Source organism: Aerococcus sp. 150760013-2 (genome assembly GCF_053627715.1).
The window spans coordinates 57,672-114,388 of sequence record NZ_JBSEYI010000006.1; the positions used below are offsets into that span (position 1 = coordinate 57,672).

69 protein-coding genes (1 of these 69 only partly in view) are annotated in these 56,717 nt (G+C 39.1%); 6 read left to right on the plus strand and 63 right to left on the minus strand.

The genetic code is table 11. The features are described from left to right. Window positions 1–442: 442 nt before the first annotated feature. The 51 genes from ACUW85_RS04290 to ACUW85_RS04540 all read right to left on the minus strand — a co-directional run bounded on the left by ACUW85_RS04290 (window position 443) and on the right by ACUW85_RS04540 (window position 35,627). Entirely contained in the window at window positions 443–841 is a 399-nt protein-coding gene (locus ACUW85_RS04290) for a rhodanese-like domain-containing protein (protein WP_048729187.1), read from the minus strand. Between the two features lie 31 nt (window positions 842–872). Then, window positions 873–1,841: an ROK family glucokinase gene (locus tag ACUW85_RS04295; protein WP_149255797.1), complete on the minus strand. Its 969-nt coding sequence runs from the start codon at window positions 1,839–1,841 to the stop codon at window positions 873–875. 105 nt (window positions 1,842–1,946) lie between these two features. Next, complete coding sequence (locus ACUW85_RS04300) at window positions 1,947–2,519, minus strand: 5-formyltetrahydrofolate cyclo-ligase (RefSeq protein ID WP_048729185.1); 573 nt, start codon at window positions 2,517–2,519, stop codon at window positions 1,947–1,949. A 10-nt stretch (window positions 2,520–2,529) separates the two neighbouring features. Next, window positions 2,530–3,201 carry a rhomboid family intramembrane serine protease gene (locus ACUW85_RS04305; protein WP_048729184.1) on the minus strand — a complete coding sequence of 224 codons (672 nt, stop codon included), beginning with the start codon at window positions 3,199–3,201 and terminating at the stop codon, window positions 2,530–2,532. A gap of 704 nt (window positions 3,202–3,905) precedes the next feature. Beyond that, entirely contained in the window at window positions 3,906–4,202 is a 297-nt protein-coding gene (locus ACUW85_RS04310; protein WP_182023344.1) for a hypothetical protein, read from the minus strand. A gap of 27 nt (window positions 4,203–4,229) precedes the next feature. Beyond that, window positions 4,230–5,462 carry an N-acetylmuramoyl-L-alanine amidase gene (locus ACUW85_RS04315; RefSeq protein ID WP_182023343.1) on the minus strand — a complete coding sequence of 411 codons (1,233 nt, stop codon included), beginning with the start codon at window positions 5,460–5,462 and terminating at the stop codon, window positions 4,230–4,232. After that, the gene (locus ACUW85_RS04320; protein WP_182023342.1) at window positions 5,462–5,704 is read right to left on the minus strand and encodes a hypothetical protein; all 243 of its coding nucleotides are present in this window, start codon (window positions 5,702–5,704) and stop codon (window positions 5,462–5,464) included. The genes ACUW85_RS04315 and ACUW85_RS04320 overlap by 1 nt, the downstream gene beginning before the upstream one ends. Beyond that, complete coding sequence (locus ACUW85_RS04325; RefSeq protein WP_182023341.1) at window positions 5,694–6,029, minus strand: hypothetical protein; 336 nt, start codon at window positions 6,027–6,029, stop codon at window positions 5,694–5,696. Before ACUW85_RS04325 ends, ACUW85_RS04320 begins: the two co-directional genes overlap by 11 nt. Then, complete coding sequence (locus tag ACUW85_RS04330) at window positions 6,022–6,402, minus strand: hypothetical protein (protein ID WP_182023340.1); 381 nt, start codon at window positions 6,400–6,402, stop codon at window positions 6,022–6,024. Before ACUW85_RS04330 ends, ACUW85_RS04325 begins: the two co-directional genes overlap by 8 nt. Window positions 6,403–6,478: 76 nt before the next feature. Further along, window positions 6,479–9,283: a hypothetical protein gene (locus ACUW85_RS04335; RefSeq protein ID WP_182023339.1), complete on the minus strand. Its 2,805-nt coding sequence runs from the start codon at window positions 9,281–9,283 to the stop codon at window positions 6,479–6,481. 23 nt (window positions 9,284–9,306) lie between these two features. Then, window positions 9,307–11,175 (minus strand): phage tail spike protein, encoded by a 1,869-nt coding sequence (locus ACUW85_RS04340; protein ID WP_182023338.1) that lies wholly within the window; start codon window positions 11,173–11,175, stop codon window positions 9,307–9,309. Beyond that, complete coding sequence (locus ACUW85_RS04345) at window positions 11,176–12,144, minus strand: hypothetical protein (RefSeq protein ID WP_182023337.1); 969 nt, start codon at window positions 12,142–12,144, stop codon at window positions 11,176–11,178. Next, window positions 12,144–14,414 (minus strand): phage tail protein, encoded by a 2,271-nt coding sequence (locus ACUW85_RS04350; protein WP_182023336.1) that lies wholly within the window; start codon window positions 14,412–14,414, stop codon window positions 12,144–12,146. The genes ACUW85_RS04345 and ACUW85_RS04350 overlap by 1 nt, the downstream gene beginning before the upstream one ends. A 1-nt stretch (window position 14,415) precedes the next feature. Beyond that, complete coding sequence (locus ACUW85_RS04355; RefSeq protein ID WP_220456908.1) at window positions 14,416–14,604, minus strand: DUF5361 domain-containing protein; 189 nt, start codon at window positions 14,602–14,604, stop codon at window positions 14,416–14,418. A 200-nt stretch (window positions 14,605–14,804) separates the two neighbouring features. Further along, entirely contained in the window at window positions 14,805–15,065 is a 261-nt protein-coding gene (locus ACUW85_RS04360; RefSeq protein ID WP_182023335.1) for a hypothetical protein, read from the minus strand. Next, window positions 15,065–15,634, minus strand: a complete 570-nt coding sequence (locus tag ACUW85_RS04365; RefSeq protein ID WP_182023334.1) for a phage tail tube protein — start codon at window positions 15,632–15,634, stop codon at window positions 15,065–15,067. Before ACUW85_RS04365 ends, ACUW85_RS04360 begins: the two co-directional genes overlap by 1 nt. Before the next feature lie 17 nt (window positions 15,635–15,651). Then, window positions 15,652–15,990 carry a hypothetical protein gene (locus ACUW85_RS04370; RefSeq protein WP_182023333.1) on the minus strand — a complete coding sequence of 113 codons (339 nt, stop codon included), beginning with the start codon at window positions 15,988–15,990 and terminating at the stop codon, window positions 15,652–15,654. Continuing rightward, on the minus strand, window positions 15,991–16,227 hold the full coding sequence (locus ACUW85_RS04375; protein ID WP_182023332.1) for a hypothetical protein: 237 nt from the start codon (window positions 16,225–16,227) through the stop codon (window positions 15,991–15,993). Further along, window positions 16,220–16,564, minus strand: a complete 345-nt coding sequence (locus ACUW85_RS04380; protein WP_182023331.1) for a hypothetical protein — start codon at window positions 16,562–16,564, stop codon at window positions 16,220–16,222. Before ACUW85_RS04380 ends, ACUW85_RS04375 begins: the two co-directional genes overlap by 8 nt. After that, a complete protein-coding gene (locus ACUW85_RS04385; protein WP_182023330.1) occupies window positions 16,506–16,946 on the minus strand; it encodes a phage Gp19/Gp15/Gp42 family protein in 441 nt (146 codons plus the stop codon). The genes ACUW85_RS04380 and ACUW85_RS04385 overlap by 59 nt, the downstream gene beginning before the upstream one ends. An 8-nt stretch (window positions 16,947–16,954) precedes the next feature. After that, complete coding sequence (locus ACUW85_RS04390) at window positions 16,955–17,242, minus strand: Rho termination factor N-terminal domain-containing protein (protein ID WP_182023329.1); 288 nt, start codon at window positions 17,240–17,242, stop codon at window positions 16,955–16,957. Continuing rightward, complete coding sequence (locus tag ACUW85_RS04395) at window positions 17,242–18,132, minus strand: phage major capsid family protein (protein ID WP_182023328.1); 891 nt, start codon at window positions 18,130–18,132, stop codon at window positions 17,242–17,244. Before ACUW85_RS04395 ends, ACUW85_RS04390 begins: the two co-directional genes overlap by 1 nt. Window positions 18,133–18,137: 5 nt before the next feature. After that, window positions 18,138–18,605 carry a hypothetical protein gene (locus tag ACUW85_RS04400; RefSeq protein ID WP_182023327.1) on the minus strand — a complete coding sequence of 156 codons (468 nt, stop codon included), beginning with the start codon at window positions 18,603–18,605 and terminating at the stop codon, window positions 18,138–18,140. Window positions 18,606–18,736: 131 nt separating this feature from the next. After that, window positions 18,737–18,931 carry a hypothetical protein gene (locus tag ACUW85_RS04405; RefSeq protein WP_182023326.1) on the minus strand — a complete coding sequence of 65 codons (195 nt, stop codon included), beginning with the start codon at window positions 18,929–18,931 and terminating at the stop codon, window positions 18,737–18,739. A 1-nt stretch (window position 18,932) separates the two neighbouring features. Then, window positions 18,933–20,342: a P-loop NTPase family protein gene (locus ACUW85_RS04410; protein ID WP_182023325.1), complete on the minus strand. Its 1,410-nt coding sequence runs from the start codon at window positions 20,340–20,342 to the stop codon at window positions 18,933–18,935. 62 nt (window positions 20,343–20,404) lie between these two features. Further along, window positions 20,405–21,100 (minus strand): hypothetical protein, encoded by a 696-nt coding sequence (locus ACUW85_RS04415; RefSeq protein ID WP_182023324.1) that lies wholly within the window; start codon window positions 21,098–21,100, stop codon window positions 20,405–20,407. After that, a complete protein-coding gene (locus ACUW85_RS04420; protein ID WP_182023323.1) occupies window positions 20,994–22,322 on the minus strand; it encodes a phage portal protein in 1,329 nt (442 codons plus the stop codon). The genes ACUW85_RS04415 and ACUW85_RS04420 overlap by 107 nt, the downstream gene beginning before the upstream one ends. A gap of 102 nt (window positions 22,323–22,424) precedes the next feature. Then, window positions 22,425–22,760: an HNH endonuclease gene (locus tag ACUW85_RS04425; protein WP_182023322.1), complete on the minus strand. Its 336-nt coding sequence runs from the start codon at window positions 22,758–22,760 to the stop codon at window positions 22,425–22,427. Window positions 22,761–22,852: 92 nt separating this feature from the next. Then, window positions 22,853–23,794 (minus strand): DNA-methyltransferase, encoded by a 942-nt coding sequence (locus tag ACUW85_RS04430; RefSeq protein ID WP_182023321.1) that lies wholly within the window; start codon window positions 23,792–23,794, stop codon window positions 22,853–22,855. 58 nt (window positions 23,795–23,852) lie between these two features. Beyond that, window positions 23,853–24,017 (minus strand): hypothetical protein, encoded by a 165-nt coding sequence (locus ACUW85_RS04435; protein ID WP_182023320.1) that lies wholly within the window; start codon window positions 24,015–24,017, stop codon window positions 23,853–23,855. Between the two features lie 426 nt (window positions 24,018–24,443). Then, window positions 24,444–24,857, minus strand: coding sequence for a DUF722 domain-containing protein (locus tag ACUW85_RS04440; RefSeq protein WP_182023319.1), 414 nt, complete (start codon window positions 24,855–24,857; stop codon window positions 24,444–24,446). 148 nt (window positions 24,858–25,005) lie between these two features. Then, window positions 25,006–25,254: a glutaredoxin family protein gene (locus ACUW85_RS04445; RefSeq protein WP_182023318.1), complete on the minus strand. Its 249-nt coding sequence runs from the start codon at window positions 25,252–25,254 to the stop codon at window positions 25,006–25,008. A 3-nt stretch (window positions 25,255–25,257) separates the two neighbouring features. Continuing rightward, complete coding sequence (locus ACUW85_RS04450) at window positions 25,258–25,548, minus strand: hypothetical protein (protein ID WP_182023317.1); 291 nt, start codon at window positions 25,546–25,548, stop codon at window positions 25,258–25,260. Beyond that, a complete protein-coding gene (locus ACUW85_RS04455) occupies window positions 25,545–25,787 on the minus strand; it encodes a hypothetical protein (protein WP_182023316.1) in 243 nt (80 codons plus the stop codon). Before ACUW85_RS04455 ends, ACUW85_RS04450 begins: the two co-directional genes overlap by 4 nt. Further along, complete coding sequence (locus tag ACUW85_RS04460) at window positions 25,784–26,047, minus strand: hypothetical protein (protein ID WP_182023315.1); 264 nt, start codon at window positions 26,045–26,047, stop codon at window positions 25,784–25,786. Before ACUW85_RS04460 ends, ACUW85_RS04455 begins: the two co-directional genes overlap by 4 nt. A gap of 1 nt (window position 26,048) precedes the next feature. After that, window positions 26,049–26,678 (minus strand): nicotinamide riboside transporter PnuC, encoded by a 630-nt coding sequence (gene pnuC, locus ACUW85_RS04465; RefSeq protein WP_182023314.1) that lies wholly within the window; start codon window positions 26,676–26,678, stop codon window positions 26,049–26,051. A gap of 96 nt (window positions 26,679–26,774) precedes the next feature. After that, a complete protein-coding gene (locus ACUW85_RS04470) occupies window positions 26,775–27,233 on the minus strand; it encodes a coiled-coil domain-containing protein (protein ID WP_182023313.1) in 459 nt (152 codons plus the stop codon). A gap of 2 nt (window positions 27,234–27,235) precedes the next feature. Further along, a complete protein-coding gene (locus tag ACUW85_RS04475; RefSeq protein WP_182023312.1) occupies window positions 27,236–27,472 on the minus strand; it encodes a hypothetical protein in 237 nt (78 codons plus the stop codon). A 2-nt stretch (window positions 27,473–27,474) separates the two neighbouring features. After that, a complete protein-coding gene (locus ACUW85_RS04480) occupies window positions 27,475–27,684 on the minus strand; it encodes a hypothetical protein (RefSeq protein ID WP_182023311.1) in 210 nt (69 codons plus the stop codon). Then, window positions 27,668–27,868, minus strand: a complete 201-nt coding sequence (locus ACUW85_RS04485) for an integrase (protein WP_182023310.1) — start codon at window positions 27,866–27,868, stop codon at window positions 27,668–27,670. Before ACUW85_RS04485 ends, ACUW85_RS04480 begins: the two co-directional genes overlap by 17 nt. A gap of 296 nt (window positions 27,869–28,164) precedes the next feature. After that, window positions 28,165–30,327: a DNA primase family protein gene (locus ACUW85_RS04490; RefSeq protein ID WP_453977972.1), complete on the minus strand. Its 2,163-nt coding sequence runs from the start codon at window positions 30,325–30,327 to the stop codon at window positions 28,165–28,167. A gap of 23 nt (window positions 30,328–30,350) precedes the next feature. Further along, window positions 30,351–30,914 (minus strand): hypothetical protein, encoded by a 564-nt coding sequence (locus ACUW85_RS04495; RefSeq protein ID WP_182023308.1) that lies wholly within the window; start codon window positions 30,912–30,914, stop codon window positions 30,351–30,353. A 21-nt stretch (window positions 30,915–30,935) separates the two neighbouring features. Then, window positions 30,936–31,841 (minus strand): AAA family ATPase, encoded by a 906-nt coding sequence (locus tag ACUW85_RS04500; RefSeq protein ID WP_182023307.1) that lies wholly within the window; start codon window positions 31,839–31,841, stop codon window positions 30,936–30,938. Between the two features lie 13 nt (window positions 31,842–31,854). Next, on the minus strand, window positions 31,855–32,067 hold the full coding sequence (locus tag ACUW85_RS04505) for a hypothetical protein (protein WP_182023306.1): 213 nt from the start codon (window positions 32,065–32,067) through the stop codon (window positions 31,855–31,857). Beyond that, on the minus strand, window positions 32,068–32,985 hold the full coding sequence (locus ACUW85_RS04510) for a YqaJ viral recombinase family protein (RefSeq protein WP_182023305.1): 918 nt from the start codon (window positions 32,983–32,985) through the stop codon (window positions 32,068–32,070). After that, the gene (locus ACUW85_RS04515; protein WP_259345376.1) at window positions 32,985–34,190 is read right to left on the minus strand and encodes a DEAD/DEAH box helicase; all 1,206 of its coding nucleotides are present in this window, start codon (window positions 34,188–34,190) and stop codon (window positions 32,985–32,987) included. Before ACUW85_RS04515 ends, ACUW85_RS04510 begins: the two co-directional genes overlap by 1 nt. Then, on the minus strand, window positions 34,187–34,477 hold the full coding sequence (locus tag ACUW85_RS04520) for a PDDEXK family nuclease (RefSeq protein WP_182023304.1): 291 nt from the start codon (window positions 34,475–34,477) through the stop codon (window positions 34,187–34,189). The genes ACUW85_RS04515 and ACUW85_RS04520 overlap by 4 nt, the downstream gene beginning before the upstream one ends. A 73-nt stretch (window positions 34,478–34,550) precedes the next feature. Then, entirely contained in the window at window positions 34,551–34,751 is a 201-nt protein-coding gene (locus tag ACUW85_RS04525) for a hypothetical protein (protein ID WP_182023303.1), read from the minus strand. A 170-nt stretch (window positions 34,752–34,921) separates the two neighbouring features. Next, window positions 34,922–35,131 carry a hypothetical protein gene (locus ACUW85_RS04530; protein WP_182023302.1) on the minus strand — a complete coding sequence of 70 codons (210 nt, stop codon included), beginning with the start codon at window positions 35,129–35,131 and terminating at the stop codon, window positions 34,922–34,924. A gap of 14 nt (window positions 35,132–35,145) precedes the next feature. Beyond that, entirely contained in the window at window positions 35,146–35,388 is a 243-nt protein-coding gene (locus tag ACUW85_RS04535; protein WP_182023301.1) for a hypothetical protein, read from the minus strand. An 11-nt stretch (window positions 35,389–35,399) separates the two neighbouring features. Continuing rightward, window positions 35,400–35,627 (minus strand): helix-turn-helix transcriptional regulator, encoded by a 228-nt coding sequence (locus ACUW85_RS04540; protein WP_182023300.1) that lies wholly within the window; start codon window positions 35,625–35,627, stop codon window positions 35,400–35,402. 165 nt (window positions 35,628–35,792) lie between these two features. Here ACUW85_RS04540 and ACUW85_RS04545 point away from each other — a divergent pair, with 165 nt between their 5' ends. The 3 genes from ACUW85_RS04545 to ACUW85_RS04555 all read left to right on the plus strand — a co-directional run bounded on the left by ACUW85_RS04545 (window position 35,793) and on the right by ACUW85_RS04555 (window position 38,273). Continuing rightward, window positions 35,793–36,386, plus strand: a complete 594-nt coding sequence (locus tag ACUW85_RS04545) for a LexA family protein (RefSeq protein WP_220456906.1) — start codon at window positions 35,793–35,795, stop codon at window positions 36,384–36,386. A gap of 72 nt (window positions 36,387–36,458) precedes the next feature. Beyond that, window positions 36,459–37,016: a hypothetical protein gene (locus ACUW85_RS04550; RefSeq protein WP_182023298.1), complete on the plus strand. Its 558-nt coding sequence runs from the start codon at window positions 36,459–36,461 to the stop codon at window positions 37,014–37,016. Window positions 37,017–37,136: 120 nt separating this feature from the next. After that, window positions 37,137–38,273 (plus strand): tyrosine-type recombinase/integrase, encoded by a 1,137-nt coding sequence (locus ACUW85_RS04555; RefSeq protein WP_182023297.1) that lies wholly within the window; start codon window positions 37,137–37,139, stop codon window positions 38,271–38,273. An 84-nt stretch (window positions 38,274–38,357) separates the two neighbouring features. On the opposite strand, the gene rpmG is transcribed toward ACUW85_RS04555, so the two are convergent. Both rpmG and ACUW85_RS04565 read right to left on the minus strand, forming a co-directional pair. Then, window positions 38,358–38,510 carry a 50S ribosomal protein L33 gene (gene rpmG, locus ACUW85_RS04560; protein WP_003141750.1) on the minus strand — a complete coding sequence of 51 codons (153 nt, stop codon included), beginning with the start codon at window positions 38,508–38,510 and terminating at the stop codon, window positions 38,358–38,360. A 177-nt stretch (window positions 38,511–38,687) separates the two neighbouring features. Continuing rightward, on the minus strand, window positions 38,688–40,880 hold the full coding sequence (locus tag ACUW85_RS04565) for a peptidoglycan D,D-transpeptidase FtsI family protein (RefSeq protein ID WP_259345375.1): 2,193 nt from the start codon (window positions 40,878–40,880) through the stop codon (window positions 38,688–38,690). Window positions 40,881–41,122: 242 nt separating this feature from the next. On the opposite strand from ACUW85_RS04565, the gene ACUW85_RS04570 reads away from it, so the two are divergent. Then, window positions 41,123–43,882 carry a YfhO family protein gene (locus ACUW85_RS04570; RefSeq protein ID WP_182023295.1) on the plus strand — a complete coding sequence of 920 codons (2,760 nt, stop codon included), beginning with the start codon at window positions 41,123–41,125 and terminating at the stop codon, window positions 43,880–43,882. Between the two features lie 125 nt (window positions 43,883–44,007). On the opposite strand, the gene ACUW85_RS04575 is transcribed toward ACUW85_RS04570, so the two are convergent. Next, window positions 44,008–44,613, minus strand: coding sequence for a superoxide dismutase (locus ACUW85_RS04575; protein WP_016896885.1), 606 nt, complete (start codon window positions 44,611–44,613; stop codon window positions 44,008–44,010). A gap of 224 nt (window positions 44,614–44,837) precedes the next feature. Between ACUW85_RS04575 and ACUW85_RS04580 the strand changes: the two genes are divergently transcribed. Continuing rightward, the gene (locus tag ACUW85_RS04580; protein ID WP_259345374.1) at window positions 44,838–45,650 is read left to right on the plus strand and encodes a DUF1189 domain-containing protein; all 813 of its coding nucleotides are present in this window, start codon (window positions 44,838–44,840) and stop codon (window positions 45,648–45,650) included. A gap of 265 nt (window positions 45,651–45,915) precedes the next feature. Here the strand turns inward: ACUW85_RS04580 and ACUW85_RS04585 are convergent, their stop codons facing one another. Next, window positions 45,916–47,268, minus strand: coding sequence for a DEAD/DEAH box helicase (locus ACUW85_RS04585; RefSeq protein ID WP_182023294.1), 1,353 nt, complete (start codon window positions 47,266–47,268; stop codon window positions 45,916–45,918). Window positions 47,269–47,464: 196 nt separating this feature from the next. Here ACUW85_RS04585 and zwf point away from each other — a divergent pair, with 196 nt between their 5' ends. Further along, window positions 47,465–48,931, plus strand: a complete 1,467-nt coding sequence (gene zwf, locus ACUW85_RS04590) for a glucose-6-phosphate dehydrogenase (protein WP_259345373.1) — start codon at window positions 47,465–47,467, stop codon at window positions 48,929–48,931. A 151-nt stretch (window positions 48,932–49,082) separates the two neighbouring features. Here zwf and ACUW85_RS04595 read toward each other — a convergent pair whose 3' ends face one another. The 8 genes from ACUW85_RS04595 to tgt all read right to left on the minus strand — a co-directional run. Further along, window positions 49,083–50,156, minus strand: coding sequence for a BMP family lipoprotein (locus ACUW85_RS04595; RefSeq protein WP_182023292.1), 1,074 nt, complete (start codon window positions 50,154–50,156; stop codon window positions 49,083–49,085). Window positions 50,157–50,414: 258 nt separating this feature from the next. Further along, window positions 50,415–51,377 (minus strand): DHH family phosphoesterase, encoded by a 963-nt coding sequence (locus tag ACUW85_RS04600; protein WP_059135019.1) that lies wholly within the window; start codon window positions 51,375–51,377, stop codon window positions 50,415–50,417. A gap of 69 nt (window positions 51,378–51,446) precedes the next feature. After that, on the minus strand, window positions 51,447–52,766 hold the full coding sequence (locus tag ACUW85_RS04605; RefSeq protein ID WP_220456905.1) for a DRTGG domain-containing protein: 1,320 nt from the start codon (window positions 52,764–52,766) through the stop codon (window positions 51,447–51,449). A gap of 39 nt (window positions 52,767–52,805) precedes the next feature. Further along, entirely contained in the window at window positions 52,806–54,080 is a 1,275-nt protein-coding gene (dinB, locus tag ACUW85_RS04610; protein WP_182023290.1) for a DNA polymerase IV, read from the minus strand. Between the two features lie 39 nt (window positions 54,081–54,119). Next, window positions 54,120–54,767 (minus strand): metal-dependent transcriptional regulator, encoded by a 648-nt coding sequence (locus tag ACUW85_RS04615; RefSeq protein ID WP_016896877.1) that lies wholly within the window; start codon window positions 54,765–54,767, stop codon window positions 54,120–54,122. 223 nt (window positions 54,768–54,990) lie between these two features. After that, the gene (locus ACUW85_RS04620) at window positions 54,991–55,272 is read right to left on the minus strand and encodes a post-transcriptional regulator (protein ID WP_016896876.1); all 282 of its coding nucleotides are present in this window, start codon (window positions 55,270–55,272) and stop codon (window positions 54,991–54,993) included. Window positions 55,273–55,325: 53 nt separating this feature from the next. Next, complete coding sequence (yajC, locus tag ACUW85_RS04625) at window positions 55,326–55,709, minus strand: preprotein translocase subunit YajC (RefSeq protein ID WP_083069518.1); 384 nt, start codon at window positions 55,707–55,709, stop codon at window positions 55,326–55,328. Window positions 55,710–55,880: 171 nt separating this feature from the next. Then, window positions 55,881–56,717, minus strand: the 3' portion of a protein-coding gene (gene tgt / locus ACUW85_RS04630; protein ID WP_048726995.1) for a tRNA guanosine(34) transglycosylase Tgt. It continues 306 nt past the right edge of the window; only the last 837 of its 1,143 coding nucleotides appear in the window; the start codon falls outside the window, past its right edge; it ends in the stop codon at window positions 55,881–55,883.

The following is a 56,717-nucleotide window of genomic DNA, read 5'->3' on the forward strand; positions in this document are numbered from 1 at the left end:
CGGTATGCACCGAAGTAAAGCGACACTTTGCCTACTGCGCAACCATTATTGACTGTCTTACCTGTTCACACCAACCACAAGCTCGCTTAAAGACAAACACAATAAACCTCACAGCAATTACTTAAATTATTTGCATAGCCAATAATAGCATGGAAAAAAACAGAAAGCAAGAAAAGGGTGAGAGCTTTGGCGCTCAGGCAGGTACCACTGGAAGAAATATACCGTAGCAAGTTCACTTGCTGCAAATATTCCTGAAGCGGACACCTGTCTGCCCTGGCGAGCTCAACTTCACAGGGTGCAAGTTCCAACGCTAGTCTCTAGTCTCTTCATTGGTCTAATCCACATCAGTATCCCCTTCTAATCTTACCTAGCGTACGCATTTTAAAGATAAACAACATTAAAAAAAAGCCAGGAGCGCTAACTCCTAACTTTTCCAAAACTATTAATCTTGACGTTTTGTTTTACCTTCCCAATCAGAAAGGCCACCTTTTAAAATATAAATTTTATCGTAACCAGCGTCTTTTAATTTTTTCGCTGCACGGCCAGTTAAACTGTGCACATCAGCGTATAAATAAATTGGACGTGATTTACTGAATCCCGGCACACCTTGTTGTAAAGTAGAATACGGTACATTGCGGGCACCAAAAATGTGGGCAGAGTTGAATTCATTTGCTTCTCGGATATCAATAATTTGTGCCGATTGCATGGTTTGTTGGAAATCTTCTTGAGAAATCATGGTTGCGTTGTTACGACGCAATAGGTAGCTGTATAACCAAAAGCCTCCCCAAACCAATAATACGACAATTAAAATAAGCCAAGAGATAGTAACAAAGTTGATCATAAGTGTTGTTTTTCCCTTCTAACGACAAATACTAAACATTTTTCATAACTAGTGACGCAGCACCATACACACCTGCATCATTCCCCAAGGTAGCTAAACGAATACTTGTTGTCCGTCCAACACCAGGATATACAGACTTATGGAAGTTGTCTGTTACTTTATCTAATAGGTATTGACCAGCATTGGCAACCCCACCACCAATTAAAATATATTCTGGATTTGTTACAGCAGCAACTTGCCCTAATGCACGTCCTAAATGTCCCATCGTTTCATCAACCACAGCTTCTGCAAACTGGTCACCCGCTTCTGCCGCTCTAAAGATATCTTCTGACGTTACAGGTTCACCGTTAAAAATACGTCCTTGAATTATTGAACCAGTATCATCCATGGTATAAGCTAACTCACCAGCAGTCCATACGATACCTGAAGCAGATGCCACAGTTTCTAGACAGCCATGTTGACCACAAGTACATTTACGGCCACCCTCTTTAGAGAACATATGCCCAATCTCACCAGCAGCACCCTGTCCAACAACCAGCTTGTCGTTGACAATTACACCACCGCCAACACCGGTACCTAAAGTTACCAAGACAACATTACCTGCGTGGTCACCAGCACCCTTCCATTGCTCACCCAAAGCAGCAACATTGGCATCATTTTCAATCAGAATTGGCCAATCTGCGTTGAAGTGGCTACGAATCAGATCTGCAACGGGCTGTTCTTCAACCCAAGCTAAGTTATACGCACCAGCAACGGTACCTTTTTCACGGTCTACAAAGCCTGGAGACCCCATACCAATGCCTAAAATATCTTCGTTAGTCCAATTGTTTTCTAGCATTTTTTCTTGAACAGCTAGAATTAAATCTGGAATAATGTGTTGGCCATCTTCTTTAATATCTGTAGGCACTGACCATTTATCAATAATTTCGCCTTCAATTGAAACAACTGATAATTTAATTGATGTACCACCAAGGTCGATACCGAATATTTTCTTAGTCATTATCATAACTCCCTCTTATCTATTAGTTATATAAGTCTATTTTATCAGACTTTAGCAAAAAAATTTAGGTTTTTAAGCAAAAAAATGATACCGGTTGCATAATATTTATATTTCCCCAACAATAATTTGGTCCACTGGAATATCAAAATCATCAATTTCAAAGGTCACTTTATCAGAGACCATACCCGGAAGGGCTAAGGCAATCTTGTTTCCTGGGTAATCCGCTAGGAAAATATCGTAAAAACCGCCCCCATGCCCAACCCGATACCCGTCCGGTCTAAAAAACAAACCTGGCACTATCATCAAGTCAATCGCCTCTTTATCGATAAAATCAGCTTCTGCTGTTGGTTCGTAAATACCGAATTTCGTCTTCTCCAAGGCATCCATCCCTTGATACTTAGCAAATGCCATTTGACGTTTAGGATAGGTTTTAGGCACATATACCTCTTTGCCAATAGTTAAGGCGTAATCAATAATGGGTTTCGTATCAATTTCGCCTGGATGGGCAATAGTTGTGGTGATGGTAGCGGCTTGAATAAAGGCTTCATTGGTAAATAATTGGGCATAAATATCTGCCTGCAAAGCAATTCGGTCAACCTCTGGTAAGGCTGCCCAGTATTTAAAAGTCCGGTCGCGAATGTCCTTCTTGTCTAAAATTGTCTTCATCTTTTCTGTCAAATAAACGCTCCTAACCACCAATTAAAGTATTGAAAATGCCGTGGTTGATCAAAATAAACCCAGCAATCACCACAAAGGTAGCAGCTGAACCAATCCGTTGGGTCAACCGTTGATCTGGCCCTTCCCCGCGAATTAGCGCCATGGTCATTAAGAAACCACCTACCAATCCGCCCACATGGCCCCAAATATCAATCCCTGAACCCATAATACCAAAGGCCAAGTTAATCCCCACAAGGGTTAAATATTGCGAACCAATGCTTTGGATATGGCGATTTCTCGGGAAGAGATTTTTAAGCGCTAGGAAAACAGCAAACAAACCAAACAAAGCAGTCGATGCCCCAGCTGAGATATTTTCAGAAAATTGGTAAGAGAATAAGTTCCCCATCAAGCCAGAAGCCAGGTAAATCACCAAATAGCGCCAGTGGCCTGCAATATTTTCAACCATACTACCTAAATAATACAGGGTAATAGAATTAATCAATAAATGAACAATTCCAATATGCAAGAACATGGGGGTAATTAACCGCCAATACTCTCCTGCAGCAATTAAAGGATTAAATTTAGCCCCGAATAATAATAAGGTTGCAGAACTTTCGGAACTGCCCATAAATTCCATCATAATAAATAAAATAATTTGAATACCTAGCAAGGTATACGTCACAAAAGGTTTTCTCGTAAACATGATTAGCTCCTTTTTAATAGCGAATGTACTTTCACATATTATACCCTAGTTTTCAGGATAATCACAAAATGGCTGTTACCTACAAGAAAACTTTAGGATTCTTCTACAAGACACCACAAACAAAGGCAAAAAAGACCCACACCAGCGCAAACGCCAATGCAGGTCTCCCAATAGTAAATACGTATTTATTATTTGTGTGTTACCGAGTCAGTTATCTAATTTGCATTAGATTATTTTACCTCTTTGGTCATCTATCTTGAAATTGCACTAGGCTAAACTAGTTCAAAAATACCTATAAATCAGCGTTTTTACCTCTATTTTGAATATAAATTTTCTAACTAGTATGGACTAGTTGCTACTTTTTGCTACTTTTTTGCTACTTTTTCTATCTCATTTATAAATTCGTCCATCACACCGTAGACCTCTTTTTCCATTTCAAAGATATATCTGTTTCCATCCATTACCATAATTGTGAAGATAGAATCGTCAACTAGCAATATGTACACACGATTATTTTGGTAGCTAGTCAAGTAGATGTAGTCACTGTTATATTCGTATCCTTTTTTATTTAAAAATTCTGAAATACTAAAGTTGGTATCTACCATTGATTTCGATATTAATTTCATAAAAATCACCATATTTATTATAACAGAATAAAAAAACGGGCAGTAGACAATTAAGTCCGCTGCCCTTTTAAATGCTATTTAATTGTTCTTTACATCATTTATTTTCTTAACAATGTTTTTAATTGCGCTTTTATATACGCTAACATCGACTGCTATATCAGAACATTCAAGTGAAACATACTCGTATTTGGTCAACTCTGTTATTTTAACCATATCTTCCAATGATAATCCGTTTTCATAACGTAAATCGAGTATCTTTTCAGAGTATTTATATTGTTCTGAATTTTTGATACGATTTATAAGCCCTATTTCCAAGTCTTCATCTGTAAACTTAACTTTATCAACAGGAATTAAATCATCGGCTTTTAGTGTCATAGTACACCCACCTCTGTTAGTCTTTTGTTATTTGATTGTTGCCCCAGTCCCCGGTCCAGCGTAAATAGCAACTCGACCTTTTACGTCAGTATCAATTAAGTAAATATCTTTCGCTGGATTACCCACGATGTCGTAAGTCAAGCCACCGAATTTCTTAGGTGTTAGTAAATGGATCTCATTACCAACTGTATAAGGTCCTTTGACACGATATACACGCCAAGTGTCAGCACTAGCTGGTAAGTATAGTTTCTTGGTCGTGTTAGACACGCTACCACCCTTGCCTGTGATAGTAGCTCCTGTTCCCGGTCCAGCATAGATGGCTACTTTACCTTTAACGCTTGTTTTAATTAGATAAACGTGTGGGGCTGGATTACCTAGAATGTCATAAGTTAAACCTCCGAATTCGGAAGGTGTTAACTGGTGGATAGCATAGTTGCTAGTATATGGGCCACTTGCGTTATATACTCGCCACGTTTTAGCACTTGCTGGTAAATGTAACTGCTGACCAGTTGAAGCTGTAGCTGTTGGATTAGCTACGTACAATTTTGATTCTGGGAAAATTAAGTTAGGATTTTCTAACTTATTCCATTTAACCAAGTTATCAACAGTCATATCATATTTTTTAGCAATCGTACGTAAAGTTTCACCAATTTGTACGGTGTGCATTTTAGCTGTAACAGAAACGTAGCCATCATTTTGAGTGGTGTTCGCAGCTTGTTGAGCAACTTTATACCCAGCCAATTCAGCTTTAAATTCACGCCATTTTTTCCAGTCATTCCATTGCCAGTTACCGGGGCAGATTTTACCAGACACGTCATAATGACGAATTACACGCTCATCCGGAATGTTATATTTTTTCTGTAATTGCTTAGTTAGCCACTTAGCACGCTTGATAGTTTCTGGGTCGAATTCCCAATGCCAAACGTCTTTACCAGTTGACGTATCTTGACACATTTCAATACCGATTGAGTTATTATTTGTAGCACCATAGCCGTGATAACCATTGTAAGCACCTTTGCCAGTACGGTATCCATCGCCAACGTGCCATCCCGGTGTATCATCTTCTACTACTTGGATAATATTGTTAGGGTCAACAAAGTAATGAGCAGACGCACCACGATATACTGATTTGAAATAGTTAGCATTTCCTTTAGCTTGTCCGGCAGCACCCACAAAATGTTCGATGATCCACTGCGGTTTGTTCAAACCTTTATCGCCTTTATTGATTAAGGTTAAATCTTTTTGAATTGTGTAAGTCATTACACTACCTCCTCTTTAATTTGGCTTGCTCCAATATCATAGATACCACTAGCACTCGCACCGTATACAAGGCCATTAAAAGCCTGTGCGAACAAGTCGCCACCATAATATGCGCCGTAACCTAAACCAGCTAACAACCCAATTAAAACCGCTAAAAAAGGCACGTACTTTGTCGGTACGTACCCTTTTAATAACTGCGTGATAATCATTGTTAGTGGGATGATGAATAAATTAAACTCCATTAAAATTATCTCCTAACTCGATCAACCTGTTCTTGTAATTCGCATTTTCTACTCTTAATTGTCTATTTTCTTCTTTCAATTCAGTGTTTTGGCTTTCCAGTTTTTCGACTTCTTTTGCATGGACGGTTTTCATTTCTTCCATTTGCTTGCTTAACACTTCTACTTGTTTTTGCAAGTCATCCATGCGCTCTTTGGTTTCGTCATAAAGTTGTTTCCAAGCGCTACTGGCATACTGTTCTCTCTCACTTTGGCTCTTATACTTAGTCCCCAAATAAGTCAATAGGGCTGGCACAATGGCGATTAAAAGTGGGTTTAAATTATCCATCTTTAAAGTCCCCTCTCAGCGAAACACCAAAGCCTAGTAGTGCCACGCATAAGGTTAGCACCCCGACTGTATTTGGTGGCTCGGTTAAAATGAAACTAAAGCCAAAGAACGTCCAAATAAAACTGAAAACTGGAAGTGTCAGCCGCTTGATTCTTTTGAGGTCTAAAATCGTTGCAATTGCATATAACACTCCTAAAACCAAGAAAAAAACACCTATAAAGCGGTGGTCGAATACGTCTCGTATTTTTTGATAAACTTTATAAGTTTGTAAGATTTCGGGATGTCCAATCAATTTCCATCCGTACGCAATGGACGTTAACGACAATAGATATGAGTAGTAGTAGTAGATGATATGCTCTTTAATTCCTTTCATTTCTCACGCTCCTTTCAAAATTTTATACAGAAAAAAAGCAACCCTAAAAGGTTGCTCTAGTTCTTTTTGTATAGGTTTAAATATTTTTAAACTGAACTCTTGCTCCACACAATAACCAGCCACTTTGGTCAAAGTCGTAAGTTGCTCTTAACGTAAAAATACCAGCTCGAATAGAATGGTCAAGTCCTCCACCCCAAACAGCGACTTTAGCTCCTGTTTCTCTCGTATAAAACATATCTGAATACATTTTTTGATTTCCAGCGCCATCTCCAAGCTTGCTTGGTATCATAACTGATATGTCTTGAGGGTCTAGGGATAGTTCTTTTACAAAATCTTCATTCTCTTCACGGGCGTCTTGAGTGTTGTTTGGTTGTAAAGGCGCTTTATAAGCTAAAGATAGGTAATTGTCTTTATAGTCGGTTGTAGAATATTCTTTTGCATTCTCGCCCACATAAGTCACTAAATCTTCAAATACTAATCCATCAATAAACGTCCACACTGAACCCCATGGATTTTCAATACCTAAGAACTTAATGCCCTCGTGTCCGTCACGTCCGTCAAAGTAATTACCCATTCCATTTAAGCTGTTTAAGCTGTCAGTTGTACCAGTCATTTGAGGTATTGAGTAGATACGAGATGTACCCGCTACTAAGTTTAAAGGTGCGCCATCAAAAGTTACATCTACATGATCAGCGCTTACCACTTCTACGGATAAAACTTTTCTCGGGTTCAAGTGTTCGCCTAGTCGACCATCTTCTCGGACTTGTACGATTTGGTTTACGGCAAAACCTCTCGTTTTGAAGTTTGAATTATTATTGACGCGAATGACGTTCGAATTGTTTGCAGTTAGTCTTGCCACACACTCAGAATTGCTTTGCCAAGAATACTCTGTAAGTCCTTTGCCTATAACTTTTTGGGAGTTTCTATCAGCGTATACAATCATAAATAGGCGCTGTAACATCGAGATGGTACGGTAGTCAATCAAGCCAAAACCAGAACCTTTTTTACTTGCACGATACTTGTAATCTGTAAAAGGTTTTGATACATCAGTTTGCACGCCTGACCAGCTAACCAAATCACCAGTAACTGTGTCTACGTGACCGTCATACGCACTAATGTATACATTGTCTAGTTCTTTACCATTTTCAACGAAAACTGGGTCTAGCTTAAAACCATCACGAGGTTGTCCGCTCACTTCGATAAATTCGTATCGTTTGGCTGCTATACCTTTCGTTAGTCTGTATCGCTTAAAGTAATGTTTTGGAATCTCGACCATAACATCACCATTTGAGCCATCTCGTTTGAATCCACTTTCGCCCTCGTAAGTAATTTTATTAGCTCCCCAAGATGTTTTAGACACGTTACATAATCGAATTTGGGAGAATGGGAATTGCTTCATGACTTCTTCTGGGTTATCGAAACCATCAAAGCGTTCTACTTTAGAAGTTTCTTCATCTAAGTCGAAACCGATTTTGAATACTGTGTCGTCCGTCTTGACATTTAAAAGTTCAGCACCGTATGGCGAGAATGTCAGTGGTTTATATTGCTCTACTTCGGAGTCTTTAATTAAAGTCAGTTCCTTTGGATCGTATTGTGCCCCAAAGTTCACAATTGCTTGAGTTGCGTTGGATGGAGTTGTCATCGAATACCCCGATGCGTAACTTATAAATGCTCCATTTGAATTGTAAAATGCATGCCCTAACCCCGAAGTCCAGTTCTTTTGATAAGTAACGTTAGGTTCAACCTCAAAGCGTTTGGTAGAACTTGCACCCGATGACGATGGCACTAGAACACCATTTGAATCAATAATTTGACCTCTTACAAAATTATGTAAATCAAGGATGTTGACAGTTCTTTGAAAGATAACATTTTCTATTTGTTGTTCTGGGAAATTAAAAACAACGTATTTCGTATCTGCTGTTGTGCGGAAACGTTTCTTTTCAAGACCTACCAAGTAGTTGAAATCTTTATCATATTGCGCCACTTGATGAGCGTTTCGATAATCTTCAAGTTCATAATACTGCTTTGGCAGCACTTCAATATAACCTGTTGTGGCCAGTCCTCCTAAGGAATCATCTGCAATTATTCCACCTTGGGATAGCTTCAATTGGCTAGCTAGTCGCGCGTCCGCTGGGTTGAATAAATTTTCCGTCTTACTTACTTCTAGTACATTTTCTTCTTCTTTACCAAACAATAAGAATTCATAATATTGTTCGTATGCGGTGCTCACATTTCCCTTTTCGACCTGCGCATACTGTCCACCTTTTGAAACGTTTACCGAAATGTATTCTGTGGTAGAATTCGTTGTAAAAATACGCGATGTTGTCGCATTAAGAGGTTCTTTATCTTTATTAAAGAATACTACGCTCACCACTTTGTCATTAGCAGCATATGTTGTATTCGGAGATACTTTTAACAAGTGAAACACACTGTTGCCCGAACTCTTTAAACCGTCACTGATGTTATAAACTTGACCTTCGAGAAAATAAGAAGGGTTTAAAATATTCTTACCTGTGCCGATAAAATTAGTTTTACCTGATGTCACAGCTTTATCTTCAAGGTTTATAGTGCCAACGGAATTGACTCCTACCACTGCCACAGCGCCACCAGTTAGCGCTTCTTTAACTTCTTGAGTTAAATCAGACATGGTTACGTTGCCTTTGTCGATTTTGTTGTTAATATGATATACAAAATCTTGTGCTTCTTGTGGGTCCATACCTTGATTATAAGCTAATTGCATCAACATCTCTGTCATCTGTGCTAATGTTTCTCGAACGTCCACACCGTACGATTTCGTTCTAATGTAATCTGGTATATTTAATGCTTTAATACCATTCAATAATTCTTCATCTGTTAAATGGCTAAAATCTGTTCCTGCCAAATATATCACTCCTTTTATTTATATTAAACTGGTCTTGGTAAACTTGTTTTGTTGTCTCCTGTAATTCCTAGATACGCTTGCGGGTTAATAGTGTTACCGCCACTATGGAATGACCCATTTGGACTTAACTCGTAGTGTAAGTGGACTGCATAGTCGCCACCACTATTACCCATCATACCTATTTGCTGACCAGCTTTTACTGTCTGACCTACCGATACTGACCTACTAGCCAAGTGCATATAATTAGACCAGTAATCATCTGCCGTATGTTCGATGTAAATTGCATTACCAATACCACCCGACATGAATTCTGATTTACGCACGACACCATCAGTAGTCGCATAAATTGGATGACTTGCACCGCCACCGCCGATATCCCAACCACTATGGAAACCGCCTGACCTGTTACCGTATCCCATGTCTGGTTGAGTAGACTTAGTCCAAAAGTTAATACCGCTACGATTGTAATCGACTGGGAATACACGATTGTTAGCATATCCGCTACTGTCAGTGCCACCACCGCCACCGCCGCCACCACCACCGCCACTTGGTGGTGTTTGGTTAGCTACTAGGTCATTTACAGTTTTGACCAAATCGTTATATCTCTCAATAAAACCAGTTCTCCATTCAACAATCGCATCAATACGTTCTTTGTTAGTGTTGATGTTGTTGGCATTTATCCCAATATTTTTTTTATTGGTATCAATAGACTTATCTTGTCTATCTTGATAGATTTCAATGTCATCGAATTTACGTTCGTTTTGTCTATGTCGATAATCAGCAAGTCTTGCTCTGTCGTTTTGAAACTCACTTAAGTCTGTATACTTGTCGCCGATTGTAACGTTTGATAACTGTGGCTCGTTAATATCTATATTGATTTTAACTACACGCAATATCTCGTTTTTGATTTGCAAAATGTCATCAGTTAGCACATAGCCATTACCTAACTTAAAACCCTCAATGTCTAAACCGTTCAATGACAAGTCCAAAGCGCTTACGGTGTATTGGTCTTTGCTAAACTTCTGGTTGTTTAAATCTTCCTGTGCTAGTCGTTTTAGTTCTGCTGGATCGTCCACATCGTCATATACTAACCACTTCATCAAAATCCCAAAAGTGGCTCGTCCTTTGTCATATAGATAGTCACTGCCGTCATTTACATCTCGAATTGTTAAACGGCTTAAACTTTCGCCTATCTTAGCACCTAGTGGAACATAGATAGTGCCATAGTCGCTAAAATTACTCGATTTTTCGTCTTTAAGTAAATTGTGTCCAGTGTGAATTGGTGTGGCGGATATATGGCCTATATTATCCAACCAGTCGAGGTATAAGTTTTCGCCTTCACGTCTTAGTTGTAACTCACCGCCATTTTCACTAATCAACCGATTGACGATAATTTCAAAGGCAGAATCTTCAGGAAACCACTCAAATGTTAGTTGGCGGTTAATTTGGCTGTAAGTTAAATTACCAGCTTGAATGACCTTTTCTTCGTCTGATTGAATCAAACGGTTGTAAACATCCAAGAAATATAAAAGGTGTTCTTTTAATGTTTTCTTCGCTCGCCCATTACCGATACCCACATCATGAAAGAAACCAAGTAGACCTTCGCACACAAACTCAAAGTAAGGCGCGCCGTTTTGGTCAGTACCTTTTGAGATGTTAAAAATACGACCCTCGAAGTCGTATTCTTGTGTTTTGGTATTGTATACCCTTATGTAGTCCTTGATTGGCATGATTTGTTCTGCCACACCTTGGTCATACATTTTAAAGGTGAAATTATCCACTTTGTTTATTTCTTTTGCAATTGTACCTTCGATTTTAAGTCCATCAGTGTAAGGGTCGTGTAGAACTATACCTTTATCTTGAAAACTTGTATGCCAAGTGCCTCGATACATCTACAACAACTCCTTCCTAAACTTAAAATCTACTTTGTAAGTACCATTTTGCCCGTATAACCTAATTTTATTTTCGCCAGAGTGTAGTTTAAAACTAGATGAGTTGGTGGGTTGATTTACGATGTTAAAATACTCACCGTTATTATCAACAGCAGTTAAAGCTTTACCTGTATGAATCACAACTTCTGGTGCGACTGCATTCGTTCCAGCGTTGACGATTGTTAAATCATAATAACTGTTGTGCGCTTCAACAATATCTTGTTCCAGCACCCAGTTATTTATACCCACAAGTTTGTATTCCCTTAGTGATGCTGATTTCTTTTCAATGTTTCTAACTTGTGATACTTGATAAGTCTGACCCATTAGGATTGGCGAAATATCACTACCACTAGAGAAATCTGTTGCCCAATCGCCAATATGCACCCACTTACCGACCGACACTGGTTTAAAGCTATCCCATGAGATTTTGAACTCGTGGGTGGTATTTTGGGAAACGTCAAAGTCAAAGTTGAATGTATCCCAAATATCATTACCTTCGTAATCGTTTCCGATTTTAAATGGATAAGCAGTGAATGAAATTGTTAATTCGCCATTTGCACCAATTTGCTTAAAGCTAGTGCCATTGACTACTTCTGCTAGAAAGTGGAATGTAGGGAACACATCGTCGATTAGCCACATTTGACCGACACCTTGCATCAACCAATTGGTCAGTCGCATTTCATAAATATTCACTGTGTTCGGATCGTTGAAATTGATATCTGCCACATTCAAAACATATTTGATTTCTCTTTGCTCGTAAGTTTGGAAACCATACAAAGCGCTAAAGTCAATCACATTGTTTGAGTGTGGAACGGTATAAGTGTTCTTCTTTTTATCTGGATATCCAATCTCTCGACTTTTAAGCGTGAAACCCCAGTCATAAAAGGTGTGCTTGCCGTTGAAGCTAAACCCTGAATCATATCTAACCATTAAAGTGCAAGCCCCCTCGCTCTATATCTTTGCCATTGACCACCAAGCTCTTGATGGTGACCTTCTGTTGTCTGTGCCACTACTTTTCCGTCCATTTCCAAAATAGAATTCACATAAATGGCATTCTCGCTCAACCCACTATCTAAAGCAGTGTTTGCGTTAATATCCCAAGTTCCGTTTGGTGTGTTTAAGTTCATACCATTTACACCAGCAACTTCATTTTGAATTTCTCCAGCCACGCCAGAAATGTTAGATTTAACAGTTTTGAAATTGTCCATCAAGCTGTCGTTAAAACCTTGCATGATTGCTTTACCTGCTGGAATCAATAGTTTACGGTCATACGAGATAGGACCTTTATGTTCTTTAATCCAGTCTGCCATACCACTTACGAAGTTTTTAACACCTTCCCACGCACGTTTTAAACCACCTAGAAAACTATTCATGATGGCATTACCAGCATCAGCAAGGCTTAAATTTTTAAGTGAATTGAATACATCTTTAATTGAGTTGATAATGCTAGAAATTGACGCTTTAGCATTTCTAATTGAACTAACAATGGTGTTCCAAGCTGATTTCAAGGTGTTCATCAGTGCATTACCCACACTACCTAAACCGCTGAAACCGCCTTTAAGAATATTTATAGCGCCTGTGATAATATTCTTAGCTGTTGAAATCACATTTTGAATGTTTGTCCAAGCGCTTGTCATCATGCCTTTTAGTCCATTTGCTGAACTACCAAAGTTTGCAAACAGACCGATTGCGACCCCTACCCATTCTGCGATGAATTGCAAAACAGGAGATACAAATTTAAGCGCTTGTACCAAGAAATCAATTACTGGCGTTAACCATTCAATTGCAACTGCTAGCATGTCAAATAGACCAGTCACAGCCATCAATGCACCTTTAAGCACACCACCTAGGAATGCACCTAGAATCTGTAACACTGGCATCAACGCTTCTGCTAGTAATGATAATACTGGTTGCAGTACGTTCCATAGATTTACAAAGCTATCCACGAATGTAGAAATAACTGGCCCAGCCACACTCATAAACGTTTCAAACCCAGCTTGTAATGCTGGTAATACTGCTTCAACGAATGTAGCTAAACCGCTGAAGTCCAATTGTGTGAAAGCATTTGCCACCATGTCAATAAGTGGTGTAACAGTTTCTCCAATACTTCCAATTAGCTCTGGCAGTTGTCCAAATACCGTTTGTGTCGCTTCGGTTAATGGTGCAATGGCTGTTTTAAATTTCTCAACAACGCCACCGACACCACCTTCGATACCAATACCCAACATGTTCATTAAGTCAGTACCGCTTTGCATTAAAGCTGGTCCTAGTGCGTCCATTGCAGTTGAAAATAGTACAGGTAAATTTGATACGATTTCCCATACCATTGGTGCGAGGTTATCGACCAAGAATGTCTTACCTGTATCAATAAGCGCTTTGATTGATGGTATTAAATCTTCTCCTCCCAAAGCCAAGTTACCCAACACGTTTTGTGCTGCCGACTTCATCGCTGCGAACGATCCTGACACCGTTTCGCTAGCTTCTTTTGCGGTAGTTCCCGTGATTCCTAATTCTTCTTGAGTTACGTGAATAGCATCAATAAGCGTGCTAAAAGGAATATCTTTAACATTCTCAGCGGTAGCTTCAAATGAACCACCTAACACGCCCGATTCATTGACCAATCGTGCCATTTCACTAGCAGTACCGCCGTAGCCAAGTTTCAAGTTATCCAACATCGTATAGTTATCTTTTGCGAAACCTTGGTATGCGTCTTGAATCATACCGACGTCAGTACCAAGCTTATTCGCATTATCAGACATGTCCACAATCGCCTTGTCAGCGTATTCCGCAGCCTTAGCAGTATCTCCGCCCAAGCCTTGTAATAGCGTGGCACTAAAGCTAGTAGCTTGTTCCATGTATTGGTTAGCGGATACGCCGGCTGTTTCGTATGCTCTCCTTGCATTCTTAATAACAACATCCGCATTTTCTTTAAACAGTGTTTCAATACCACCAAGCGATTGTTCTAGCTTAGCACCTTCAGCCACACCACCAGCTATTGCGCCTGCGATTGCTGACCCTACTGCTGCACCACCAGCCACTGCGACTGTTTTCAAACTACCCATAAGTGAACTACCTAGTGAATTACCTAGTGATTTACCACTAGATTTCACTTCTCCACCCATAGACTGTTCGATCATGCCTTTAATGCCTTTTGCGGACGGTACTATCTGTACATACGCTTTGCCTAATTCTGTTGCCATATTACCCTCCTTCCCTAATTCTTAACGCAATTTCCTTGCGTTTTCTTTCGAAGTCCTCAACAGTCGTGAACGAATCTTCTTCTGTTACCTTTTGACCAACAGTCACTAGCTTGTACATACTCTGTGGTTTGTTTTGGTTTTTCTGTCCATCTTTTGTTTTCGACCAAACGATGAAATTCAAGTTATCCAAAATACCAACTTTGACAAGTAATTCGTCAATGCTAGAAATACCATTAATCCCACGCTTTACCCTAGATTCAACAGGTAGACCTGCTGTTAAGGTAGCAACGTGGGATAGTGGGTATTGTCTATAATTATGTACGGTGTAAAACTGCGCTAAGTCACAGATTAGCTCGAATTTCCATTCTTTTAAAACGCCTGCGAGGAATATTAGTTTTTTAGCTCTTGGGAAGCTTTGAATATATCAGCAATTTCTTTTGACATTTCTTCCGTTGATACGAAACCATCTTCATCACGAACGTGGTCTTTTAGCTTTTCAGTAGCTTCAGCACCGATTAGCATTTTAGTTACTTTCGTAATCAAAATTGGGTTTTCGTCAACATCGTTCAACAGTTCTAACAACTCATAGTTTTGTAAGGCTCTTTCGTCAATTTCAAACTCAAAGCCAGTTCCAGTTGTGCTTTTAATCATTAAGCAGCGCCCCCATCAGTTGTTGGTGATTGTACGTATTCAATATGAGAGTTCCCATCTTCATTGTTAAACGCTTGAACAGTTGTTTCGTATCCTACCGCTTCAGTGTCGTTATATACAATTTCCCCAGTTTCTGTGATTTTAGCTTGTGGAATTACGATACGTTTTAAAGCATTTTGGAATACCATATCCACGACAAGTGAAACGGGTTGTAACTCTTTCGAGTTAGCTTTAACGGTGATACCCGTTTCCAAAGTTCCTGTTACGTTTTCTTCGCCGTAGTAGAACTTCAAGACATCAACATTTAACGCTTCGATTAGAGTAAATGTAAATGTATCTGTTTTATCGGTTTGAGTTGTTAAAACAATATCGTTACCCCATGCTTTAATCGATTCACTTTCTCGAGTATCAGCATTTGTCAGACCGTCCTCTGAAATGTATCCTAAGTTTTTGAAACCTGCGTCTAAATCGCCCGCTGCATCAGTAGGTAGTGTAGTGCCTAAAGGTGCAACACTAATTGCCCCACCTACTTTGGGCTTACCGTATGTTACGTTTTGTGCTTTTGCCATATAAAAATCTCTCCTTTTTAATAATGATAAATATCAAATACCGCCTGGTATCTGTGTTGCTTTCGTTCTAAATCAGTAAAATTATAATCAGCATTTAAACTAACTTTTGAAATCTCTTTTAATTCAGTCATACCTTTGACTGCTTTCTTCAAGTCATCATTCAACACCATTGCTTCATATTTTGAAGCGCCATAACTCTGGAATGCCACAGTTGAATTTGGTAGTTGTTCATTCTCCCCACCACTAGTGCGATCAATCAAAACGAAACGCCTTGGTGGATTATCTGGATAATCAAAAAAAGACGGCGCATCTAAATGCTCGTCTAAGTATTGTTTGATAATTACCTCGATTAGCATTTAACGCACCGCCTTTAATAGTGAATTGTTTTTCGAATTGTCTTTAACTGCTGCATAAGTCTTGGTGCGGACAGATGCGTTCACACGATTCTTACCAACGTGCGTATCAGCTTCGTACCCATCAGGTAGTCGCTTAACCGCTTCGTTGGCTTTCTCACGAACAATACTTTCCATTTCCGCTGATTTAAGCAAGGCTTGTACGCCTTTTGAATTTAATGTAAATCGCATATCACTCAAAGACTTCCACCCACACTTTCTTATTCCATTGAAGTGGTATCATGCTTTCGATACCCTCAATTGTCGCACCAAATGTTCGCCATCGTTTGCCAAAGAACACAACTTCCGCATCCGACCAATTGTGCGTGTCACCCTTTGGAATACCTAAGGTATAAACTGCATGCTTTCCATTTAAATCAAGATTGCTAATAATCTCGATATCATCCTTTGTAGTCGGTGAAACAAGTACGTTTTCCACTACTGTTTCAACGTCTTGTTCGATTGGCCCACCGAGTGGATCATAACCAGTAATCTCTTTGGTAATCAAAGTAACTGGAATGCCATGTATCTTCCCCATATAGGTGTCGACCTCCAATCTTTTGACGTTTTAAGCCTAAACGCTTTAATTCGTCTTTCTTGATGAATAGACCACCACCCGGGCTTAGAAACGTACCTGACCACGAATAGCCCAATGCTGATTGGCTTTCTTGTGTCATTGGCTCTTTATCTGTGGGTGTCATTAAAGTTCGCGCTAGCACGTCTACTGTGACTGATTTCAACACATTTGCGTATGCCATGTTGTCATTAGACTTTTGGTCCAAATCAACGCCAGCTTTGTCAGCTTCGATACGCAAGGTATCAGATATTACAGGTAGTAATGCAGTAGCTCGTGTGATTTCTTCGTTTGTTAGCGGTCGCCACAATTCGATAATGTCATCAATGCTTGCAAAATTTTGCATATCATCACCTACATTTCAAACGCTTTGGCAATTTCTTCGATAATTTCCGCTTTCTTAGTAGCTGTTAATTCGATGTCGTTATCAACTGCGTAATCTTTCAATTCATCCACAGTCATTTTAGTTAAATCAAAGTCATCTGTTTCAACTTCTTCTACTTTTTGTTCGACTTTAACCTCTGGTTTATATTTAGGTGTTGGTTTTGTCTCTTCAACCTCACCAAATGCTACCCAATTTCCACCAGAAATTGGCGCAGTCAAATCAATGACCACGCCTGTTTTGGTGTTTTTGAATTTCATTATTCACCATCTCCAGCTTCAGTAATTTTAGCGAATGAGTCCGCTGATAAGATACCCCATCCAAGATAAGTTTCGGCACGTAAGTACACTTCGTTGTGTCCAGCTAAGTCACGACCAGTATTGTCTGGATCACCGTAAGGGATTACAGTTAATGGAATTTGTTTTGTGATACCGTATTTGAACATTGTACGGAAGTCACCAACTACACCTTCAAGGTTTGAGTTGATAGATACGTTCTTAGATAATTCAACTGGTAATGCACCAAGTGTTCCCGGGTTGCCACCAAATTTGAACTCTGGGTACATTGCCACACCAACACCGTTTTCGATTTTTGCTAATGAAGAACCGAATAATGTAGATAACGCTGCACCCGTTACATCACCGTCAGCACCTACAACTGCTTGTACCGCATCCTCTAACTTGTCATCAGCAGTCGCTGCGTCAAAAGTAACCGCTTGTGTAACCTTGTCAGCGAAGTTGTTATCGCCAATGATTGTTGATTTAGTACCAGTACGTGGGTTAGTACCTGAAAACGCCATGATGTCTAAACCTTTAGCAAGTTTCTTAGCGTAACCTTCGTTAAAGTTTTGCAAGATAGCTAATTGTTTTTCTTCTGATGCGTACATAAATTCATCAGTCACACGCGCACCGTATTCCACTTTTAAAGGCACAACTGTGATTGGCTCTACCTTAATACCACCATGAGATTTTGCCCCACCTTCGGCCACAATGTCGATTTCATTTTCAAAATCAAATGTAAAGTATTCGTTACCGTTAAAGCCGATTGCATCTTGGTTAGTTAATTTAGCTAAGACTGATTCGCCTTTTACTTTGTTGATTAAATCATTCACCGCTTGTGCATTAAATAAAGTTTCTCGTTTTTGTACCATTTATATTACTCTCCTTTTAAACTTCTTAAAGTTTCTCGTAAGCCATTAGTTTCATCAGTAGGTGCTTCATACGTTTTAGTAGGTTGACTGGGTTTGACTGATTTAAAAGCACTTGCTAAGTTTTCAGCCGATTGTCGAATTGTATCTTCGTCACTTCCAGTAATGTTGTCGAATACTGATGACGGTAGATCGTACTCACGAACGATGTTAGATTTTAAATCTTTTAATTTAAATTGTTCATTATCTGCAGTTAATGAGTTAATTTGCTCGCTCGCTTTCGTATAATCTTCTGTCAGACTGTTTACTTGCTTTTCATACTCTGAAAGTTGTGATTTGGTCTGCTCCAAGTTATTTTTCAATTCGTCATAATCTTGTGGTTTAGCAGTGTTCACTTCTTCCATGTTTTTGTCTAAAATTGCTTTTAAAATAGTGTCATCTTCAATACCTAATTCACGTAAGAAATCTCGTTTCATTGTTAATCCCCTTTCGCCTTTGATACGCAGTCGGCTTCTGCACAGGTTTTGCCATTTACGCATGACTGCAAGTAAACAGTTTTATGACGTATTTAGGTCAAAATAAAAACCACTAGCTAACTGCTAATGGTTTAATCTTCAAAAACTACATCTAATGCGACGCTTTTTCCTGCTTCAATCATCCCTAAAACCTCTAAACCGTTCATATCATTATAAAATATATCAATACGACCCTCTGATGTCTTAGTGATAATCAATGCGTTTTCAGCATCTTTTTCACGTTCTACTACCTCTAAAAGTTCTGAAAAACTTAAATTTTCACCCATGTTAATACCTTACTTTCTGTTTAACTTTCGTTTTGCTTTCAATACAACTCCAATAAGCCAAGATCATACTGTCCATCAGTGCAATGTCATAATCTTCAAATTGGCTTTTATATCCAAAACCACCGTTACTACCAATTGGACGTTTTTCTGAATTGGAAACAATTTGCACCAATGATGGTTGACCCTTATGTCTGATCGCTCGGGAATTTACCGCTCGCTCGAATGATGCGTTCGCCACAATTACTTCTTTAACTTTAGGTAGCAATGGTTTTGGTTTTATTCTTGCTGATTTCATTTCTGCTTCAAGAATGGCTTGCCCACCAGCACCGTCAACGACTACCGCTTCAACGTTCGCACGATTGATGAAATTCAATATCCATCCATTGCCGTTTCTTGTCGATTGGCAATCAATTGCTTCAACGAACACGTCGCCATCATCAGTTTTAACCGCTATACTCATAGCCACATTTACACCATCATTACCGTATTTAATACCAACAAATAAATTGGAAGTAAGTTCTGGCAACTCATCAACTAACATTGATTGCCATTCTTCTTCTGTGATTGCCGATTTAACGTTATATGAAACCCAATAACCAAGTCGTTGGATATTGTGGTCAAGTTCATCAGCTCCCAATTCAGCTTCAATTTTACGCTCGTTCAAGTGATAGCCCATTGACGGGTTAGTCATGTACCACGCGTCCACATCATGAATATCGTGTAATTCAGGAACAGACCATTCCGCCCACCCCGAATACTTGTTTCCACCATCGAGTGTAGTTTGACGATAATCTGTAAACACAGTTCCCGATGATAGTGGTGTTGGTGGTGTTCCACACATTATGGTTTGTGGGTTAGCACTATCCGTAACCGTATATTTTAAAGCTGATTCTTGGTCCTCTGTGTACTCTTGGGCTTCGTCAATTACTAGTAAGTCAAAACCTTCACCCAAACCACCAGTTGAAGTACGAGTTCTGAATTGGATAATTCCGCCAGTTTCAAACAATTCTATACGTTCTTGCCCTTTAGCACGAATGGAGTTAAAATCTTCGCCATCGACTAAACCCATCGCTTCAATATAGCTTTTCACTTTCTCGAAACTTGAGTGTGATGTCGAAATTCGGTGGGCAGTGTGCAAAATACGTAAACCTTGAAACAGTGACCAAATTTCTTTTAGATAAACTACTTCTGTTTTACCGTTACGACGTGGGATAGCATAGCCGAATTTTTGGTGCGTCCAGTATCCTTCATCGTCAATCGCCATCAATGGTTTTAATAATTCAATCTGCCATTCATAAGCTTCATGTTTACTTTTTCGGTATAAGTCAGTTGCTTGTTCGAATAGCGTTTCATCATATTCGCAAAAATAACTTACGGTAGGAACTTGCCTACCAAACTTTTTATCAGCCATTACTACTCCTTTCTAAGAGCACCATGCTAACCCTTTCGGTGGGAGATATTGGATCACCGCCTTTAGCTAGGTTTGTACACGTTTTGGGCTTTACCTTTCTTCGGATAATAAGTAATTACGCACTTGTCATTTTGGTGTCTGCGCCAAACGTCTTGTGGCACATTCGGATAATCGTATTCACCTTGTAAGCTTCGACACCATTTACACGCGTTTGCTTCAGCAATACGCACCACTTTAGCCTTTAGACCAGCTTCGTTGTGAAATTCAACATTCTTCTTAATTGTGTCATCTACTACCGCTTGCGTGAAATTGACCACAGGCTCTTTTAATATCCAAGCCACATCGTCATAAGTTAGTTCATTAGCCAACCTTTGGATAATACCTTCGATACGTTCATATTGAATATCCGCTCGTTGTCCTTTGATACCAATACCAGCAAATTCATTTAATGTCTCTTGTACCTCAACTGCATTATCTGCCACAATTTCATAATTATTTTCCAACATTGGTGCGATTACTTTTTGGCCGATATTGTAATAAAGTCGCCCATTAGGAAGAATGTCGGACGATAAATGTTCCGCAAAGGCTTCAGCTAACAAATCACCAGTAACGATTGAAAACTCGTTGGCGTCAACGTAAGTAGCTAGACCGTCATTCGTTTTCCGTAGTAAGTTCTGTGCTTTCTGGCTGGTTCCAAACTTCTTCCGGAATGTTGCTTGTATTTTCTCCAGTAGTTCCACCGATATATCGACTGCCAACTTGTTCATCTCCTTCAATACCTAACAGGTCTTTTAGATTGTTAACGCTAAAGTAGCCCGGAACCGATTGGTTAATCTTGATGATACCGTCACCAGCGGTTGATAATGCTGATAAGTCTGGCTCGAAGATTGGCTCCCACTTAGCTTTTGTTTCTGTGAATTGGTTACGCTTATAAGTTACGCCATCACGCAAACATGCCGACAAGAAACCGACATTCAAGAAACCACTTCCGAAATTCCGTTGCGCTTTTCGTGCGGTAATTCGTAATGTTTCATGGCTCGCTTTAATCGCTTCAGCGCTTGAAGGGTTATCTGTAACGAAACCTAAGTCGTCCATAGTTAGACCAGTTTCACCAGCGAAACCACTAGCAGCGATTCTTAGTTGTTCCATAAATGGTTGCATAGATGGCGTGTTGAATTGGCCTAATGTTGGCTTTTCTCCGTCTTCGTCTTTTGTGATTTCAAGCATTGTTGAAACAGTTGCTTTCCAAGTGTCCAATTCTTCTGCATCTTCCGAAGTACCAACCGCATATTTTTGTGGGAACGAATAGAATTCCGCAGTTACATCAGAACGCTCTAAGGTACGTTTAGCATAAGACTGCCAGTAAATAGCACCCCTTGTGATACGAGAACGACCAAATGGTCTAACTGCATCGGGTCTGTGAATAATTGGCACTAACAATGGTGCTGGCGCCTTGTGTGTGTATTCAATTGGCTCACCGTCTGTAATAATCGTAGTTTTAAACGCTTCAAAGTATGCTTCAACTTTAGGTGTTCCGTAGATATCACGTTCCAGGACTGCATACCCTTCTTTAAGCAAACCAGTAATCGGATCGATGATTCCAGTTGCGTTGCTAGCTTCAATTACCTGTAGTTTTGGGTATTCTTCGTCATCAATGATATACACGAATGCGCATGATGCGATAAGTGCGGATAAGATAGCTGAATCGAACAGTGTATCTGGGTTGTTCATTTGGAAAATCTTGTTAATGTTGAAATTGTCATTATCAAAATCTCTGAACGATAATCTATCAGCCAGTGCATCCACCGCTTTTGAAGTCCACCCCACTGTTGATTGAAATCTATCTCGAATTTGAGGAGGCATTGTGAAACTTGTGTGTGGCTCTTTGTATTTCATGTCATAATAGCGGTATCTAGCATCTACACGCATCTTGTGGTCAGCTAGTTTCTTTCTTAAATAATCTAAGTTTTCTTTTTCCAATTCATCACTCCTTTCGTGATTGTATGTCGCGCGAAAAAATGTGCAGTACGGCATGAAGGTCGGAGCTAAGGGGGTGGTAGGGTGTCATGCCCCCTAAAGCTCTTACACGCCAAATACAAGCCAATCACGAGATTGTGGTAAGTTTCTATTACCAATTACCTTGCTCTCTTTAACCATTGTTTCTTCATTCTTAAATAATTTATCTGACTTCTGTCTGTTGCACGTTGAGTGTGTCAGTTGCAAGTTATTAATCGCACTTGGATGACCACCTTTAGAAACTGGAATGATATGATCAATCGCTGGCGCCATCGGGTTTGGTGGTTTCAATGTGACATCCACTGGGTACCCACACAATCCACAAATGTTCTGTGTCTTTAATATCCGCTTTCGATTCCGTTCGTATGCTGCTCGATGTGTACCGGTCTTATCTAAACGCATAGGGTGGGTCTCCTTTCTAGTGGGTAGGTGTCAAAATAATGGTGGGGGTAGGCATTAAACTAGCACCCCTGGGCATGATAAAAAGCCACCCGTTAGGATGACTTCGTTTCAATTCGTTCTTTAGCTGTACCAAAGTATTCATCGTCTAACTCGATACCTACGAAGTTTCTACCCGTATTTTTACATGCTACGCCAGTAGACCCACTACCCATAGTTAAATCGACCACCGTATCTCCTTCATTACTATATGTTTTAATTAAGTCCTCGAGCAGTGCGACTGGTTTTTGCGTTGGATGGTATCCGTCGTAATCTTTTTTATATTTTAAGATGTTTGACTTGTATTTGTTACCTTCCCACAAATTGAACACTGAAGGGTAATTACCGTAATGCTTCTCTGTTTCGTATTGCTTATATTTAAGGTCTATTGCCTTCAATTCGTCATACGAATACCCAATATCTATACAATCCCTTATTAAGTCGAATTTACTTTCCGTAGGTATTCGAAACTGCACCCCGTCGGTGAAATAATGCGAGGCTGACGACCCCACTAGATCGATAAAAAAACGCTTGGTTTTCCCTGACCGATCAAGCGCTTCGTTAAACATCTCTTTTAAAGGGTGGTTAGCATTTACTCCGCTATTCTCCAATCCCCCTAATTTACTGAATACGAGAATATCCTCGTAATAACTCATAGGTCTTTTCTTGCATCCAATATACATACTAAACGCTGGCTGGTCTTTCAGCCAAATCATACGGTATGAAAAAGGAATGTTAGGGATTGACTCATTTATTAGTTTTGAAGAAAAAGGCTCATTGCCAAACAAAACCATTTTTCCGTTCTTCCTCAATATCCGGTTCGCTATATCATAAATTTTTTTAGGCTCAATTACTACATCCCAGCTTGTGTCATGCTTCCCCAAGTCTGCGTTCTTTATTGTCCCATACGGTAAATCCGTTAATATCAAATCAACGCTACCGCTTGGAATGTTATCAGCTTCAATTAAACAATCCCCATGCAATAACTTTATATCCAATTACACACCGCCTTTTTTTCATATAATAAAAAGCCACCCGTTAAGGTGACTTGGTTAGTTACTTAGATACGACCCAAATGTTTTTATCGATGTTTTTCTTTACAATATCGTTCAGAATGTCTACTGCAACACCATTAGAATATGTAACCCGATAAGCATTACCTTTATTGATAGCTTCACCACGTAAACCGTTCTTTAGTTTAAATTTGAATTTACTTTCCATATTTTCATCTCCTAATTAAAAAGCCACCCGTCACTCGTAAGTGTGTCTCTAAAAGACTGGGTAGCTGTTGATGTTATCTTTATTACTCAAAACTACATATCGCAATACTACTAAGGATTTATTCTCCGGGAGTACCTAATAGCCTATGCGATATGCAATTTTCAATAAGCAAGGGAAGTCAGTGATGATTAAATGTATAATGTATTTGAGCTGACTGTGCCTTGCTAATGATACTAGATAGCCTTGCAACTATCATGGTGGCTCGTCCACTTAGTACCTGTTATATATCCACAGGAGGAACCTGCGTTTGCTTTAAACATATTTCCGTATGCTAAAGACTTAACCATAAGGAGGTGGCTGTGATATCCCATCGCCTAAATATCACAATACCAATATACATCAGATTATTGCCTTAAAAGTCCGCAATTAGTCCAGTTCTCCTAACTTCCTACCAATTTCTTCAACGACATTTTTTCTAACTTCAAAACATCTAGATCTTGAGTTTCTAGTAGCCATAGCGATACCGTCCCAAGTTAACGTTCTTGGCTTTTCGAAGTAATATAGTTTAATTACATTATAATCATCTTCGTGCAGCTTTTTTAACACTTCTTCGATGATAAACTTTTGTTCTTCTAACCTAGCCAATCGCTTATCTTGGTCTAGCGTTACCACAAAGGTTTCAGCTAGACTAGTATTAGACTGTGATTTGCTACCCCCAACATTTTCATCATGTTCTCTAACAGGGTATAGAAGTGCTAATCGACGTTTTTTTATTTCGCTATCTAATTTAGGGTAATCTTCTAAAAGTTGTTCAACTCTTTTAAAATCTTTACTTGCCACTCAATCACTCCTTATCCCGTTCTCTCGCTTGTTGTTGCTCGTCAATCACATCAACTATTGTGTTCAGCATTATGAAAATAAATGTCCCAACGATCACCAGTAGTGTGAATGCACCTATGTACAATAATAGTTGTGTTATTAGGTCCATCTATTCCACCAACTTAGCTAATTCTTCCACTTTGTCTGGTCGGTTATCACCCCAAGCGAACTCCCCATCAACAAACACCAATGGCATTGTGCGATTACCTGTTACTTGCGCCCATTCAAGAATATCCGCATTTTCTTCATCAAAGATATTCTTTGTTTCAAATGAAATACCTCGTGCTTTCAATTGCATTTCGGTATGTAAGCATTTTGGACAATTGTCTTTATCGTACACGATTACTTTTTTAGTCATAATTTACCCTTCCTCATCTGTGATTGAGATAGCAGAAACCTTCTTACCAACCGCCGTCTCGATAAAATCTTCTGCATTGTCAATCAATATACTGTCAATTCTTTGTCCTTTTGTTAAGGGCATTTCAGAATATGTAATAGGAAAATGAATACTTAACCCCATGTCTTTTGATAAATCATAAATGTATTGCGCTTGCTGAAACGTGCTACAAAGGATATACCCTTTATTTTCACTAGCAAGCTTAATCATGTCATAAGTTTTTCCTTGCCCTCTGCCTTTATAAATAACTTTCATCTTCGCTCTCCGTTTTCTCCACCATTTTGATAAGTTGCCAGTAAATCAGAAATTGTATGCACATCAGTTCCTAGGTTTTCAATCGCTTTGTCATAGCATTCAATCATTTCTTTGATTTCATCTACTGTGTCTTGTAGGAAAGCCAACCGTTCTCCATATACCGATAATTCGCCAAGCAGTCGCTCACGTTCACGCCTTAACTTTTCTTCTGGTTTTTCTAACACTAAGATTTCTGTCATTTCAGTGCCTCCTGTATGTCCAAATATATTTTCAACTCGATTTCTTTCTCTGAATTAGGCTTATTTTTTAAACTCGCACGCAAATTACTAATTCGACTGTTTACTAGGTATTTAGCCTTCTTTAACTTTTGACTGTCTTTGAATAGATTTTGATTTCGTTTCACCAGTTCATTGACTTCGTCATCATGTTTTCTCATCAGCTCAACAATCGTTAAAGTATTCGCTACTTTCTTTTCACTTTTTTCGAATAGTAACCCCATATTATTCACTCCAATTCAGATAACCACTAACTGCCACAATTGCGTATGCAGCGAACGATGCAACTAATATCCAATTTCCTACCGATACCCATACGATAATGTTGATGATGTTAGATAAAACCCATAGTAACCAACCATCAGCATTACCGTTCATTTGTCGAAGTTGTGCGCCGATTGCAATACCGTTTTGTACGCTGTCTAGTACTACCATGTTTCCGTCAAAGTATTTACTGATTAAACCCATCGCCACCGTACCGAATGCGATATATGTAATGATTTTAATTGGCTCGAACTCTGACTTAGTTTCCACTTCCCCAGTTTCGTCTTTGTGATTACGGAAGTAAGGGATGCCTTGTAACGCCTGCGTTACGAAGTAAATGATATTCATCCCCACTTCTGCAAAGAAACGATTTTGGAAACTTAGGACACCACCTAAAACGTTATTAGACATGTTCAATGCGAATGTACTTGATTTCTTGTGTGCCAGTAGGATATTACCGAATAAACCGAGCAGACCCATTGCGGTGGACATTAGGTCAAAGGCTTGTAAGTTGCTGTAAATCATATTCCCTAGCAAGTAAACTGTTGCGACTATCTGTAAACCGATGATGATTTTCTTTTTATTTGTCATTCTTCTTCTCCAATTTCTCAATACGTTTTTCTAATTCAGCAATACGATCTAATAACGCTTGTTTTTCTAGTTTTTCAATGTCTGGATGTTTCATAGTTAGTCCTCCACTCCGAAAATATATTTCTTGATACGATCCTCACCGATTGCGTTAATTGCTTCATTGGCCATTACTGTACTTTCAAAGTAGATAGTTCCTTGCACTTTGCTATACGACATACTCCAAAAATCTATACTCCCATCGCTCGTATCGAAAACCATACAGAAGTTACCTTCCATTGACTCAAATGGTCTGCTGAACTTTTGCAGTTCGGCTTCGACTTTTAGCTTCTCAACAGCAAACTCTGCTTGTTTTTTGGTTTTGAAAATGTTGCCAATCTCTTGGTGGTATCTATCGATATAGTGGTTATTGTCGTAAAATGTACTAAACACACTACCATCAAAATCTACATACCAATATTCATAATCATATTGTGGAAGCTCTTGCTCATCTTTCTCTTGTTCTTCCAATTCAGCGATACGTTCTTTCAACGCTTTTAGTTCCTCTTGTAAGTTCATAGTTAGTCCTCCACTTCAATTGGTTCATCACCAAGCCATACTCGCACAAAGCGTCTTGTGTCGTGTCTAACCTCTGGGAACGTGTCCACTAACCATTTAACACCATGCTTGTTGTAATACTCCCAATGTCCTTCAGTTATGTCGACACAATCTAGGACGTAGATTAGGTCGTTGTAGTATGGTTGAGATTGTTTGACTAGGTTTTGCCAGATAGTGTGTTGTTCAGTTGTCATTTTCATGGTCAACCCTCCAAATTGTAGATTCTTCTTTGATTATGTTTGTAATTACCATGGGCAACATTAATTTCATTGATGAATTGATCTTTTGTAATTTCACCAGCATTGAAGTAATTTAATGCTTTACCAACTTTCTGTTCAAAGTTATCAATATTATGTTCAATTCGTTCTTTCTTTGTCGGCTTATAGCCTTGTGGGTTAAAATTGATTGTCATCTTCATCATCCTCGATTTCATAAAGTAGTATTGCGTTTCTATCTCCTTTATCTCTTATATGCGTTAGTGGATAACTTTTGTATTTCATTTCTTTGTACGTGTAACCCAGCCTGTCAGCTAATTCTTCTATCGTTCCTGTACCTAGTGGTCTGTCGCCACGATAGGCGATGTATTCCTTAGTCATAGTTCCTCCTTAAATTAAGTGGCATACTTTGTGGCTCACTTTTTGGCATACTTTTTGGCATACTTTTTAACCTTTTCGCCTTGCCATAATAACGATTGCCATAGTTGGCATACTTTTTTGCCAAATTCTCTTATATATCTATATATTTTTTATAAATAATATTTATTTTCTTTTTCTAGTAAAATAAAGAAAAAAAGTATGGTAAGTATGGCAAACCCTGCCACATCAACCCCGAATTTCTAAAAAGTATGGCAAAAAGTATGGCAATAACTATGGCAAAAAGTATGGCAATTTTTTTATAGCTCTTCTTTCACATAATAAAAATTTCTTTTTCCTAACCTCATTTGCCTTACTCGGTCATAACCCATTTCCTTTAACCTTTGAGTAAGTTTTGTTTTACTAAATGGTTTAACACCGATTTCGTCACAATAGTCTTTATACTGGACGTAAATTGCACTGTCTGGTAAATCCGAATCGACTCCCACCTCATCCTCAAAAGCTAATATGGAGTCAGATTCTAAAATGTACCCTTTTACGTTTTCGTCAATTGTTTCAGATTTCGAAATCTGTCCCCCATTCGCTTGTATTCTTTGGAGGCCAGCAAGTGCTAAGTTTAGTATGTAACTTTGCGCTTTTTCGGTACTTAATTTTTCATCAATATTAAAATCAGCTTTAGTGACCACGTTGTCGCAAGGGATAATAATCAACCGTCTTGCAATCCCTCCCGACTTATCTTTAAACGAAGGCATGCCGTTAGCCGTAAAAATTAGCGTTGCTTTATTCTTCATCCGATAAGGAGTGGCGTAGATAGGTCTTACTGTTAAAGTGTTACCAGAAGCCAGTATTTTGAAATTTGAGCTGCTCTCTAGATAGTTTGCATCGATATCATCACCAATGTTTACTAAATTCCCTTCCAGTTCTACAACCGAGGTGGGATCGTTAAAGTTTTCAAGACTGATGTTTGTACCTAAATCTCCAACAAAGCTATTCAGCATTTCCAAAAATGTAGACTTCCCGTTCGCTCCCTTCTCACCTATGAAGAAGAAAACTTTGTGTGGAAAACCTTTTGACATTAGAATGTGGCCCATCATATCTTCAACAACTGTTCTCAAGTCTTTTCTGTCGCAAGTCAGAAAGTTCAAGAAGGTGTCCACATCAGTGTTAAATGCCGACTGGTCATATTCAACATCTAGATAATATGGCGTAAAACTTTCAACCTTACCTTCAATTGCTACACCGTTATCAATGTAATAATCATTCTTTAATTGGATAGGGAAAAATTCTTCTTCAATCAATTCTGCACGCTTCATAAATTGGTTTATCAATTCTGTGTCCTGCGAGTGCTTTAGCTCAATATACTTGTCAATTGCACGCAGTAATTTGTTGTTATCGTTGATCCAGTGGTTACCTTCTTTAAAATATAAGTTGTTGTTAAATAATTTGACTTCTAATTGCTCCACTAGAAATTTTGATGTCGCAATGATATCGCCTTTATCTAATTGAGCTTCACTTGTCACTCTCCCCATGAACTTTTGAGCAAAGGTGTAATCAGTGTGAAATTCATGAATCGGTGTTTTTAGCGCTTCTTTTAACTTCTTAACATTTTCCTCCGCCCATGCTTCATTCCCTAAAGCTAACTTCTCACTAAAAAGATGAGCGTCTGGGTAAGATATCTCACCCATCAAAGCAGCTTTCGCTATAACCCAAATTGCAGACAAAGCGTTGTCATACTCTTGCAGATTCTCACGCTCTCGAACAATATATTGTTCAAAGGCTTCTACCGCTTCCTCATGTTTAATTGGAGCAACTTTTTTAGCCACAGTAGGCTTTGATTTTTCTTTGGGTTTAGTAAAAGTAACTTTACTTGTATCTATTTGATTGTCGTAATTCACTTCAAGTGATTCCGTTCCACCAAAGAACAATCTGGAGCTGTCTTTGTTTGCCTTATCAGCGTTTGGGAACTTATCCATCAACCACTGATACATCATTTCAACTTGCTTATTGTTAGTCATTGGTTTATCTAAAAAGAAAACTACTCTAAATCTGTGCCAGTCTTCTGTATGATTAAATGTTGTGTATATGAAACTAGCATTTCGCTGAATGAGCTCGTGTTGATAAATTTCAGCGACACTAGAATATTTACTACCAGTTGTTTTGAATTTTTTAGCTTTACCGTTTTCATCTTTAATTATTTGACCGGTTTCGTCTAAACGTGTTTCGCTATTGTCGAAATCCAAAGCTACAATTTGTTGCGAACGCATATTATCTTTCTTACGTTCCCCGTTCATAGTTGCCAGAACCATTGTCTGCCCATTATCACCAACCATTCCAGCAAGCTCCTGTGGAGTCACAGAAGCTTCGTAAGCTGAAATTGTCTTGTTGATGTTGGGTATTTGGGCAGGTTCAGGCTTACGCTTAAATTGCCTATTATGTACTAATAAGTCGTATGTTTGAGCCATTGACTACCCTGCTTTCTAATCACTTAAAATGGTAAATTTTCATCATCGACTTCTACGGTGTTTGCTCCACCATCGAATGGATCATCTGCATATTTTGCGAAAACATAGTTTGTGTAAGTTTTTGTTTTAGCTTTATTTGTTGATTTTGTAACCTCTAAGATAAATTGGCTACCTTTTGCACCTTGGTCATTAAATGCTTGGTCTAAAGTTGTCATATCTTCCCAATCGTCTTCCTCAAGTGTTACGCCAGTTGCAAACGCTAATTGAGAGATGTATTTGATATTGGTTGTTAATAAGTTAGGGTATTTTTCATAAAGTTTGTATGGATTACCTTTTTCATCTTTTGCTACAAAATCAGGATCTAAGTTAATATTGATAAACTCGTGACGATCAATTTCATCTCCAGCGACTACTTGGCAATCAAGTGCTAAGCACTCGTACCCACTATCGTACTTATGGAATTTAATGCTATTTAACATGACATCGTATTCACCTTCAGGAAGACCTTGTGCTTCTTGTTGAGAAGCGTTATCTGTTGACGGGTTGAAGTTTTCTAAAGTTTGGTTTGCTAAATCTTTTAATGACATAATTTTCTATCTCCTTTTTAATTAAACTTGTGGACGTGGACGGTTGCGGACAACACCATCTGTATTGTTAGTAGGTGCTTGCTTCTTCTCTACGGGCGCTGGTGTTTCTTTTGTAGGTTGCGGTGTATCTTCCACTGGCGTAGTGGAAGTTTCTTCCTCACTAACCCCAACTAGTTTTTCTTCAGTTTCTTCTTCAAGTTTTTTGACAATTTCATCTTGTTTTTTCTTGTTAGTGCGTTGAGATCTTTCGAAAGCACCAGTTAAAGTGTCTAAAATTTCTAGGATACGTTCGTCATCAATATTGTCACGCTGATAGTTTTTACGTTTCTCTTTAACGATACGCAGGTAGTTCTTACCAACTTTTTTCGCTTGAATCATGTAGTCACAGTTACCGTTAACAATATTGACGTGTTTCTCTTTTAGTGATGGAATTTCATAAGAAACATTGTTTTCTTCTCGAGTAGCAATTCGGCTAACATAGATAACGTTAATCGGTAAGGCTTTTAACTCAATAACTAAAGCGTTGAAGATATTGCTAAATGCTGCGTAACCTTTTCCGTAACCAATATCTCCAATCGTTTCAACACCTTCACGGTCACAAATGTACTGTTCAATCATGACAACAATGTCATCGATAACGTCCAACACAACTGTTTCAAAACCGTGTTTTGTTGTCTGCAATTCTGTGATGATTTGGTCAAATTGGTCTACTACTGATTCTGAAATCTTTCCGTTTTTACCTCGTACATTTCGCAATTGGATGCTTGGATAAGGATTTGCAGAAGCGTTACCGTCTGTATCTAGGAATAGTGGGTTAGGGAACTCACTTGCTAGATAAGACTTTCCGTTCATGGTTGCACCGTAAATGAAGAAGTTCTTTGGTGTATCAACTGTTTTTGTGGGTTTGTTTGGTGGTAAAATACTCATTTGTTTATGCCTCCTAATATCCTTGTTCTAAAATCGACTTACTAGTCGTAAATTCTTCAACAATTGTCACTTCAAAATACTGACCGTAGTCTTTATGTTCTTTTACATCAATTGTTTGTTTTTTCACTTCACCGTCTGTTTCATTTTTAACCTTTTGAATTAAATCGCTGGCTTCACTTTCTTGCGTTGTGAAGTATTTAGATTCTTGTTTTAACAACACTTTCATTTATTTAGCCTCCTGTATTTTGACGTAGCCTTTTTTATCAACTTCTTTGATATATTGTTCGTACAATTCTGGATGTTCTTGCTCAAACCGTTTCTTATCAAAAGTTTTTGCTTTTGTAGGCAAAACACGAGTCAACACAATAAATGGTGTTTCGATTTTCTTCACATCATTTTCAGTCATTGAGTCGTAAAATTTTTCTTTCAATTCTTTTTCCCGTTTCTCAAATTCTTTAACTTGTGCTTTCATTTGCAGCAATTTTGGTGCAATGTTCTTCAACTCGATTAGCTGTGCATCTAGTTCAGTTCCTTGCGAGAAGTATTCTTCTCCAGTCATGCTTGGATTTTCTTTCAGATATTCACAACGAATCCAAAACGTTTCAATTGCAGAAAGGATTTTTTGAATATAGTCTTCATCACGTTCGATTTCTTTGATAACTAATCTATCTGCATCGAATTCGGTATCAAAGTCTACTGGTCTTTCGTATAAGGCTAACCATCCAACCTCACATCCAATTTGTGCCATATATAATTGCATTTGCACTTCATACACACGCTGGTCATAATTCTTTCCGTGTGTTTTGATTTCTAAAAGAATATTGTGTTCCTTATCAATACCATCCACGTTAGATCTAATAGCTCTTTCTTCATCAATGTAAGTGTCGACAATGAAGTTAGTGCCGTTCACAGCGTTGATGTATTCTCTAATTTTTGGCTCTAATTTATTACCAAATAAGATATATGGGTTATTGATAAATTCACGTTTTTCAATGCCTGTCTTTTCTCGCGCCAATTCATATTGCGTTTTATATTTGCTGATGCCTAAAATAACTGGCATATCAGAACCACCAACATAGATGTTGCGGTTTTCGGTTACATTTAAATCCTGTTTTTGCAATCCGAATCCTTTAAATTCTTCCATTACTTCACCCCTAACTTCGTTTCGATATACAGTTTTTTATCAAAATCTTTTTTGTTCGCCAAAGCGCCCCATACGTTTTCTTCAATTGAAGCGGTCGTCAAAAACTTAAATACTGTTACTTTTTTCTTTTGACCGTTCCGATGCGTTCGCCCTAAAGACTGTGCATAATCTTGGAAACTGAATGTTGGTGTGTAATAAACCACAATGTTTGCGTACTGCAATTCAATCCCCGCAGCTCCTGCCATATATTGCACAAGGGTTACACTGTTTTTAGTATTCGCCCATTCAGATTTTGGCGGTAAGTGTTGTTTACTACCGTTCACTTCGTATACCGTCTTGTCTTTTGTGATTTCTTTTATAGCATCAAGTTCTGAATTATAGTTGTAGAACACAACTATGTTGTTGTCTGTTCCTTCAAACAGCATCTCTAAGTAAGCGAGTTTATCTTTTAAATTGGCGTGTTCTCTCAACCCATGAGTTAAGCTCGATGGGTTATCATACGCCACATCGCCCAACACACGATCTTTAGCAATAATCTTGTACTCTTTAGATGTTTTAAACCTAACTGTTTTGAATACAATTGGTGGCAAGTCTAATACATCGTCTTTTTTGATACTGATTGCAAATTGCTTGTACCAGCCTAATAATTTGTCTTTTTCTTTATAATCAACCACTTGATTTACTGTGCGTTGTCCAAAAAACTTCTGTTCCCAAACACCAAACTTTTTATTGAACTGTGTTTTATTTTTAGTAAATCCAAACATAATGTAGTAATTGATCATGTCACCGATATTATTACTTGCTGGCGTACCGCTTAATAACAAAAAGTGTGTAGCAGCTTTAGTTAATTGATTAGCTGACTTGCCACGTTGACTAGTCGGGTTTTTGATGTAGTGACACTCATCGAATACAACGAAGTAACCTTTGTATTCTTGCCACTTTTTGGAAATCATTCCATAACTCAATGTTTCATAAGTAATTGGGATATTATATTCACTTGAGATAAATTTAATTTCATCATCCCAACCACCCTCTTTAATCTTTGCAGGAGGTGCAACAACTAATAATGGTTCGCCTTTGTTATGTTTCAAGTAATGATGTATAGCCATCATCGTCTTGCCTGTTCCAACATCGCTCGCAATTAGATAATTAGGTTTTGCTTGGTCTACAATTTCTCTTTGAAACTTATAAAGTAAGTCTTTCAAGTAATCACCCCTTCTGTTTTCAAAGTATTCTCTACAACCTCAACGCTATTTGCTACAAAAGCAATACCACCAGATTGTTTAACTTTATTAATATGGAACTCTTGTAATGCAGAAACCTTTCCACCACTTGGTTTTTTAACTTCTATGGCTATAAAATACCCGTTCACACAAGCGATAATGTCAGCAGTTCCTGCAGGTACAGATCCACCCAATGTTTTAAACCAATAAGCATTGTGTCTATCCAAGAATTTTTTTATCTGATTTTCTACTCTTTTTTCAGGTAACATTTGTCCTTCCAATCGTGTTATAATTTATACGTAAAATATTTACTTGAAGCGCCTACTCGCAATAGGTGCTTTTTTATTCGTCGTCAACCCAAACGTGATGAATTGATAAATCACCGATATGGACTTCTTTTTCTGCTTCGTCCTTATCTGCATATAGCGGTAATTCCACGTCTGCATAACCTTCCACCCATACTCTGACCGTTCGGGTTTCATCTAATCCGTCATCATCTTCTGGATAAAATTGCTGTTGGTCCAAGTCATATACTCCTCGCATTTTTTCACCACCTTCAACTGTAATTCCTTGCCTTCATTTCCAAGAATTTGCTATCCGTTACGTCTTTAACTTGCACTTGGGATAGATACAACTTGGCGTCTTTTAAATGCTTTAAATCGCCGTTATTTAAGTATTTATCAATACTGTATTTAGCGTTCCTAGCAAGCTGTCTACTGGTTAGTTGTTTCATTTTCATTCCCCACAAACATGTCTGCATCTCGTGCATTGATCCATGTATAAGCCAGCGAAATAATGAATGGTACGAATAGCAAGACTGGAATCCAACCTGCGTAACCTTGGAAGATTGTTTCTAGCATGCCGATGAAATAGATAGCAGTTACTATTCCCCACACGATTGTGTTTTCTGATTCTCTGTTCATATCATTTGTCCTCCTTAGCGGTACTTGTTTTCTTCTTTAAACTTTAAAAATTCCACAAATGTTTCATAATTTACAAAAGTGGTTGAATGCCCGGGCTTTAAAACTCCACCGCTGAATACTGGTAGATTTTCCATTTCTTTGGTGTAAGCTTTAGCCGTGCTGTTGGACAAACCAACAAACAACTCTGGTAGTAGTCCTAAGCGATACCAAATGCCCTTATCAACTTTTTCTTTAATTTCGATTTGCAATTTGAACACCTATCTTTCTTTTACACTTTTTGTACTGAATTTCCGTACTTCTTAGGTAAAAAAATAATCTCATCAATGCTCAAGTTAGTTATTTTAGAAAAAAGGAAGGCTGTATCCATTCGCATATAACGATTATATTTCTCATAGTTATAATACGTAGTTACTGACACACCTAACTTTTCTGCCATATCTTCTTGAGTTAGACCTGCTAAGTTCCTTGATTGCTCAAGTGTAAATTGTCGGGCCATGTAATCTCTCCTTTCCTTAAGCGATGTTATCAGTATATACGGGATATCCGTACCTGTCAATAATAAAGTTCAACATTTCCGTTCTTTTTACTAAAAAACTTGTAAAAAAGTATGGATATAACCGTACCAATAATGTATAATATATATAGAAGGAAGGTGAAACAAATGCAAATCAAAGATAAAATAAAATATTTGAGAAAAAGAAATGATTTTACGCAAACTGATCTAGCAAATAAGTTGGATGTGGCAAAAACCACAGTGTCAACTTGGGAACGTGGCGGTAATCTTCCACTAATGGATAAAATTGTTCAAATGGCTGATATCTTCAATGTACCAATTTCTTATTTCTTCGATGATGTAACTGAAGATATAAAAGTTGTGAACATTCCATTGCTAGGTGCGATATCATGCGGCGATCCAATAACTGCGGTTGAAAATGTGGACGAGTATCACAAAGAAATTGAAAACCAATTACCAAATGGTAATCTGTTCTACTTAAAAGCTAATGGAGATAGCATGTATCCTCTAATTCCTGACGGTGCTTTAGTTTTAATCAGAGAACAACGTACTGTTGAAAATGGAGAAGTTGCAGCGGTATTAGTAAATGGGGATACCGAAGCCACACTTAAAAGAGTTAAAAGAATAGGTAGCGAATTATTATTACAACCTGAAAATAATGAATACGAGCCTATTATTGTAAACGAAAAAAACCCTGCCAGAATTATTGGCAAGGTCGTCCGTGTTAAATATGATTTATAATTATTGCCCTGCCAGTAGCGCAAAACTGGTGGGGAATTTGTTTAACTAATTATATCATAAAGGGGATATTTTATGTATAGCGAAAAGTTTGGGACTTTATTTAAGAAATCAGTATCCATAGAAGATGACTTATTGAAGATTGGTAAAAATGTAATTGATACCAATGATATTGATACCGTATATCTAGCAGAACCAAAGTTACTTTCAATGGGTACGGTCTACTTTAGTGTGGACGGCGAATTGACAGATAACGTAAAAGAATTTAAAAAGAACTCATTTGACTTTAATGCTGATGAAGTTGAAAAAGTTCAAGAATTATTAGAACTTTTAGATGCTGATGTATTATCTGGTCCTTCCACAAGTCAAATGGAAAAGAACGAATACAAAAAAGTACAAGAACAATTTAAAGCTGATCGTGAGGAAAGTAAAGTTTTAAAATGTCCGAAGTGTGGCAGTAAGGATTTACAATTTGCTGGAAACAAACGTAAAGGTTTTTCAGTTGGTAAAGCGGTAGGTGGTGCAGTATTAACTGGTGGTATTGGTACGCTTGCTGGGTTTGCTGGTGGAAAAGGTAAAAAGAATGAGTTTGTTTGCATGAACTGTGGTAAGACTTTTACCAGAAAGAAATAAAAAAACACCCCACTCTACACTTTGGTCGGTCGAAGAGTGAGGTTACTGAAGTTCAACAAAATGCACTATGTGTGTGCTTTTTGTGTACCTATATTTTAACATAAGAAAGGATGATTTGGTATGTGGATGACAATCTTAGAACAAGGGAAGTATAAATATACTGAAGATTACAAGGACCCATACACGGGAAAGAAAAGATACAAGTCGGTAACGCTAACCAGTCAGTCCGCACAGGCTTGGAATAAGGCTAAGAAAATCTTAGATAAAAAGATTGAAGCAGCGAAAAACACAAAGAATACCAAGGATATGACTTTTGGTCAGTTGATGGAAGAATGGTACCCACTACATGAGAAACCTTTAAGAAACAGTACGAAACGCAAACAAAGAATCATGCGGCGGAAAATCGAAGAAACAATAGATGTCGACATACTTGTCAGCAATATTGACACGCGGTACTTACAGAATTGGATAAACGGTTTCGACCACTTAAGCCATGGCTATACACGGTCTATTAAAATTTTAGCTGGGCAAGCCCTAAGCTATGCGGTTGATATGGGTATTATTGACCACTCACCCATGGATAAGGTCAAAGTAATCAAGAAAAATGATAGCACGACAAATATATCCGAAAAGTACTTTGAGCCTGACCAAGCTCAACAGCTTATCGAAAAGCTATCTATGAGTAAGCGGACACTACGCATGGCCAGACTTGCTGAATTTATGTATCTGACTGGCTGTCGAATAGGTGAAGCCATCATACTTAAAAAGACCGACTTTGATTTTGATAAAGGCACTGTTTCGTTTCATGGCACGCTAGACGCCACCAACGGCTATAAGAAAGCAATTAAAGGACCGCCAAAAACCAACACCTCTCACCGAGAAATATCGCTGACCGACCGTTGTATTGAATTGGTAAAATCACGACTAATCGAACAGGAACTCGAGAGTATTGCTAGTGGACATGACACAGGTTACGTCTTCTCAACTGCTAGCGGTACACCAATACAGATTGTGTCGTTTAACAAGTCTTTAAAACTAGCTGGCGAAAAGCTCGGTATGAAGAACAGCAATGAGTTCTCATCGCATTATTTTAGACATACGCACATATCGCTGCTAGCCGAAAACAATGTACCTTTGAAGGCTATCATGGCTAGAGTTGGCCATTCGGACAGCAAGACGACTACCGATATCTACACGCATGTAACCAGAAAAATGGTGTCGGACGTAACTTCCAAACTTGATGATATCGGCTTATAATTGCTACCTTTTTGCTACTTTTACTATTTCAGGCAATTTAAAAACCGTCAAACCCTTACAGGCTCAACGGTTTGATTACGTAGATTATTTTACCTCTTTGAAGACACAAACTTTACGTAATTTTGGACTATATTTTTTTAATTCTAAACGATCTGGATTGTTACGACGGTTTTTCTCTGTTAAGTAAACACGTTCGCCTTTTAATTCAGTGTTTTCTAAAATAATGTTCACACGCATGTGATACCCCTCCAATACAATAAAATTATTAACTGATATACAGTAACCATACTCGATTATTGTACCATAATCTTAACCTATATGCCAAATATTTTTTAGTCTTGTAAAAAAAATTGGTCATACACTTAAAATGATCAGCATGGGGCTGTGATTTGAGTGTCACAGCCCCACACGCAATTATTGTGCTTCTTCTAATGCTTCCGCCTCTTCTGCTGATGCTTCCGCATTTTCTGCCATTTGGTCAGCTACTTTATTTTGATATTCTTCAATATCATAGTATAAACCTAAGACATTTGGTGCAGCAGCTTGGGCAGATACAGATACATCAGGTGTTGTTCCTGGAATAACGATAGAAACCGCAATTTCAGGATCATCATATGGTGCCCATCCGGCCCAAGTTGAATTTTCAAGCGTATCAGATACTGTCGCAGTACCTGATTTACCCGCTACTTCAATTGGGAAATTAGCAAAAATAGCGTTCCCCAAACCAGTTGAAGTATGGATAACAGACCAGATACCCTCTTGCACTTCCGCAAGCATTTCATCTGTAATCGACAATTCATTCAATACAGTTGGCTCATATTCGTAAACCGTTGCTCCATCGCCAGCAGTCTCCTCGTCTTCAGTAGGTGCCAAAATTTTATCCAGCACATGTAAAGCATAGCGAGTACCACCATTCGCAATGGTTGAAATATATTGGTTTAATTGAATTGGTGAGTAGGTATCAAACTGACCGAAAGACAAGTCAAGTGCGTTACCTGGGTCACCAGTATCAGCTCCGATTAGACCAGTTGATTCATTTTCCAAGTCAATACCAGTCGATACACCTAAACCAAATTCTGCATAGTAGTCACGTAAGGTATCATAAACGGCATCTGTATCTAGTTCTGACAAGTCCATGTATGGTTCGTAGTAGTTTACACCACCCATTGCCATTGCCAATTTAATCATGTAGACGTTGGAAGATTGAGCTAAGGCTTGTTTATCCGTTAAGATCCTTGGCGTTGAATCGTTACCAGATGTAAACCACCAAGAAGCTTTAACTGGCGTACCGGAGAAGTATAGGGGTTCATCGGTAATTTCATTGTCTGAACCAACTTCAAGCAAGCCTTCTCCGTAACCAGCGGAAATCGTTGCAGGTTTCACAACAGACCCGGATACAAAGACGCTATTAATCGTACCTAAGGCATCATCAACAATTTCACCATCTGAATTTTTCTTCTTACCAACTAAAGCGTAAATAGCCCCCGTATCAGGATCAGACGCTACAATATAGATAGAATTGTTGGCTTCAGTTGTCGCATCTTCTAAATACTGAGTTGCATATGCTTCTAATTCCGCTTGGTATTCAGAGTCAATAGTCAACTGAACCGTATTCCCCATTTCTCCAGCATAAGTCTGTTCAGAGTTGATAATCTCTCCCTCTTGACTCACTTCTGTTGCATAGGTCGTTTTCGAACCACGTAAATCCGCTTCATACTGTTCTTCAATATAAGACACCCCTACCCGATCATTTAGGGCATAACCCTTAGCTAGGTAGAAATCTTGTTGGTCACTTGGAATCCCTTCTTCTGTAGAAGATACACTCCCAAGCAATGAACGTAGTAATGAATCTTGCGGGTAAGTCCGTTTCCAGTCGGTTGTCACATTGACACCTGGTAACTCAGCTGAATGCTCTGCCACAACGGCCATCTCTTCAGTGGTTACCCCATCATTTTTAATCATGACAGTTGTGAGTGACGAGGCTGCATTCATTTTGGCAAAAATAACTGCTGCTTCCTTATCTTGGTCACTTAGACCATTCAAGTCGTCGTCAGTCACCTTACTCACTTGGATGGCGTAAATTTCATCATCCGCTGCAGCGGCCTCATCGTCCGTTAACCGGTCATTGATGACATCTGTATGGGCTGCCACAAAATAATCCTGTAGGTCACGATCGGATACATCCTCGAAATCTATAGCTATATATTTAGCTAGATACTGCGCCGTTTGGACCATATCCTCACCAGAAGTGTCCTGGCCACGTGTATAAGAAATTGCTGGTAAAGCCTCATTAGACACCATCAATTCTCCTTCAGAATCAACAATCAACCCACGAGGGACCGATTCCTCAACAATAGTTGTTTCTGTCGCATTCACCAGATCAGAGAACATATCCCCTTGAACTAGTTGCAAATAAGATAAACGTAAAATAAGTATTGCAAACAGGACAAAAATCCCTATCAGCATCACGTTCAAACGGTTTAAAAAGGAGCCCCATATGGGTGCACGTCTTTTTGGTTGGTCTTGATCATCAGAACCCATTTTATTCCACTTTTCCTCAGCACCCTCATGTTGCTTCGGTTGTTTATTTTGATCACCTTGATCCAACTTGTCACCTACTTTCAAATAAAACACTTATATGCAGCCAAATAGGTCAGTCCACTCAAGCTAGCATAATCTTTCTTAATTATACACAAAAAATGGTCATAAGACTCGTGTAAATTATTAAGAATCCCTATATCCACCTAAAAATCACAGAAGTTTTTATTTTTGTAAAAAATCTTTAAACAAGGCAATCAATCTGCGAAATATGATATGCTAAAAGTAATTCGCAAAAAGGAGTTCGTGTCATGACGCAATATATAAAAACGATTCAACAAAAAAGTCAGAAACACCCACTCAAAGCTTCAATGATTGGCTTGTTTCTAGCAGTCTTTATCCTGATGGGACTCTTCTTTATCTTTGGCCTAAAAATATTTCCTTTCGGCAACGGCACCATCATGACTGTCGACCTAGGCCAACAATATATCGACTTCTATCAATACTACCGAGACATCTTCCAAGGCAATTGGGATCAGATTTTCTATTCCTTCTCAAAAGCCACCGGAGGCGAAATGGTCGGGACCTGGTCTTACTACCTCATGTCCCCCTACTTAATTTTCTTGCTATTTTTCCCGCAATCCTGGCTTTCCTTTGCCGTCGCCTTGATTGTCTTACTCAAACTCGCCACCGCAGCATCCGCCTTCCAGTTCATGTTAGGTCGGTTCTATAATGAAGTGACCTGGCAATCACTCACATTTTCATTCGCTTACGCTTTCATCGGCTACCTATCCGCCAACCAACTAAACGTCATGTGGCTAGACGGCGTTATCTTCCTCCCCTTTCTCATTTGGGGTTTGGAAAAAGTCATGCGCGGTCAATCTGGCTGGACCTATGTAGGTTGGCTAGCCCTTATCCTAATCTCGAATTACTATATCGGTTACATGATTTGTTTATTCTTAATCTTATTTTTCTGCTACCGGATGGTTGCTCACGGACGAGCTGATTTGCATAGTCAAGACCAGATCGACAGTTTGAACCAGAGCTTGGCGCCAACAGCGCAATATCAAGCCAGCTACTTTACCAATTTGAAAACCTATTTCATGCAAACATTTGGTAAATTTGCCGGTTGGTCACTCGCAGGTGGTGGTTTAGCTGCCTTTATTTTAATGCCCACATTCTATGCATTATCAACCAGTAAAGGGCAACAATCGTCACCCGAACTTGAATTAACCACCGATTATCCTTTATACGATATTGTGTCAAAATTCATCCTAGGGGCCTTTAACTTTGACCAAATGCCAGAAGGATTGCCCAACATTTTCGTAGGAAGTCTAGCGCTTATCATGGCCAGCCTTTACTTTTTCAATAAGAAGATTCCTTGGCAAGAACGATTAGCCGCCGGTGGATTGACGACGGTCCTATTATTATCCATGAACATTTCAGGGCTGAACTTGATTTGGCACGGGTTCCAATATCCAATCTGGTACCCATACCGTTTTTCATTCGTCTTTTCATTCTTTCTATTATTTATCGGCTACCAGCTCTACCGACAAAAAACTGTCTTATCCATTAAAAGTGCAATAGCTTTGTTGATACCTTTTGCTATTGCCTACGGTTACCTGTTCTATAAAATTGAAGAATTTGACTATATTTCAGTCACAACAGTCCTAGTTTCCTTCGTCTTATTCGTTGGGGTCACTGCCCTGCTGATGATGGCTGTTGACTTCGACCGGTTGATTTACATCCTTCTATTGTTCATCACCATGAGTGAAATGTTTGCCAACTCAGTGATCACTATTTCCTCTATTTCTTACTTGAAAGAAGATGGCTTTGCGGATTATATTGCTGAAATCAAACCAGAAATCGCATTGTATACGCCCGCGGAAAATGAATTCTATCGAATGACCAAGACCTTCCAGCGGACAAAAAACGATGCCATGCAGCTGGGTTACTATGACTTGAACCATTTCAACTCGACAATGGAACGAAACACCACCCAATTGTTCAAACAATTAGGGCAACCTATGTCAGACGGCTTTACCAACTATACAACAGGGACCCTAGTGACAGACGCCCTATTTGGTGTCCAATATTACTTTGACGTCACCCCGTTTGAAGATAATCAAGGCGCCTTAAAAGACCGAGTCAGGTCAACACGAGCTGACTTGAGTGAATACCCTGTTACAGAAGTCACAGACCAATTAATCATCCATGAAAATCCCAATGCCTTGTCCCTTGCCTATATGGTTAGCCAAGACATCCAAGACGTCGCCATTGATGACGTCAATCCAGTTTACCTGCAAGATGAATTGTTGAATGTCTTAAGCGGAAACGGCACAACAGACGGCATTGACCTTTCACAATTTGAGATTGCCAACTTTGCCAGCGTGGACCTTTTCCATGTGGATTCACAAGATGCTTCTGTGGTAAACACAGCTTATACCCGTGATGACACTGGAGAAGATTCGTTTATTGATATCCATATCAATGTCAAAACAGACCAAGCTTATTACATTACCGTCCCTTCATTCTTGAACGATGAAGAAGTCAAATACTACTTAGACGGCGAGCCATTGGACTACGATTCTTCCTACCAGTCGATTCAATTATTTAATATTGCTAACGACGATCAAGGCGCAGAGAAAGTATTTACCATACAATTGCTAGATGACGAAACAACCCTAGCGGATATCAACCTCTATACCCTTGACCAGGAAATAGTATCCACCATGGCAGAAGACTTAAAGCAAAATCAGTTGGAACTGACCAACTTCTCAAATGGGGCTTTCTCAGGCACCGTTACAGTAGACGATCCAAGTGAATATTTGATGGTCACTGTCCCATACGCAGAAGGTTGGCACGCCAAAGTCAACGGCGAAGAAGTCGATACCGCATCCCTATTAAACGGTGGCTTTATGGGTATCCAATTCCAAGAATCTGGTGATTATGAAGTCACTTTCTACTACATCCCACAAGGCTTGATATTAGGTGTAGCCATTACTGTCGCAACCGGACTCGTACTAGTAGGTGTATATTTCCTTAACAGGAAAAAAGTGAAAACGAAATAAATATAAAACGTCTGCTGATAATTGTCGGCAGGCGTTTTTTAGAGGCATTTTTATGCAATTTGCCGAAAAAAAAAGAGGGGTTAGCCTAAGCTAACCCCTCTTTTACTATATAAATAGATGTTAAACTATTTTGCTGCGTCAAAACGTTTTGCAACTTCATCCCAGTTTACAATGTTCCAGAATGCTGCAATATAGTCTGGACGAACGTTTTTATATTTCAAGTAGTATGCATGTTCCCAAACATCGATACCTAATAATGGTGTTTGACCATCCATTAATGGTGAGTCTTGGTTTGGTGTAGAAGTGATTTCTACTTCACCGTTAGCTAAAACTAGCCAAGCCCAACCAGATCCGAAACGACCAGTTGCTGCAGTTTTGAATGCTTCTTGGAAGTCTGCAAATGAACCGAATTTAGCGTCGATAGCTTCTTTCAAAGCGCCTGTAGGTTCACCGCCAGCGTTTGCTGCGAATTGTTCCCAGAATAATGTGTGGTTAGCGTGTCCACCAACATTGTTACGAACAGCAGTTTTTTTGTCTTCAGGTACAGCGTCAAAGTTAGATAGGATTTCTTCAGCAGATTTGTCTGCTAAATCAGTACCTTCTAAAGCTGCGTTTGCATTTGTTACATAAGTATTATGATGTTTGTCATGATGCAAGTGCATTGTTTCCTCATCGAAATACGGTTCTAATGCATCATAAGCGTATGGTAATTCTGGTAATTCAAAAGCCATGTAAAATTCCTCCTATATAACTTATCATTATTTTCTTACTAAAATCACTATAACAAGTCACACCCTAAAATTCAAAGGAATCGACTTAAGCGCTCACTTATTTTTAAGAAAAGTTTTTCCTTTTCCAATCATCCGCTCATTATTTTTGACCAATCTTTGTTATAATGAATGTTAACGTGAGAATGCTTAGTCATTTTCCAAGTCCACTAGCTAAGAGTGAGAATATGCGAACAGAAAAGAGCGAATGTATGAAAGAAAGCAATATCCTCGTCATCTTATACGATGCCCTATTGAATTATCCAAAAATTATCCGTGTCATTTCATATAGTTTTAAGAGAATGTTGGTCTATGCCCTATTAATTGCAGGTATCTCCGCAATTCCGACCTTCTTCGACACTTTGAAAGTATTTGATTTATTAGAAACCAACGCAACATCGATCGTTAATCAAATCCCTGACTATCAAGTGACAGATGGCAAACTCGCCACCAGCGATGACCAAGCAGCCTTTATTTTTGAAACAGACCTGATAACCTATGCCTTTGATCCAAATGATGAAATCGCCAATCAAGACGTGACGACTAGTCAAAACAATCTGATTACTGTTGAAAACAACTCAGATAACCTAACCATATCATTCATAGGCCAACCTATCGCCTTCACCTACACACAATTAGGTGACTCTGCCAATAGCGATGGTGTCAAAGGTATTATCCAGTCAATGACTAGCCTAACTTGGGCCTACTACCCGATTATCTTCATCATTGTGGCCCTATCTAGCCTATTAAATCTAATGCTAGCTGGCCTGATGATTGCCCTAGTAATTGGTATGCTACCCGATTCAACTCGGTTAAGACTAACCTTTAAAATGCGGTTATCTTTAGCCCTTGCGTCATTAACCATGCCACTAATGGTCATTACCATCTTTAACCTATTTGGCTTCTATGTTATCTATCAATTAGAAATCATGTATGTATTCGCCTTGATTCGTTTATGGCAACTATTGAAAAAAGTACAAGTCATAAAAATGCAGAAATAATACAAGGTGTGAGTGAGACCGCTCAGCTAAACAACACTGGAAGAATAGTGCCGTATCACACAAAGTGTGATGCAAACTATTCTGAAGTGGACTTGAGCTGGTCGAGTGAACCCGACTAAGGTGCGACGCAAATCCGATTACAAGGGTGTGAACCCGACTAATGTGTGAGCGTCGAAAAATAATTTATCATTAAACCAAAAAATCCGAGGAAAGATTGATTAAATCAATTTTTCCTCGGATTTTTATTTTGTAGATGCTAGTGAATTTAGAAATCCACTTGGTTGTCTTCTTTGTTTTTACGACGTTGGTCACGACGTTTTTTACGTTGATCAGCCATGCGGTTGTCTTTATTATGTTTAGAAATTTGACGGCTTAATTTTTTTTTGTAACCAGGTTTGACTTTACGACGTTTGTTTCGTTCGATCATCCCAGCTACAGTATGGTCAACTTCAGGTGCTTTTTGACGGGCAGCACGGGCATCATGGTCTTTACCATCGATTAATTGATGGCCTTTGATATCTTTATTTTCAAAGATGATTCCTTTGTTTTCCAACCATTCAATATCTTTAAATTCATCCGGAATATAGAAGGTAATGGCAGTACCTGGTTTACCTTGACGACCAGTACGGCCTACACGGTGGATGAAGAATTCTAATTCATTTGGTACTTCGTAGTTGATGACATGAGACACGCCATCAATATCGATCCCACGAGCAGCTAAGTCAGTTGCTACCACGTATTGGAAGTCCAAGTTTTGTACTTGTTTCATTACACGGCGGCGTTCGCGAGCTGGTAAATCACCATGAATTTGGCCGACATTTAAGCCTTGAGATTTCAAGTATTTGTACAATTCTTGTACAGTTTCCTTGGTGTTAGCGAAGATTAAAGCTAAATAAGGTTGACCAATTGTTAAGGTATCGAATAACAATGCCTTACGGTCGCGCCCTTTAACGGGTACCAAGTAGTTATCAATGGTATCTGAAATTTTGTGACGGGCTTCAATTGTTATCCATTCAGGATTACTTAGGTATTTTCTCAAGAATGGTTTTAATTTGTCCGGAATAGTTGCTGAGAAAACGTACATGTTCAATGATTTTGGCATACGGCCTGCAATTTGGTCGACTTCATTTAAGAAACCTAAATCAAGGGTCATGTCTGCTTCATCAACAACGAAATCTGTTACTTGGTGTACAGAAATCAATTGGTTGTTAATCAAGTCTAATAGACGTCCTGGTGTCGCAACAACAACTTGTGGTACGGCATTTTCTAAACGGTTGGCTTGTTTAACAGTATCTGTCCCACCAAAGGCGCGCTCGATATGTAAATCTTCATCTGAAAATGACAAGATTTGACGGCCAGCTTGATATAACTGCTCCGCAAGTTCACGACTAGGTGCTGTAATAACCAACTGCGTGTGTTTTTCAGCTGTAATCTTATTTAATAGTGGTAATAAGAAGGCGTGAGTTTTCCCTGATCCTGTTTGGCTTTGGGCAATGACATCGCGGCCTGATTGAATCACTGGAATAACTGTTGCTTGAATTGGAGACGGCTCATAGAAATTTAAATCTGCGAGTGCGTCGTTGATAAATGGTTTTAAATTAAATTGTGTAAAAGACATGGTCTCCCACCTTTCTCTGCTTGCCAGCTTAGGCAAGTATGGTTCTTTTTGCTCATCCGTACTATTGTACCATTATATTTCTTAAATCTAAAATAATAGAATATTAAAAAATACTAAGAATAGTCAGGACTAATTCTTGTGTAAGTGATGAAAGTTCGTATATAATTGATGATGAACTATGAAAGGATGTAGCATAATGACTAACAAACAAGTTGGTGGGCTTATCGTTATGTTTGGTGCAGCAGGAGATTTAGCGCGCCGTAAACTATACCCATCTTTATTCCGCTTATATCAGCGTCAATTATTATCTGAAAACTTTGCTTTGCTAGGAAACTCTAGACGTGAATGGACTAACGATTATTTCCGTGATATCGTCTTAGATTCAATTTCTGACCAAGAAGCAGACGAAGAAACAATCAATAACTTTATCAAACATTTCTTCTACACATCTCATGACGCCACTCAAGCGGATGATTATGAGCATTTGAACAATGAAATGGCAAGATTAAGAAATGAATTTAATACCGGTGAGAAAAATTTATACTACCTATCGACTTCACCAGCCCTATTCCCTGAAATTACCCAAGGATTGAAGGATGCTGAAATTGTGACAGATGGCGGTACACACCGAGTAATCTTAGAAAAACCATTCGGAACTGATCTATCATCAGCCAAAGAATTAAATGATGCCTTAGCGATTTCTTTCGATGAAAAAGATATCTACCGTATTGACCACTACCTTGGTAAAGAAATGGTGCAAAATATCTTAGCGACACGTTTCTTTAACCCTGCAGTCGAAGCTTTATTAAACCAGGAATTCGTTTCAAACATTCAAATCACCCTAGCGGAAGACATGCCAGTTGGTAGCCGTGGTGGTTACTACGACAAATCTGGTGCTATTCGTGACATGCTACAAAACCATATCCTACAAGTGGCGACATTACTTGGTATGGACCTACCCGCTTCACCTGACCAAGACGATGTACATGCCAATAAGTTAGCTTTCTTGAAACAAATCGATTCATTGACAGCAGACCAAACAGCTAAACAAACCGTTCGTGCCCAATACCTTGCAAGTGAAGATGGTGAATTCATCAACTACTTAGAGGAAAATGAGGTCGCGCCTGATTCTGTGACTGAAACTTATTTAGCGGGCTACTTCCAAGTCAATAATGACCGTTGGGGCCAAGTACCCTTCTACTTCAAAACAGGTAAAGCCTTGGATGATAAACGGACAACCGTTGAAATCGTCTTAAAAGATGCCGTTGATAAAACAGACATCGATAAGGGGTGTAATCCTAGTCAAAGTCGCATCACCTTCAACATCCAACCAGAAACCGGTTTAGCTTTTAACCTAAATCAAAAATTACCTGGTGAAGAATTATTGCCAACAATGGTGTCTATTAATTCTAATGTAGACGAATTAAATGCTGCCTATGTACCAGATGCTTATGAAAAATTGATTTATGATGCCTTAATCGGTGACCAAACCAATTTCTCTACATGGGATGAATTGGCTGAACAATGGCGTATCGTTGATTCAATCATTGCCAACTGGAAAAATGCAGGCACTAAAACCCTACCTACTTATATTGGTAAAACACGTGGTCCTAAAGAAGCGGATGAATTATTACGTCACAACGGCCATGTTTGGGTAAAATAGTTTTATTGAAAATTGCTTTATAGAAGAAACGGCATATTTTACACAATCTAATCCCTAAAAACAAAACCAGGAACTAAGATTAAAATCGCGGTTCCTGGTTTTTCCTGTTCACTGTTTTAACGCACCTGGTTTCAATTGCCTTATAAGCAAACTAACTTTCAGAGTAAGTAAGCTCTGGAACTTGAATGTCACCAGCGATAATCGCAGCTTTGGCTTCTTCAATCTGCGCCCATTCTTCATCTAACAATTGTCCTTGGATTAGCGAAACGCCGCCATTTTCCAGGCCATAAGCTAAACTTTCACCTGCAGGAAAGGTATTGTCTCTAGTTTCCTCAGCTAAGGCAATAATGGCTGCCCCGGTATCTTTAAGGGTCGACGCTAAGGTGAAGTTACCGCCAGTCCACTCGCCCTCGTCAGTTTGATCTCGGTCAACGCCAATCACCCATAATTGCGTTTCTGGATCTGCTTCTAGACGGTTACGGGTCTCAGTGAAAACACCATTACCAGATCCACCAGCAGCTGTATAAATCACGTCAACACCATTGGTATACATAGCATTAGCAATTTGTTGTCCCTTAGAGGCATCGCTAAAGGATTCCGTATATTGACTCTTCACTTCAATATTTTCGTCAATATAGGCAACACCCGCTTTAAAACCCGTTTCAAAACGGTCAATCACTGGAATTCTAGTCCCACCAATAAATCCAACTTGGTTTGTTTCCGTATTTAAAGCAGCAGCAACGCCCGCTAAGAAGGCAGATTCTTGGTCTTTAAAGGCGATGGATACCGTATTGTCCAGGTCAACTTCCCCATCAATCAAAGCGTAATTTTGGTCAGGATTTTGCGATGCCACCTCATTTAAGGGTTCTGCAGTTGTATAACCAAGACCAACGATAATGTCGTATTGGTCTGCAACCGCAACATTTAAATTAGGGATCAATTCAGATTGATCAGGTGACTCATAGTATTGGACCTTGGCTCCTGTTTCCGCTTGCCATGCTTGCAACCCTTCCCAGGCAGATTGGTTGAACGACCGGTCATCAATGCCCCCTTCATTTGTTACCATACCGATCGATAAAGCATCAGTAGTCGTTGATTCACTGCCTTGTGAACTGGATGATGACGCTGTGTCGGCATTGGCATCCGTACCGGCATTTTGCCCTTGGCAGGCCACCAGTAGTAAGGCAGCACTTGAAATAAGGATTGATTTTAATAATGAAGACATGACTTGATTTTCCTCCCAACGAAAAACCTAAATGTTCGGTTATCCGCGCTATTATTTTCTTTACCCTATTACTTTAGCACAGCCACATTTCTAAATCCATATAAATTTATTGCTTTTATTAATTAATGTTCGTTTCAATCCGTATTTTCACTCCGTATCCTCTCTAAAACAGCCAATTTACTTTGAAAAGCCGAACGAAAAAGACCGCATATGAATTTAAAATTCAGATGCGGTCTTGAAAGCTATATTCTTTTTTTGTTAGTCATAAAAATGGTCGCGACGGTATTTCATAGCCACTTCACCTAGTTGAGCTAATAATTCGTCTTTCTCTTCTGAAGAATAAACGTTAGCGCCTGAAGCTTTCTCGTGACCGCCACCATCATGTTGGGCAGCAATATGGTTGATTACTGGGCCTTTAGAACGGATTCGGCAACGTACTTTACCATCTGGTTGCTCGATAAACGTTACCCAAGTAATGACCCCTTCAATAGTTCCTGGAATTTGAACGATTTGGTAGGTTTCATTGGCGGTTAAATCGAGTGACTGTAGTAAGTCTTGTGAAATATAAACTGAATTCACAGTCCCTTGTGCTGACAATTTCATGTTTTGTAGAACATAAGCTTGCAAGCGTGCTTGAGAAATAGTTTGCGTATTCGATTCTTGCATCAATTCAGAAGCTGGGAAGTCGTAGTTCAACAATTCACCGGCAATTTGCATGGTATCGCGAGTCGTATTATCATATAAGAAACGACCAGTATCCCCTACAATTCCTAAGAAGAAGCATTTAGCTGCTTCATCATTCATTTGTAAGTTATTGTCATCACGCAAGATGATAGATGCCCATAATTCTGAGGTCGATGAGATACTTGGTTCAACAATCATAAAGTCCCCGTATGGATCTTCATTTGGATGATGGTCAACTTTAACAAGTGTGGCCCCTTTTTTATACCGTTGATCATCAATCCGTGGTCGATTAGCTGAATCGTTCACGATAACAAGTGCATTCTTGTAAGTATCATCCGAAATATCGTCCATATCCCCGAATTCCGCTAATGAGTCATCGTCTTGACCAGCTGCATAGATATCTTTATGCGGGTAAGTTTCTTCTAAAACTGCCTTTAACCCCATCTGTGATCCTAGGGCATCTGGATCTGGGCGGACGTGACGATGGATAATGATGATATCATGTGCCTCAATTGCCGCTAATATTTTCTCTAACATATTGACCTCTTTCTAAGTCTTAAAAAATTTTCTATATTTAAATTATACCCTTGTTTGGTAGATTCGTCATTAATTTGTCAGAGTTTTCACACTAGCCATGGCTTTGGTCATCACTTGTTTACCGTGATAAACTGTAATATCAATTTCCATTGAACGTCTAGAGACATCTAGGAATTCTAGCACAATATCGATGGTAGATTGTAAAGGTACTAATTTTAAATAATATGCACTTACCTTATCAACAACGATTGATTTACCTTGTAGCTTTTTGACAAATTGTTTTACCGATAGTTGGATAATACTATGTTGTAAGGCATTAGATAAGGCGCCAAAATCATTCGTTAATGAAACATCACTCAGGAATCGGTAACGCGCTTTTGTCATATCCTCATTTTGATCAACGAATTTCAACTTATCTGCCAGTAGCATCTCAATACGGTTTTCACTCTGTTCTGTCTGTTGCGTATACTGCAAGGTCCGCAAGACATCTTGTCTAGATAGAATCCCTTGTAAATAATCCTCTTCATCCACAACCGGTAGAATTTCCAAACCATCCCAAATCATCATGTGGGTAATTGATGCCACACTCATTGGCTTCTTAGCCGAAATTGGCGTTGGCGTCATGGCTTTAGCTAAATGGGTATCCGGTGCAAAATCTAGGATATCCTTAGCCGTTAAAATCCCCGCCAACTTACCATCTCTTTCACAAATTGGAAAACGGGTATGCCCCGAGTTTTCTGACAATTGTCGGTAGGCCGTAATCGTATCATCCGTGTATAAAAATTGCGTTTGCTCAAGCGGAATGTAGATATCTTCAACAAGTAAAATATCCTTCTGCATAGACCGCTCAATCATCGCCTTATTGATTAAAGTAGCCGTCGCATAGGTATCGAAGTTGACACTTAAAAGTGGTACTTCTCGCTTGTTGGCCAAGTCCACAATGGCATCTGACGGCTTAAAACCACCCGAGATTAGAACAGCGACGTCATTTTCCAAGGCAATCCGTTGAATTTCATCACGGTTACCAACGATAATCAAGGAATCTGGTTCGATATAACGACGCATCCCGTCCGCTTCCATGGCGCCGATAATAAATTTACGAACCTGACGACTCAAACCTAAAGCCCCGCCTAAAACCTGGCAATCCGTCACCTTGATAATTTCTTCAATCGTTAAATGGTGCATGCGGCGGTTTTCGTTCTCTTCAATCCGGACTGTTCCCACTCGCTCTTTGGTCGCCACTAAATGCAAGTTCTCAGCCGATTTAATCGCCCGATAGGCAGTCCCCTCTGAAACCTTCAAATTACGTGCGATAGACCTAACCGAAATTTTGGAATCAATGGGGAGGTTTTGAATATATTGTATGATTTGTTCGTGTTTAGTTGCCATTGGCTTTGCTCCTCCGTTTAAAATCTGACCCATTCGGTTTTACGCGTCACCATCCTTTTGTTCAGATGACGCTTGGTCTGGGGCAGGTTGAATTGCTGAATCTTCTTTTATATTTTTATTTTCATTTATTTCTTCATTCTCTGATAATAATGTGTTGGATCTGTAGGCCAGGGTTCCCGCTTCTTTATCTTGATGATCATATAAATTCAAGCGGATATTTTCAAAGGCCAACTGAGACAAATCACTCACCGTAATCCCCAGCAACCGAATCCCCTGACTGACATCCCCGTAAGTTTGCCATAAGTCCAAGGCGTAAAAATAAATATCTTGGCTATTTGAAATCGCGTCAACAAGCGACGTCTGCCGTGTAACCGTCTCAAAATCCGCATTCCGAAACTTCAAGGTCACCACCTTTCCGTGCATGTTCTTTTTACCCAGGGCCTCAGACACTGAATTGGCTAGCTTACGCAAAGTTTCTTCCACCTCATTATCGTGGTAAAGGAAAGGATAAAAGGTCCGCTCCTTCCCAATCGATTTACGGATGCGGGTGACTTTCACCGGCCGGTCGTCAACTCCGCGGACCCGTTCATACAAGGCTAGTCCTGCCTTACCGAAATATCGAATGCATTCATCTTGGGATAATTTCTTCAAGTCTGCACCCGTATAAATATCTAATTCATGCATTTTTTCAGCTGACCTTGTCCCAACTCCATAAAAATCTTCAATCGGTAATTGCTCCAAAAAGGGAATTGCTCGTTTAGGGGTAATCACCGTCATACCAAATGGTTTTTGGTAGTCAGATGCCAACTTGGCAATGAATTTATTATAAGAAACCCCAATCGAACAAGTTAAATTCAATTCCTTATAAATGGTTTCTTGAATTTCCTTGGCCACATCCATGGCATAAGGAATCCCCTTCTTATTATCCGTCACATCTAAAAAGGCCTCATCTATAGAAAGGGGTTCTATAATATCCGTATACCGCTTGAAAATTTCTCGTACTTGTTCTGAAACTTCGCGGTATAAGGCATAGTTACCCGACACAAAAATCCCTTGCGGACATAAGCGGTAAGCTTCAGCTGCAGACATGGCTGAATGGACACCATATTTACGCGCTTCATAAGAAGCCGTTGATACAACACCCTTACCCGAATTCTCTTTTGGATGGCGAGCGATGATCACCGGTTTCCCCCGATAAGCAGGATTATCCCTTTGTTCAACAGAGGCGAAGAAAGCATCCATATCGACATGTAATATTTTCCTAGATCCGTCAATTTTTGGATCATCAAATGATAATATGCCAATCGTGCGCATGACACTTACCCCCTTTAAACACTGGGTTACTTGTGATGATTAATCTTGGTCGACAAAAATATTCACAGTCGCCTTAGGATTCAATACAATTGATTCCCCTTTACGCGAAATCGTAAATGATTTGTCAAAAGCTTCAATTTCATCAATCGCATATTTTTTATCTAGTTTAATATCTAACTTATCTAGGTAATTTAATAAATCTTTATCGTCTGTTACACGTTGGATTTTAAACTTATCACCAACCGCTAAATCAGCTAAAGGCATCGTAGCCTCTTTAGCCATCACCCCATCTTTATCTGGAATAGCCCCACCGTGCGGACAGTATACAGGTTTACCTAAGAATTCATCTAATTGGTCAATGAAGAACTCTGTCCCCGTATGTTCTAACTGTTCAGCTTCCTCATGAACTTGGTCCCAGTTGTAACCTAATTTTTCATATAAGAACATTTCCCATAAACGGTGACGTCGTACTAAAGAAGCACCCATTTTAGTTCCTTCCTCAGTTAATTGGACACCTTGGTAAGGAATGTAAGTGACCCAACCCTCTTCTTGTAATTTTGAAATCATTTCAGTTACAGAGGCTGCGGAAATATTTAAGGCTTCGCTAATTGCTTTGTTGCCTACACGGTCCATTTTGCCACCGAATTCAAAAATGACTTTCATATAATCTTCTCTACTTTTAGACATGGTTAATCACCTTTCTTTAATGCTTACGCCAATTAGTACTATTATACCTTATTTTTAGGTGTTTTTGGAAATTACCTACTTTGTTTTTATAGATATACCTAAAAAAAATGTTATTTACTTAACGATGACTCTTAAGAAAATAAGCAATACATAAATCTAGCACAATCAAAAAGAGCATGACACATTGTCATACCCTTCTCAATTTTTCATTTCTGAAATCATGCTATTTTAACAAGTCGTCGATATTCATTTCATCTAACGGATGAACGTCATATACTGTCGCCTGTAATTTTGCATAATCTAAATAGTCATTCGCGTGTAACTTCTTAATTTCCTGAATACGGGCACTAAATTTCTTTGGTGCCTGACGTTTCCACGCAAAATCTTTAAAATATTCTTCAATGTCTTGCCATTCTATCCCATTATATCCTTGTTTTTTAATACTTTGAGATTTTGAAAGAAACCATGGACGAAGACACAGGAATTCAAAGTTCGAAACTTTCATAATGGCCTCCGTAACGAAAGGTTCAATCATTCTGAATCAAGCGGTTGCTGTGACTAGATTTGATCGTCCTCTTGTTGGTCGCCTGCTTCTACATCTTCAATGACTACATCATTTTCGCGTGCTTCTTCTTCAGCAGCATCGCTCATGATGTCGTTAGCCATTTCAGTATTCATTGGGTCAGCTTTTTGCGTACGTGCAATTGCACGACGGTCAAATACTAAGTAGACGCCTTCACAGTCTAAAGTGATAGTGTTTTTAGTTTCATCGATTTCAGCAATGACACCATGTAAACCACCAATTGTTACTGCTGAATCACCAACTGCCATTGCAGCCATCATTTCTTGTGTTTCTTTTTGACGTTTTTGTTGTGGTCTAATTAACATGAAGTACATTAAAGCCACTAAAACAACGATGTATAATATTGTTCCCATTCCCATTAAAAGAATAACCTCCTATTTGATTATTTGTTCACATATGAACCGTTCATTTTTTTATCATTAGCATAATCGTACCATAAAGTGCCCATAAATTACATAGGTTAACCCTTGTAAGCCGAAAGATTTAGCAAGACCTCGCCTAGCCCTTTTTCAAAAAGAAAAGGTCTTGACCTAAAAGGCGGTTTTTTGAACCTTACCGTAATATTGCAAGAAGAATTCGTCTCTAAAGTCCAATAGACGGTCTTCGCGAATGGCATCTTTAATTTGCTCCATCAAATTGATTAAGAAATGCAAGTTGTGGATTGACGTTAACCGTAGTGCAAATGTTTCGTTAGCTTTCAATAGGTGGCGGATGTAAGCACGTGTATAGTTACGGCAAGTGTAGCAGTCACAATTTGGATCTAATGGCGTAAAGTCGCGTGCATATTGTGCATTTTTGATGACTACACGGCCTTGACTGGTCATGGTAGTCCCGTTACGTGCAATACGTGTTGGCAATACACAATCAAACATATCGATACCGCGGATAACCCCTTCAATCAAGGCATCCGGACTGCCGACACCCATTAGGTAACGAGGTTTGTCTTCAGGCATGACAGGTGTTAGATAATCTAAAACCTTGTACATATCTTCTTTCGATTCACCTACTGATAAACCACCGATAGAGTAACCTGGGAAGTCCAAACCAATCATATCTTTGGCGTGTTGTAGACGTAAGTCTTTATAGCCAGCACCTTGTAAAATCCCAAATAAGGCTTGGTCATTTGGTCGTTGGTGGGCGTTTAAACCACGTTCAGCCCAACGTGTTGTACGGTGAATCGATTTTTCAACGTAGTTGTGGTCGTGGTTGAAGTCTGGACATTCGTCAAATGACATAATGATGTCCGCACCCAAGTTGTTTTCGATATGGATGGCTTTTTCTGGTGATAAGAATAATTTCTTACCGTCTAAATGGGACTTGAAGGTGACTCCTTCTTCCTCAATTTTTCTAGAATCAGCCAGCGAGAA

What these genes read in the sequence shown, in the direction of transcription:
- ACUW85_RS04290 (WP_048729187.1), bottom strand. Translation starts at nt 841, where the DNA reads ATGATCAACTTTGTTACTATCTCTTGGCTTATTTTAATTGTCGTATTA.
- ACUW85_RS04295 (WP_149255797.1), bottom strand. Translation starts at nt 1,841, where the DNA reads ATGACTAAGAAAATATTCGGTATCGACCTTGGTGGTACATCAATTAAA.
- ACUW85_RS04305 (WP_048729184.1), bottom strand. Translation starts at nt 3,201, where the DNA reads ATGTTTACGAGAAAACCTTTTGTGACGTATACCTTGCTAGGTATTCAA.
- ACUW85_RS04310 (WP_182023344.1), bottom strand. Translation starts at nt 4,202, where the DNA reads ATGACACTAAAAGCCGATGATTTAATTCCTGTTGATAAAGTTAAGTTT.
- ACUW85_RS04315 (WP_182023343.1), bottom strand. Translation starts at nt 5,462, where the DNA reads ATGACTTACACAATTCAAAAAGATTTAACCTTAATCAATAAAGGCGAT.
- ACUW85_RS04320 (WP_182023342.1), bottom strand. Translation starts at nt 5,704, where the DNA reads ATGGAGTTTAATTTATTCATCATCCCACTAACAATGATTATCACGCAG.
- ACUW85_RS04325 (WP_182023341.1), bottom strand. Translation starts at nt 6,029, where the DNA reads ATGGATAATTTAAACCCACTTTTAATCGCCATTGTGCCAGCCCTATTG.
- ACUW85_RS04330 (WP_182023340.1), bottom strand. Translation starts at nt 6,402, where the DNA reads ATGAAAGGAATTAAAGAGCATATCATCTACTACTACTACTCATATCTA.
- ACUW85_RS04340 (WP_182023338.1), bottom strand. Translation starts at nt 11,175, where the DNA reads ATGTATCGAGGCACTTGGCATACAAGTTTTCAAGATAAAGGTATAGTT.
- ACUW85_RS04345 (WP_182023337.1), bottom strand. Translation starts at nt 12,144, where the DNA reads ATGGTTAGATATGATTCAGGGTTTAGCTTCAACGGCAAGCACACCTTT.
- ACUW85_RS04350 (WP_182023336.1), bottom strand. Translation starts at nt 14,414, where the DNA reads ATGGCAACAGAATTAGGCAAAGCGTATGTACAGATAGTACCGTCCGCA.
- ACUW85_RS04360 (WP_182023335.1), bottom strand. Translation starts at nt 15,065, where the DNA reads ATGATTAAAAGCACAACTGGAACTGGCTTTGAGTTTGAAATTGACGAA.
- ACUW85_RS04365 (WP_182023334.1), bottom strand. Translation starts at nt 15,634, where the DNA reads ATGGCAAAAGCACAAAACGTAACATACGGTAAGCCCAAAGTAGGTGGG.
- ACUW85_RS04370 (WP_182023333.1), bottom strand. Translation starts at nt 15,990, where the DNA reads ATGCTAATCGAGGTAATTATCAAACAATACTTAGACGAGCATTTAGAT.
- ACUW85_RS04380 (WP_182023331.1), bottom strand. Translation starts at nt 16,564, where the DNA reads ATGGGGAAGATACATGGCATTCCAGTTACTTTGATTACCAAAGAGATT.
- ACUW85_RS04385 (WP_182023330.1), bottom strand. Translation starts at nt 16,946, where the DNA reads ATGCAAAATTTTGCAAGCATTGATGACATTATCGAATTGTGGCGACCG.
- ACUW85_RS04390 (WP_182023329.1), bottom strand. Translation starts at nt 17,242, where the DNA reads ATGAAATTCAAAAACACCAAAACAGGCGTGGTCATTGATTTGACTGCG.
- ACUW85_RS04395 (WP_182023328.1), bottom strand. Translation starts at nt 18,132, where the DNA reads ATGGTACAAAAACGAGAAACTTTATTTAATGCACAAGCGGTGAATGAT.
- ACUW85_RS04400 (WP_182023327.1), bottom strand. Translation starts at nt 18,605, where the DNA reads ATGAAACGAGATTTCTTACGTGAATTAGGTATTGAAGATGACACTATT.
- ACUW85_RS04405 (WP_182023326.1), bottom strand. Translation starts at nt 18,931, where the DNA reads ATGGGTGAAAATTTAAGTTTTTCAGAACTTTTAGAGGTAGTAGAACGT.
- ACUW85_RS04410 (WP_182023325.1), bottom strand. Translation starts at nt 20,342, where the DNA reads ATGGCTGATAAAAAGTTTGGTAGGCAAGTTCCTACCGTAAGTTATTTT.
- ACUW85_RS04425 (WP_182023322.1), bottom strand. Translation starts at nt 22,760, where the DNA reads ATGCGTTTAGATAAGACCGGTACACATCGAGCAGCATACGAACGGAAT.
- ACUW85_RS04435 (WP_182023320.1), bottom strand. Translation starts at nt 24,017, where the DNA reads ATGGAAAGTAAATTCAAATTTAAACTAAAGAACGGTTTACGTGGTGAA.
- ACUW85_RS04445 (WP_182023318.1), bottom strand. Translation starts at nt 25,254, where the DNA reads ATGACTAAAAAAGTAATCGTGTACGATAAAGACAATTGTCCAAAATGC.
- ACUW85_RS04450 (WP_182023317.1), bottom strand. Translation starts at nt 25,548, where the DNA reads ATGAAAGTTATTTATAAAGGCAGAGGGCAAGGAAAAACTTATGACATG.
- ACUW85_RS04455 (WP_182023316.1), bottom strand. Translation starts at nt 25,787, where the DNA reads ATGACAGAAATCTTAGTGTTAGAAAAACCAGAAGAAAAGTTAAGGCGT.
- ACUW85_RS04460 (WP_182023315.1), bottom strand. Translation starts at nt 26,047, where the DNA reads ATGGGGTTACTATTCGAAAAAAGTGAAAAGAAAGTAGCGAATACTTTA.
- pnuC (WP_182023314.1), bottom strand. Translation starts at nt 26,678, where the DNA reads ATGACAAATAAAAAGAAAATCATCATCGGTTTACAGATAGTCGCAACA.
- ACUW85_RS04470 (WP_182023313.1), bottom strand. Translation starts at nt 27,233, where the DNA reads ATGAACTTACAAGAGGAACTAAAAGCGTTGAAAGAACGTATCGCTGAA.
- ACUW85_RS04475 (WP_182023312.1), bottom strand. Translation starts at nt 27,472, where the DNA reads ATGAAAATGACAACTGAACAACACACTATCTGGCAAAACCTAGTCAAA.
- ACUW85_RS04480 (WP_182023311.1), bottom strand. Translation starts at nt 27,684, where the DNA reads ATGACAATCAATTTTAACCCACAAGGCTATAAGCCGACAAAGAAAGAA.
- ACUW85_RS04485 (WP_182023310.1), bottom strand. Translation starts at nt 27,868, where the DNA reads ATGACTAAGGAATACATCGCCTATCGTGGCGACAGACCACTAGGTACA.
- ACUW85_RS04490 (WP_453977972.1), bottom strand. Translation starts at nt 30,327, where the DNA reads ATGGCTCAAACATACGACTTATTAGTACATAATAGGCAATTTAAGCGT.
- ACUW85_RS04495 (WP_182023308.1), bottom strand. Translation starts at nt 30,914, where the DNA reads ATGTCATTAAAAGATTTAGCAAACCAAACTTTAGAAAACTTCAACCCG.
- ACUW85_RS04500 (WP_182023307.1), bottom strand. Translation starts at nt 31,841, where the DNA reads ATGAGTATTTTACCACCAAACAAACCCACAAAAACAGTTGATACACCA.
- ACUW85_RS04505 (WP_182023306.1), bottom strand. Translation starts at nt 32,067, where the DNA reads ATGAAAGTGTTGTTAAAACAAGAATCTAAATACTTCACAACGCAAGAA.
- ACUW85_RS04510 (WP_182023305.1), bottom strand. Translation starts at nt 32,985, where the DNA reads ATGGAAGAATTTAAAGGATTCGGATTGCAAAAACAGGATTTAAATGTA.
- ACUW85_RS04520 (WP_182023304.1), bottom strand. Translation starts at nt 34,477, where the DNA reads ATGTTACCTGAAAAAAGAGTAGAAAATCAGATAAAAAAATTCTTGGAT.
- ACUW85_RS04525 (WP_182023303.1), bottom strand. Translation starts at nt 34,751, where the DNA reads ATGCGAGGAGTATATGACTTGGACCAACAGCAATTTTATCCAGAAGAT.
- ACUW85_RS04530 (WP_182023302.1), bottom strand. Translation starts at nt 35,131, where the DNA reads ATGAACAGAGAATCAGAAAACACAATCGTGTGGGGAATAGTAACTGCT.
- ACUW85_RS04540 (WP_182023300.1), bottom strand. Translation starts at nt 35,627, where the DNA reads ATGGCCCGACAATTTACACTTGAGCAATCAAGGAACTTAGCAGGTCTA.
- ACUW85_RS04545 (WP_220456906.1), top strand. Translation starts at nt 35,793, where the DNA reads ATGCAAATCAAAGATAAAATAAAATATTTGAGAAAAAGAAATGATTTT.
- ACUW85_RS04550 (WP_182023298.1), top strand. Translation starts at nt 36,459, where the DNA reads ATGTATAGCGAAAAGTTTGGGACTTTATTTAAGAAATCAGTATCCATA.
- ACUW85_RS04555 (WP_182023297.1), top strand. Translation starts at nt 37,137, where the DNA reads ATGTGGATGACAATCTTAGAACAAGGGAAGTATAAATATACTGAAGAT.
- rpmG (WP_003141750.1), bottom strand. Translation starts at nt 38,510, where the DNA reads ATGCGTGTGAACATTATTTTAGAAAACACTGAATTAAAAGGCGAACGT.
- ACUW85_RS04570 (WP_182023295.1), top strand. Translation starts at nt 41,123, where the DNA reads ATGACGCAATATATAAAAACGATTCAACAAAAAAGTCAGAAACACCCA.
- ACUW85_RS04575 (WP_016896885.1), bottom strand. Translation starts at nt 44,613, where the DNA reads ATGGCTTTTGAATTACCAGAATTACCATACGCTTATGATGCATTAGAA.
- ACUW85_RS04580 (WP_259345374.1), top strand. Translation starts at nt 44,838, where the DNA reads ATGCGAACAGAAAAGAGCGAATGTATGAAAGAAAGCAATATCCTCGTC.
- ACUW85_RS04585 (WP_182023294.1), bottom strand. Translation starts at nt 47,268, where the DNA reads ATGTCTTTTACACAATTTAATTTAAAACCATTTATCAACGACGCACTC.
- zwf (WP_259345373.1), top strand. Translation starts at nt 47,465, where the DNA reads ATGACTAACAAACAAGTTGGTGGGCTTATCGTTATGTTTGGTGCAGCA.
- ACUW85_RS04595 (WP_182023292.1), bottom strand. Translation starts at nt 50,156, where the DNA reads ATGTCTTCATTATTAAAATCAATCCTTATTTCAAGTGCTGCCTTACTA.
- ACUW85_RS04600 (WP_059135019.1), bottom strand. Translation starts at nt 51,377, where the DNA reads ATGTTAGAGAAAATATTAGCGGCAATTGAGGCACATGATATCATCATT.
- ACUW85_RS04605 (WP_220456905.1), bottom strand. Translation starts at nt 52,766, where the DNA reads ATGGCAACTAAACACGAACAAATCATACAATATATTCAAAACCTCCCC.
- dinB (WP_182023290.1), bottom strand. Translation starts at nt 54,080, where the DNA reads ATGCGCACGATTGGCATATTATCATTTGATGATCCAAAAATTGACGGA.
- ACUW85_RS04615 (WP_016896877.1), bottom strand. Translation starts at nt 54,767, where the DNA reads ATGTCTAAAAGTAGAGAAGATTATATGAAAGTCATTTTTGAATTCGGT.
- ACUW85_RS04620 (WP_016896876.1), bottom strand. Translation starts at nt 55,272, where the DNA reads ATGAAAGTTTCGAACTTTGAATTCCTGTGTCTTCGTCCATGGTTTCTT.
- yajC (WP_083069518.1), bottom strand. Translation starts at nt 55,709, where the DNA reads ATGGGAATGGGAACAATATTATACATCGTTGTTTTAGTGGCTTTAATG.